Source organism: Roseovarius sp., assembly GCF_040223625.1.
Classification (GTDB): Bacteria; Pseudomonadota; Alphaproteobacteria; order Rhodobacterales; family Rhodobacteraceae; genus Roseovarius.
The window spans coordinates 54,495-96,870 of record NZ_JAVKFX010000062.1 but is presented as its reverse complement, the minus strand read 5'-3'; the positions used below and the strand labels follow the sequence as shown (position 1 = coordinate 96,870).

The 42,376-nt window shown below is 66.4% G+C and carries 43 protein-coding genes (1 of these 43 running past the window's edge); 11 read left to right on the top strand and 32 right to left on the bottom strand.

Annotation, left to right across the window (positions count from 1 at the left end):
• Positions 1–279 (bottom strand): GDP-mannose 4,6-dehydratase (locus RLN94_RS17775; RefSeq protein WP_350130758.1); only part of this gene is annotated, 279 nt, incomplete at its 3' end.
• Between the two features lie 243 nt (positions 280–522).
• Here RLN94_RS17775 and RLN94_RS17770 point away from each other — a divergent pair.
• The gene (locus tag RLN94_RS17770; RefSeq protein WP_350130757.1) at positions 523–1,143 is read left to right on the top strand and encodes an isochorismatase family protein; all 621 of its coding nucleotides are present in this window, start codon (positions 523–525) and stop codon (positions 1,141–1,143) included.
• Positions 1,144–1,380: 237 nt separating this feature from the next.
• On the opposite strand, the gene RLN94_RS17765 is transcribed toward RLN94_RS17770, so the two are convergent.
• The 6 genes from RLN94_RS17765 to RLN94_RS17740 all read right to left on the bottom strand — a co-directional run bounded on the left by RLN94_RS17765 (position 1,381) and on the right by RLN94_RS17740 (position 8,350).
• Entirely contained in the window at positions 1,381–2,571 is a 1,191-nt protein-coding gene (locus RLN94_RS17765) for a winged helix-turn-helix domain-containing protein (protein WP_350130756.1), read from the bottom strand.
• Positions 2,568–3,353 (bottom strand): hypothetical protein, encoded by a 786-nt coding sequence (locus RLN94_RS17760; RefSeq protein WP_350130755.1) that lies wholly within the window; start codon positions 3,351–3,353, stop codon positions 2,568–2,570. Before RLN94_RS17760 ends, RLN94_RS17765 begins: the two co-directional genes overlap by 4 nt.
• Positions 3,354–3,410: 57 nt before the next feature.
• Complete coding sequence (locus RLN94_RS17755) at positions 3,411–4,985, bottom strand: ABC transporter ATP-binding protein (protein ID WP_350130754.1); 1,575 nt, start codon at positions 4,983–4,985, stop codon at positions 3,411–3,413.
• Positions 4,982–5,797, bottom strand: a complete 816-nt coding sequence (locus RLN94_RS17750) for an ABC transporter permease (RefSeq protein WP_350130753.1) — start codon at positions 5,795–5,797, stop codon at positions 4,982–4,984. Before RLN94_RS17750 ends, RLN94_RS17755 begins: the two co-directional genes overlap by 4 nt.
• Positions 5,794–6,741, bottom strand: a complete 948-nt coding sequence (locus RLN94_RS17745; RefSeq protein WP_350130752.1) for an ABC transporter permease — start codon at positions 6,739–6,741, stop codon at positions 5,794–5,796. The genes RLN94_RS17750 and RLN94_RS17745 overlap by 4 nt, the downstream gene beginning before the upstream one ends.
• A 133-nt stretch (positions 6,742–6,874) precedes the next feature.
• On the bottom strand, positions 6,875–8,350 hold the full coding sequence (locus RLN94_RS17740) for an ABC transporter substrate-binding protein (RefSeq protein WP_350130751.1): 1,476 nt from the start codon (positions 8,348–8,350) through the stop codon (positions 6,875–6,877).
• Positions 8,351–8,515: 165 nt separating this feature from the next.
• On the opposite strand from RLN94_RS17740, the gene panC reads away from it, so the two are divergent.
• Positions 8,516–9,361, top strand: coding sequence for a pantoate--beta-alanine ligase (gene panC, locus RLN94_RS17735; RefSeq protein ID WP_350169355.1), 846 nt, complete (start codon positions 8,516–8,518; stop codon positions 9,359–9,361).
• A 167-nt stretch (positions 9,362–9,528) separates the two neighbouring features.
• Here panC and RLN94_RS17730 read toward each other — a convergent pair whose 3' ends face one another.
• Positions 9,529–10,812, bottom strand: a complete 1,284-nt coding sequence (locus RLN94_RS17730; protein ID WP_350130749.1) for an acetylornithine deacetylase/succinyl-diaminopimelate desuccinylase family protein — start codon at positions 10,810–10,812, stop codon at positions 9,529–9,531.
• 248 nt (positions 10,813–11,060) lie between these two features.
• Positions 11,061–11,753 (bottom strand): ribulose-phosphate 3-epimerase, encoded by a 693-nt coding sequence (gene rpe / locus RLN94_RS17725; protein ID WP_350130748.1) that lies wholly within the window; start codon positions 11,751–11,753, stop codon positions 11,061–11,063.
• A gap of 156 nt (positions 11,754–11,909) precedes the next feature.
• Between rpe and RLN94_RS17720 the strand changes: the two genes are divergently transcribed.
• The 3 genes from RLN94_RS17720 to RLN94_RS17710 are packed head-to-tail and all read left to right on the top strand — an operon-like array spanning position 11,910 to position 14,976.
• Positions 11,910–13,547: a long-chain fatty acid--CoA ligase gene (locus RLN94_RS17720; RefSeq protein WP_350130747.1), complete on the top strand. Its 1,638-nt coding sequence runs from the start codon at positions 11,910–11,912 to the stop codon at positions 13,545–13,547.
• Complete coding sequence (locus RLN94_RS17715; protein WP_350130746.1) at positions 13,544–14,566, top strand: phosphotransferase family protein; 1,023 nt, start codon at positions 13,544–13,546, stop codon at positions 14,564–14,566. Before RLN94_RS17720 ends, RLN94_RS17715 begins: the two co-directional genes overlap by 4 nt.
• Positions 14,563–14,976, top strand: a complete 414-nt coding sequence (locus tag RLN94_RS17710; RefSeq protein ID WP_350130745.1) for a PaaI family thioesterase — start codon at positions 14,563–14,565, stop codon at positions 14,974–14,976. The genes RLN94_RS17715 and RLN94_RS17710 overlap by 4 nt, the downstream gene beginning before the upstream one ends.
• A 425-nt stretch (positions 14,977–15,401) precedes the next feature.
• Here the strand turns inward: RLN94_RS17710 and RLN94_RS17705 are convergent, their stop codons facing one another.
• The 7 genes from RLN94_RS17705 to RLN94_RS17675 form a co-directional block, all read right to left on the bottom strand.
• Positions 15,402–16,904 carry a TRAP transporter large permease gene (locus RLN94_RS17705; protein ID WP_350130744.1) on the bottom strand — a complete coding sequence of 501 codons (1,503 nt, stop codon included), beginning with the start codon at positions 16,902–16,904 and terminating at the stop codon, positions 15,402–15,404.
• Positions 16,901–17,485: a TRAP transporter small permease gene (locus RLN94_RS17700; RefSeq protein WP_350130743.1), complete on the bottom strand. Its 585-nt coding sequence runs from the start codon at positions 17,483–17,485 to the stop codon at positions 16,901–16,903. Before RLN94_RS17700 ends, RLN94_RS17705 begins: the two co-directional genes overlap by 4 nt.
• A gap of 64 nt (positions 17,486–17,549) precedes the next feature.
• Entirely contained in the window at positions 17,550–18,587 is a 1,038-nt protein-coding gene (locus tag RLN94_RS17695; RefSeq protein ID WP_350130742.1) for a TRAP transporter substrate-binding protein, read from the bottom strand.
• Between the two features lie 377 nt (positions 18,588–18,964).
• A complete protein-coding gene (locus tag RLN94_RS17690) occupies positions 18,965–19,972 on the bottom strand; it encodes an alginate O-acetyltransferase AlgX-related protein (RefSeq protein ID WP_350130741.1) in 1,008 nt (335 codons plus the stop codon).
• An 11-nt stretch (positions 19,973–19,983) separates the two neighbouring features.
• A complete protein-coding gene (locus RLN94_RS17685; protein ID WP_350130740.1) occupies positions 19,984–21,054 on the bottom strand; it encodes an acyltransferase family protein in 1,071 nt (356 codons plus the stop codon).
• A gap of 366 nt (positions 21,055–21,420) precedes the next feature.
• The gene (locus RLN94_RS17680; protein WP_350130739.1) at positions 21,421–22,275 is read right to left on the bottom strand and encodes a DUF4394 domain-containing protein; all 855 of its coding nucleotides are present in this window, start codon (positions 22,273–22,275) and stop codon (positions 21,421–21,423) included.
• Positions 22,276–22,862: 587 nt separating this feature from the next.
• Positions 22,863–24,077 (bottom strand): MFS transporter, encoded by a 1,215-nt coding sequence (locus RLN94_RS17675; RefSeq protein WP_350130738.1) that lies wholly within the window; start codon positions 24,075–24,077, stop codon positions 22,863–22,865.
• 103 nt (positions 24,078–24,180) lie between these two features.
• Between RLN94_RS17675 and RLN94_RS17670 the strand changes: the two genes are divergently transcribed.
• Positions 24,181–24,768, top strand: a complete 588-nt coding sequence (locus RLN94_RS17670) for a TetR/AcrR family transcriptional regulator (protein ID WP_350130737.1) — start codon at positions 24,181–24,183, stop codon at positions 24,766–24,768.
• A gap of 198 nt (positions 24,769–24,966) precedes the next feature.
• On the opposite strand, the gene RLN94_RS17665 is transcribed toward RLN94_RS17670, so the two are convergent.
• The 3 genes from RLN94_RS17665 to RLN94_RS17655 form a co-directional block, all read right to left on the bottom strand.
• Entirely contained in the window at positions 24,967–25,494 is a 528-nt protein-coding gene (locus RLN94_RS17665; RefSeq protein WP_350130736.1) for a hypothetical protein, read from the bottom strand.
• Positions 25,495–25,839: 345 nt separating this feature from the next.
• Complete coding sequence (locus RLN94_RS17660; RefSeq protein WP_350130735.1) at positions 25,840–26,535, bottom strand: fumarylacetoacetate hydrolase family protein; 696 nt, start codon at positions 26,533–26,535, stop codon at positions 25,840–25,842.
• A 62-nt stretch (positions 26,536–26,597) separates the two neighbouring features.
• On the bottom strand, positions 26,598–27,740 hold the full coding sequence (locus tag RLN94_RS17655; RefSeq protein WP_350130734.1) for an alpha-D-ribose 1-methylphosphonate 5-triphosphate diphosphatase: 1,143 nt from the start codon (positions 27,738–27,740) through the stop codon (positions 26,598–26,600).
• Positions 27,741–27,787: 47 nt separating this feature from the next.
• Here RLN94_RS17655 and RLN94_RS17650 point away from each other — a divergent pair, with 47 nt between their 5' ends.
• On the top strand, positions 27,788–28,474 hold the full coding sequence (locus RLN94_RS17650; protein WP_350130733.1) for a DUF1045 domain-containing protein: 687 nt from the start codon (positions 27,788–27,790) through the stop codon (positions 28,472–28,474).
• Here RLN94_RS17650 and phnN read toward each other — a convergent pair.
• The 5 genes from phnN to RLN94_RS17625 are packed head-to-tail and all read right to left on the bottom strand — an operon-like array spanning position 28,456 to position 32,286.
• Positions 28,456–29,004 carry a phosphonate metabolism protein/1,5-bisphosphokinase (PRPP-forming) PhnN gene (gene phnN, locus RLN94_RS17645; protein WP_350130732.1) on the bottom strand — a complete coding sequence of 183 codons (549 nt, stop codon included), beginning with the start codon at positions 29,002–29,004 and terminating at the stop codon, positions 28,456–28,458. The genes RLN94_RS17650 and phnN overlap by 19 nt on opposite strands.
• On the bottom strand, positions 29,001–29,696 hold the full coding sequence (phnL, locus tag RLN94_RS17640) for a phosphonate C-P lyase system protein PhnL (protein ID WP_502949382.1): 696 nt from the start codon (positions 29,694–29,696) through the stop codon (positions 29,001–29,003). Before phnL ends, phnN begins: the two co-directional genes overlap by 4 nt.
• Positions 29,693–30,646: a CorA family divalent cation transporter gene (locus RLN94_RS17635; protein WP_350158471.1), complete on the bottom strand. Its 954-nt coding sequence runs from the start codon at positions 30,644–30,646 to the stop codon at positions 29,693–29,695. Before RLN94_RS17635 ends, phnL begins: the two co-directional genes overlap by 4 nt.
• Before the next feature lie 3 nt (positions 30,647–30,649).
• Positions 30,650–31,420, bottom strand: coding sequence for a phosphonate C-P lyase system protein PhnK (gene phnK / locus RLN94_RS17630; RefSeq protein WP_350130730.1), 771 nt, complete (start codon positions 31,418–31,420; stop codon positions 30,650–30,652).
• Positions 31,417–32,286, bottom strand: a complete 870-nt coding sequence (locus RLN94_RS17625; protein WP_350130762.1) for an alpha-D-ribose 1-methylphosphonate 5-phosphate C-P-lyase PhnJ — start codon at positions 32,284–32,286, stop codon at positions 31,417–31,419. Before RLN94_RS17625 ends, phnK begins: the two co-directional genes overlap by 4 nt.
• A gap of 107 nt (positions 32,287–32,393) precedes the next feature.
• Between RLN94_RS17625 and RLN94_RS17620 the strand changes: the two genes are divergently transcribed.
• Positions 32,394–32,534: a hypothetical protein gene (locus RLN94_RS17620; protein ID WP_350130729.1), complete on the top strand. Its 141-nt coding sequence runs from the start codon at positions 32,394–32,396 to the stop codon at positions 32,532–32,534.
• 69 nt (positions 32,535–32,603) lie between these two features.
• On the opposite strand, the gene RLN94_RS17615 is transcribed toward RLN94_RS17620, so the two are convergent.
• Genes RLN94_RS17615 through phnG form a run of 3 tightly spaced genes read right to left on the bottom strand, consistent with a single transcriptional unit; the run spans position 32,604 to position 34,731 of the window.
• Complete coding sequence (locus tag RLN94_RS17615; protein WP_350130728.1) at positions 32,604–33,719, bottom strand: carbon-phosphorus lyase complex subunit; 1,116 nt, start codon at positions 33,717–33,719, stop codon at positions 32,604–32,606.
• A complete protein-coding gene (phnH, locus tag RLN94_RS17610) occupies positions 33,710–34,288 on the bottom strand; it encodes a phosphonate C-P lyase system protein PhnH (protein ID WP_350130727.1) in 579 nt (192 codons plus the stop codon). Before phnH ends, RLN94_RS17615 begins: the two co-directional genes overlap by 10 nt.
• The gene (gene phnG / locus RLN94_RS17605) at positions 34,288–34,731 is read right to left on the bottom strand and encodes a phosphonate C-P lyase system protein PhnG (protein ID WP_350130726.1); all 444 of its coding nucleotides are present in this window, start codon (positions 34,729–34,731) and stop codon (positions 34,288–34,290) included. Before phnG ends, phnH begins: the two co-directional genes overlap by 1 nt.
• Positions 34,732–34,833: 102 nt before the next feature.
• Between phnG and phnF the strand changes: the two genes are divergently transcribed.
• Together phnF and RLN94_RS17595 are read left to right on the top strand one after the other, a co-directional pair.
• Positions 34,834–35,562, top strand: a complete 729-nt coding sequence (phnF, locus tag RLN94_RS17600; protein WP_350130725.1) for a phosphonate metabolism transcriptional regulator PhnF — start codon at positions 34,834–34,836, stop codon at positions 35,560–35,562.
• A 69-nt stretch (positions 35,563–35,631) separates the two neighbouring features.
• Positions 35,632–36,813: an alpha-D-ribose 1-methylphosphonate 5-triphosphate diphosphatase gene (locus tag RLN94_RS17595; RefSeq protein ID WP_350130724.1), complete on the top strand. Its 1,182-nt coding sequence runs from the start codon at positions 35,632–35,634 to the stop codon at positions 36,811–36,813.
• A 125-nt stretch (positions 36,814–36,938) separates the two neighbouring features.
• Here RLN94_RS17595 and RLN94_RS17590 read toward each other — a convergent pair whose 3' ends face one another.
• From RLN94_RS17590 to phnC, 5 genes are all read right to left on the bottom strand, one after another.
• Positions 36,939–37,553, bottom strand: a complete 615-nt coding sequence (locus RLN94_RS17590) for an LbetaH domain-containing protein (protein ID WP_350130723.1) — start codon at positions 37,551–37,553, stop codon at positions 36,939–36,941.
• Between the two features lie 57 nt (positions 37,554–37,610).
• Entirely contained in the window at positions 37,611–38,963 is a 1,353-nt protein-coding gene (phnE, locus tag RLN94_RS17585; RefSeq protein ID WP_350130722.1) for a phosphonate ABC transporter, permease protein PhnE, read from the bottom strand.
• The gene (phnE, locus tag RLN94_RS17580; RefSeq protein WP_350130721.1) at positions 38,960–39,832 is read right to left on the bottom strand and encodes a phosphonate ABC transporter, permease protein PhnE; all 873 of its coding nucleotides are present in this window, start codon (positions 39,830–39,832) and stop codon (positions 38,960–38,962) included. The genes phnE (RLN94_RS17585) and phnE (RLN94_RS17580) overlap by 4 nt, the downstream gene beginning before the upstream one ends.
• A gap of 68 nt (positions 39,833–39,900) precedes the next feature.
• The gene (gene phnD / locus RLN94_RS17575) at positions 39,901–40,803 is read right to left on the bottom strand and encodes a phosphonate ABC transporter substrate-binding protein (protein WP_350130720.1); all 903 of its coding nucleotides are present in this window, start codon (positions 40,801–40,803) and stop codon (positions 39,901–39,903) included.
• 58 nt (positions 40,804–40,861) lie between these two features.
• Positions 40,862–41,656 carry a phosphonate ABC transporter ATP-binding protein gene (gene phnC / locus RLN94_RS17570; RefSeq protein WP_350130719.1) on the bottom strand — a complete coding sequence of 265 codons (795 nt, stop codon included), beginning with the start codon at positions 41,654–41,656 and terminating at the stop codon, positions 40,862–40,864.
• Positions 41,657–41,842: 186 nt separating this feature from the next.
• On the opposite strand from phnC, the gene RLN94_RS17565 reads away from it, so the two are divergent.
• Positions 41,843–42,376 carry the 5' portion of a TetR/AcrR family transcriptional regulator gene (locus RLN94_RS17565; protein WP_350130718.1) on the top strand. The gene runs 15 nt beyond the window's last position, so the window shows 534 of its 549 coding nt (coding positions 1–534); it begins with the start codon at positions 41,843–41,845; its stop codon lies beyond the right edge, outside the window.

Sequence of the window (42,376 nt, the reverse complement as noted above, 5' to 3'; positions counted from 1 at the left end):
GACGTGGCTCTGCGCGGCGAGGTTATAGACCTCGTCGGGCTTCACCTTCTGCAGGATATGCGTCAGCGACGAGCTGTCCGTCATGTCCCCGTGATGCAGAACGAAACGGCCCTCACGCCCCGGCGCCCCCTCGATCAGGTGATCGATCCGGGCGGTGTTGAACAGCGACGTGCGCCGCTTGATGCCATGCACCTCGTAGCCCTTGTCGAGCAGGAACTCCGAAAGGTAGGCCCCGTCCTGCCCGGTGACGCCGGTGATGAGTGCTGTCTTTTCGCCCATGTCTGTCTCGCCTTGGCTTCGGGGTTCACCCGATAAAGGCTTCCCCACCGGTTGAAAAGGGGGTTGGGCAGCGCGCCGTACCCCGGCGCCCCCGTCCCGGCCCCCGAGCCGGGACCTCCTCGCTCCCGATTACCCCCGCCCCGCCTTTGACGCTCTTGCCCCCGCCCCTGTCGCGGATGTACCAGAAACCCATCGCGCCGGATGCTCGACTGCTCTGGCAACCCGGAATGAAAAGGAAACCCCATGATCCGCCAGTTCGGCCCCGAAACCGCCCTCCTCCTCATCGACGTGCAGAAGGGCGTGAACGTGCTCGAACATTGGGGCGGACCCACCGGCCGCCGCAACAACCCCGGCGCCGAGGCCGAGATGGCCCGCCTCCTGGCGGCGTGGCGCGCGGCGGGCCTGCCGGTGATCTACACCCAGCACGACAGCCGCGAGGCCGCCTCCCCCCTGAAGCTCTCCCTGCCCACCGGCGCGATGATCGAGGGGTTCGAACCCTCGGCCAGCGAGATCATCGTCAGGAAGGACGTGAACTCCGCCTTCATCGGCACCGATATCGAGCTGCGCATGCGCCAGCACGGCATCACGAGGCTGGTCGTGGTGGGCTTCTTCACCAATTTCTGCGTCGAGACCTCGACCCGGATGGCCGGCAACATGGGCTACGACACCTACCTCGTGCCGGAGGCCTGCGCGACCACCAACCGGGTCGGACCGGACGGCACGGATCACGACCCGGAAACGGTGCACGCCCTGTCGGTGGCCTCACTGCACGGCGAGTTCTGCACGGCGATCTCGACGGATCAGGCGCTTGCGCTGACGAAAGCCGACGCGCCCGATCTGGAGCGAGCGCAGGGCAACGAGTAAGACCCCTTCCGCGGAATCAAGGCGCGCCACAGCGCGCCGCCGCGGATCGGCGGGCCGCCCCGACGGCCCGGCGATTTGGCAATCGAAGTGCCATGCTTGAAAGTTGGATGCACTTGGCTGACATAAAGTGGCAACTACCCTAGTTGGTTCGCCGCACCGCGGCCCGCCGATCCGCGGCCCTGTAAACTTCACCCGTCCCGGGCCTGACCCGGGACCTCGCGCCTCACAAGCCCCACCTCAAACCCGAGGCACCACCAACCCCTCCCCCGGCCTCTCAACCTCCCAGCCAACATCCCGGATCCCCGCCAACCGCGCGAACCGCCCGAGCTCCGCCTCCAGCTTCTCCACCCGCGACGGCCCCCACTTGACGCCCCGCTCCGGCCAGAACCCCGTCACCCGCAGCCAGCCCGCCGCCCGGTCCGCCTTCAGCTCGCAGCGCCCCACGAACCGGTCGCCCTCCAGCAGCGGATAGACGTAATAGCCCCACAGCCGCTTCTCCTTCGGCACGAACATCTCGTTGCGATAGGCGAACCCGAAGAGCCGCTCCAGCCTGACCCGGTCCCTGATCGCCGGGTCGAACGGGTTCAGGATCCGCAACCGGCTCGTCGCCCCCGGCGCCGCCGCCAGCCGCGCCTCGACATCCGGCGCGCCCCAGGCCTGCCGCCACGCGCCGTCCGCCCCCTGCACCTCCACCGGCACCGGCCGCCGCGCCTCGGCCCAGCCTTGCGCCTCGCCCGCCTCCATCGCCGCCCAGAACCGCTGCACCTCGCCCGTCGTGCCCACGCTCAGCCGGTCGAGCGCGGCATCGCACAGCCACAGCGCACTCTCCGCCTCCCCCGGCCCCTCGCGCAGATGCGCCGGAAAGACCCGCTCGCCCAGATCGTAGAACTTCACGAAATTCTCGCGGTGACAGGTCGCGAGCTCCCCCGAATACCACATCTGGTCGAGCGCCTTCTTGTGCGGCGGCCTCGCCCACATCTCGCGGCTCTCCGCCCTGGTCTCGAACGCATGGGTCGACAGCGCCCCCTCCGCCGCGATCCGCGCGCGGATACTGGCGATCTGCTCCTGTCCCAGCCCCGACTGGTACCAGTCATGCCGCGCCGCCTTCTCGCCCAGCCGCCGGAACTGGCGCTGCCACATCGGCAGCACGTCCATCGGGATGAGCGAGGCATCATGCGTGAAATGCTCGAAAATCTCCCGTTGCCGGAGCAACGGCCACAGCATCCTTTCCCGGTAATTCTGGTTCCGGCTCCACAGGATGTGATGATGCGCCCTTGTCACGTTGCGGATCGTGTCGATCTGCACGAAACCCAGCGCCCGGATCATCCCCATCACGTCCACCGGCCCCACCGGCGTGCCCGACAACCCGTTCGTCCACAGCCAGAGCCGCCGCGCATCGCGGTTGCCGATGCGAAGCGGCGTGCTCACGGGGCGCTCATGAAGATCAGCGCATCGCGCTGAACCTGCCCCTCCAGCCGCATCACCGCGTCATACATCAGCCGCCCGATCACGCAGGCCCGCCGGTTGTCGGCCCGCCGCAGGTCGCGCATCGCCTCGACGATCGACTCGGGCCGCGGGGTGCCGGCGATCAGCACGTCCATCTCCCGGTCGAGCCCCGCGCGTACCCGGTCGAACTGGGCCCGCGACAGCCGCACGGCATTCCGGCTCGCCCCCAGCCGCGCGGCGCGCAACTGGATGTCGTAATATTCCTTCAGCGCCGGCGCGTTCAGCCGCGCCGCCATCCGGCTCATCGTGTCCGAATGCGCCTCCGCCGACAGGTCGTTGCGGATGATCCGCCCGCACTGCGCCACCGGCAGCGCGTCGATCATCGTCTCCTCGACCTGGTAATAATACCGAAGCTTCCGGGTCGGCAGATGCCCCAGCCCCCGGTCGATCAGCGGCCAGATCAGCCCCTGCGCCTGCCCCGGCCGGCCGGGCTCGGCATAGGCCATCATCACCTGCTCGGCGATATGCCCGGCAATCACCGGATCGGTATAGAAGGCCCGGTTCTGCGCCACCGCCAGCTCGAGATTCTCCCCCCGGAAGCCCAGCGCGCGCATGTCCTCGCGCACCGGCGCCATGTCGGGGATCTGCGCCAGAAGCGCCATGATGTCCTGCTTGGTCACGACGACGACATCCTCCTCCGGCGCGGCCGTGGCGGCGGCAGGCAGAAGCGTCAGGCAAAGGCAAAAGGCGATGATCAGGTGCAAGGCGGTCTCCGGGCTCGGGGCTCTCGGTCCAGTTGTAGGGGAGGCGGAAAGGATTGGCTATGCCGACCTCGGCAGTTTCGGCACCGCCGCGATCAACTCTCTGGTATAGGCGTGGCGCGGGCGGGTGAACACCTCTTCCGTCGCGCCCTGCTCGACGATCCGTCCCGCCTGCATCACCAGCACCCGGTCGGTCACGTTCCGCACCACCGACAGGTCATGGCTGATGAACAGGTAGGTCAGGCCCAGCCGGTCCGACAACCCCGCCAAAAGGTCGAGGATCTGCGCCCGCACCTGCACGTCCAGCGCGCTCACCGCCTCGTCGAGGATGATCAGCTCCGGCCGGATGATCAGCGCCCGGGCAATGGCGATCCGCTGCCGCTGCCCGCCGCTGAACTCGTGGATATATTTCTCCGCGTCCCCCGCCGTCAGCCCCACGCTCTCCAGCGCCTCCGCCACCGCCGCCGCCCGCGCCTCTCCGCCGGGCGCATCGTCCAGCAAATGAAACGGCTCCGCCACCAGCCGCCCGACCTTGTGACGCGGGTTGAAACTGCCATACGGATCCTGGAACACCACCTGCATCCGCCGCCGCACATCCCGGTTGGGTTTATGGCCCACAAACACCGGCTGCCCGTCCAGCCGGATCGTGCCGCCCTGCACCTCCTCCAGCCCCAGGATCGCCCGCGTCAGCGTCGACTTCCCGCAGCCCGATTCGCCCACGAGGCCAAGGTTCTCCCCCCGCCGCACGTCGAAACTCACCCCGTCCACCGCCCGGAACACGCCCGGCTTTCCCAACCATCCCTGCCGCGGCGTGTCATACTCCCGCACCACGTCCCGCACCTCCAGCAGCGGCGCCTCGCCCGCCTGCCCCTCGCGCTCCGGCACATGGTCCGACGCCTCCAAGAGCCTCAGCGAATAGGGATGGCTCAACGCCCCGAAACGCCCCTCCTCCATCACCCTGCCCTGCCGCATGATGACGATCCGGTCCGCCATCCCCGCCACGACCCCAAGGTCGTGCGAGATCAGCATCAGCCCCATCCCGTCCTCCTGCACCAGCCGCTTCAACAGCCGCAGAACCTCCGCCTGCGTGGTCACGTCCAGCGCCGTGGTCGGCTCGTCGGCAATCAGCAGCTTCGGGCGCAGCGCAATCGCCATGGCGATCCCCACCCGCTGCCGCTGCCCACCCGACAGCTCGTGCGGATAGCGCCCCAGCGGAAACCGGTCCTGCGGCAGCTCCACCCGCGCCAGCGCCTCCGCCGCCCGGCTCATCGCCTCGGCCCGGCCCACCCGCTCATGGATCAACACCGTCTCCGCCACCTGGTCGCCGATGGTCTGCAACGGGTTCAGCGCCGTCATCGGCTCCTGGAACACCATGCCCACCTCGTTGCCCCTGATCCGGCAGAGCGCACGCTCCTTCATCGCAAGCACGTCCTGCCCCGCCAGCATGATCCGGCCCGTGCAGCTTGCCCCCTGCGGCAGCAACTGCATCACGCTCAGCGCGGTCATCGACTTGCCGCTCCCCGACTCGCCGATCACCCCCACGATCTCGCCCGCGCCCACCGACAGCGACACGTCCTCCAGCACCCTCACCCGCCCGATGCTCAGCCCCAACCCCTCGATCTCCAACAGGCTCATTGCCGCGCCCTCCGAAGCCTCGGGTCGAGCAGGTCCCGCAACCCGTCCCCCATCAGGTTCAGCCCCAGCACCGTCAGCAAAATCGCCAGCCCCGGAAACAGCGCCATATGCGGCGCAAAGGAAATCATCGTCTGGCTGTCGGCCAGCATCCGCCCCCAGCTCGGCACCGGGGGCTGCGCCCCCAGCCCCACGTAACTGAGCCCCGCCTCCGCCAGAATGCCCAGCGAAAACTGGATCGTTCCCTGCACGATCAACAGGTTGGCGACATTCGGCAGGATATGCTCCCACGAAATCCGCACCGCCCCCTTGCCGGCCACCCGCGCCGCCAGCACGTATTCCCGCGTCCAGAGGCTCATCGCCGCCCCCCGCACCAGCCGCGCGAAAACGGGAATGTTGAAGATGCCGATGGCGATGATCGCGTTCACCGCGCTCGGCCCGAAAACGGCGGTGATCATGATCGCGATCAACAGGCTCGGAAACGCAAAGATCAGGTCATTCCCCCGGCTGATCACCTCGTCCAGCCAGCTCCCCCGCCTTGCCGCCGCCGCCAGCCCCAGCGGCACGCCCAGCCCCATGCCGATCCCCACCGCCACCAGCGCCACGGCGATCGACGTCCGCGCCCCCACCATGATCATCGACAGGATATCCCGCCCGAAATGATCCGTCCCCAAGGGATGCACGGCCGAGGGCGGCTGGATCTTGTTGGCGATATCCAGCGCCTCGATATCATAGGGCACCCACAGAAAGGACAGCACCGCCGCCCCGGCAAACACCGCCGACAGGCAGGCCCCGAAAATGAGCGCCCCCCTCACCGCCGCCCCCTCAGCCGCGGATCGACCCAGGCATAGGTCAGGTCCACCACGAAATTCACCATCACCACGGCGAAGACCAGGAACATCACCACCGATTCCACCACGATCAGGTCGCGCGAGCTGATCGCCTGGAACACCAGCCGCCCCAGCCCGGGCAGGAAGAACACGTTCTCGATGATGATGACGCCCGCCAGCAGGAAGGAAAACTGCAACCCGATGATCGTCAGCACCGGGATCAGCGCGTTCCTGAGCGCGTGCCGCCTCAACGCCTGCCCCCGCGTCAGCCCCTTGGCCCGTGCCGTCCGGATGAAATCCTCCCCCAGCGTGTCCAGAAGCGCCGAGCGCATCACCCTTGCCAGGATACTCGCCTGCGGCAGCGCCAGCGCAATGGCCGGCAGGGTCAGGCTCTTCATCCCCGCCAGCAGCCCGTTCTCCCACCCGGCAAACCCGCCGGCGCTGAACCAGCGCAGGTTGATGGCAAAAACCAGCACCATCAGCATCGCGAACCAGAAATTCGGGATCGCCACGCCAAGCTGCGTCACCCCCATCACCCCCCAGTCGACGGGCGAGCCGCGCTTCGAGGCCGCCCAGATCCCGGCCGGAAAAGCGATCAGCGTGCTCAGCACAAGCGCATAAACCGCCAGCGGCAGGCTCACCCACAGCCGATCCCCGATCATCTCCGCCACCGGCGTCCGATAGGTGTAGGAGGTGCCGAAATCCCCCTGCACCATGCCGCCCACCCAACTGAAGTACCGCTCCACCCGCGACTGATCGAGCCCCAGCTCAGCCCGCAGCGCGGCCAGCGTGTCCTCCTGCGCATTGATCCCCAGCATGTAGGCCGCCGGATCCCCCGGCACGACCTCCAGCGCCAGGAAGATCACCACCGACGCCACCAGGAGCGAGACCACGAGCGACACCAGCCGCCGCCCCACGTAGCGCAGCATCACGCCACCCCCGGCTTCTTCTTGGCCGAAATACTCAAATCCGCCCTCTCCGGACCTCCCGCCCGGTTGCGGCGGCGGTCCCCCGCCACCGCCCGCGCCGCGGAATTTTCAAAAATTCCGGGCCCCGCGCCGGTCAGTCCTCCCAATAGACCCCCGTCAGGTCGGTGGCCTGCGTCGGCGCATCGGTCCACAGCCCCTTGATCTTCGCATTCGCCACCGTCGGCGTCGCCAGCTGGAACAGGTAGCCGTTCACGTAATCCTCCGCGATCTTCCGCTGCATCCGCTCCAGCAGGTCGGACCGCTTCGCCGGGTCCGCCTCGCCGCCCAGCTCGGTGTTCATCTCCTGGAACTCGGCATCGTCATACTGGAAATAATAATCCGGCCGGGCATAGATCCCGATATCGAAGGGCTCGGTATGGCTCACGATGGTCAGCCCGAAATCCTTGCCGTTGAACACCTGCTCCAGCCATTGCGCCCATTCGAGGTTCGAGATTTCCGCCTCGATCCCCACGGCCCGAAGCTGCGCCGCGATGATCTCGCCCCCGCGCCGCGCATAGGAGGGCGGCGGCAGCTTCAGCGTGGTGGTGAACCCGTCCGCATAGCCCGCCTCGGCCAGAAGCGCCCTGGCCTTCTCCGGGTCGTATTGCGACATCTCCGTCAAATCGACGTAATCCGGGTTATGCGGCGCGAAATGCGTCCCGATCGGCGTGCCGAGGCCGAACATCGCCCCGTCGATGATCGCCTGCCGGTCGATCGCGTGCGCAATCGCCTCGCGCACCTTCACGTCGTCGAACGGCTTCATCTTGTTGTTGGTCGACAGGATCGTCTCCCCCTCGGTCGACCCGACCAGCACCTGGAACCGCTGATCCGCTTCGAACTGCGGCAGGTTCTCAGGCGCCGGGAAGCCGGGGAAGGCGTGCACATCCTCGGCCATCACCGCGGCAAAGGCCGCCGTCGGGTCCGAGATGAACTTGAACGTCACCCGGTCCAGCTTCGCCGGCTCCCCCCAGTAATCGGGGTTCTTCACCAGCGTGATCCGGTCGCCCTGCACCCAGTCGTCGAAGACGAAGGCGCCGGTGCCCACCGGCTCCTGCGCGATCTCGGTGATGCTCTCGGGCGCCACGATCACCGCGTCGCCCCAGGCCATGTTGAACAGGAAGCTCCCGTCCGGCTTCTTCAGCGTCACCTTCACCGTCAGGACATCGACCGCCTCGACGCTCTCGATCCCCTCGAACAGCGCCTTCTGCGCGTTCTGGCTGTCCTCGTCCCGCGCGCGGTCGAGGCTGAATTTCACGTCGCCGGCATCGAGCGCCGAGCCGTCATGGAACGTCACCCCCTCGTGCAGCGTGAAGGTATAGGTCAGCCCGTCCTCGGAAATCTCCCAGCTCTCGGCCAGGCCCGGGTTCACCGACCCGTCCGGCCCGAACCGGGTCAACCCCTCGAAAACATTGGCATAAAGAACCTGGTCGATGGCCCCGGCGGCGGCACTCGTCGGGTCGAGATGCGGCGGCTCGAGGTTCAGCCCGACAACGATGTCGCTCTTCGCCTGCGCGGCCCCCGCCGCCATCACCATCGCGCCGGCCAGCGCGGCCATACGGAACGTCTTCATCCTTCCCGGTCTCCTATACCCTCGTGGAATCCCACCCTGTGGGGCGAAGTCTCTCCGGAAACCGCCGCGCAATCAACCACAAGCCGCGCGCGAAGCGGTGGATTCCCCTCCGCACAGCGGATAGAACCCGCCCCGACACCCGCAAACGACCCCGAAGGCCCGCCGATGACCCCGCCCCCGATCCTCCGCCGCCTTGCCGACCTGCGCGGCCTGACCGACACCTGGCACGACGCGCATGAAACCATCGGCGTCGTGCCCACCAGGGGGGCGCTGCATGACGGGCACCTCTCGCTGGTCGAGGCGGCCAAGGACCGTTGCGACCGGGTGATCGTGACGATCTTCGTGAACCCCAGACAGTTCAACAACCCCGAGGATCTCGCCAACTACCCCCGCACCGAAGTGGAAGACGCCCGCAAGCTCGCCCGTCTCGAGATCGACGCGCTCTACGTGCCCGACCCCGACCAGATCTACCCCTCGGGCTTCGCCACCACCGTCTCGGTCTCGGGCCTCACCGAGATGATGGACGGCATCCTGCGCCCCGGCCATTTCGACGGCGTCGCCACGGTCTGCACCAAGCTCTTCACCCAGACCACGGCGACCGACGCCTTCTTCGGCGAAAAGGACTTCCAGCAATTGCAGGTCGTCACCCGCCTCGCCCGCGATCTCGACCTGCCGATCACCATCCACGGCTGCCCGACGATCCGCGACATCGACGGGCTGGCGCTCTCCTCGCGCAACCTGCTGCTTTCGGACCGCGCCCGCACCCTCGCCCCGCGCCTCTTCGAGGAAATGGAAACCGTGGCCCAAGGCCTCGCCGAAGGCCAGCCCTTCGGCCCGCTCCAGCGCGCCGCCATCGACCGGCTGGAAAAGACCGGCTTCACCCAGGTCGAATATCTCGACCTCCGCGCTGCCGACGACCTCCACCTGCTCGACGCCCCCACGCGCCCCGCCCGCCTCTACGCCGCCGCCTGGCTCGCCGGTGTCCGGCTCATCGACAACATCGCGGTCTAGGCACCGCCCGCCCTTTCACTGTTCTTCAAATACTCAACTGCGCCACGATGAGTATTTCCGGAACAATGAAAGCCGGGCACGCCTTCGACTTTCATCTTTCTCCAAATACTCAAATCCAGCGCCTGCCGCAGGCGCCGACATTCGAGTATTTTCGGAAAGATGAAACCTCAGGCCCCGCCCAGCAGATCATTGAGCGCCAGCGCCATCACCTGGGCCGACTGCACCATGTCCTCGATCCCCACGTATTCGTCCGGCTTGTGGGCGAGGTCGAGGATGCCCGGCCCGTAGGCGATACAGTTCTTCAGCCGCCCGATCCGGTCGATATGCTTCTGGTCATAGGTGCCGGGGCTGACAACATAGGTGGCGTCGCGCCCGAAGACGGCATTCACCGCCCCGGCGACCGAAGTCACCACCGGCGCCTCGCGCTCGGTCATCGTCGGCAGCACCCGGAACAGCTCGGTGATCTCGTAATCGAAGCCCGGCCGCCCGTCCCGCACGCGCTCCAGCACGGCGCGGATCTCGGCCTGCACCTCCTCGATATCCTCCTCGATCAGGAAGCGCCGGTCGATCACCATGCGGCAGCGGTCGGGCACGCAAGGCGACGGCGGGCCCGAGTAATCCTCCTCCTGCTCCGCCTCGCCGCCATGGATCGAGTTGATGTTCAGCGTCGACTGCCTTGCCCCTTCCGGCACCACCGGCATCTCTGTCCGCTTCTCGGCCAGCGCGGGGAACAGGCTCGTCTCCATCTCCTGCAACACCGCCCCCATATGCCGCACCGCGCAATCGCCCAGGAACGGCATCGAGCCATGGGCGATCTCGCCCTTGGTCTCCACCTCCGCCCACCAGACGCCGCGATGGCCAAGGCAGATCCGGTCCTTGTTCAGCGGCTCGGGGATGATCACGTGCTGCACCCGCTCGGGGCTGAAATACCCCTTCTCGGCCAGGTAGGCGACACCGCCGAACCCGCCCGATTCCTCGTCCGCCGTGCCGGAAATCTCGATCGCGCCGGCATAGTCGGGGCAAAGGTCGATGAACACCTCCGCCGCGATGATGCTCGCCGCGAGGCCCCCCTTCATGTCACAGGCGCCCCGGCCATAGACCTTGCCATCCTTCACCTCGCCGCCGAACGGGTCGACCGTCCAGCCATGGCCGGTCTCGACCACGTCGATGTGAGAGTTGAAATGCACGCATTGGCCGGGGACCTTGCCCTCGCGCCGCGCCACGATGTTCCAGCGCGGATACTTGTCGCTGTCCCCCCGCGCCCCCTCGGCCCGGATCAGCTCGGTATGAAAGCCCGACCGCAGCAGCCGCCGGTCGAGATAGTCACAGATCGTCCGGTACTCCCGCCCCGGCGGGTTCAGCGTGGGAATGCGGATCAGGTCCTGCGTCAGCGCCACCAGATCCTCCTGCCGCGCTTCGATCTCCGCCTTCAGCCTGTCCGTGATATCCATGCGATGCTCCCTGCCTTTTGGCGAAGCGTAGCACCGGTTTGAGGGAAAGAGGAAGGGCGAGGAATAGCCCCGCCGGGCAGCGCCCGACCGCGGGTGGGCGCGCCTACGGATGTGATGGTTGATTTATGGCGCCGCCACATCCAACGATGGCTCGACATGACGTCGTTGCAGAAGCGCCCGCCCGGGGAGCGGTCGGGCGCTGCCCGGCGCCACGCCCTTGGCGTGGCTTGATTCCGGGCAAAGGGCCCCTACTGCTGAACCCCGGCCACCGCTTCCCGCAGCGCCCGGATATTCGCCCCGTACACCTCCGGCGTCTCCACCGAGCCGCCCTTGAACACCGCCGAGCCCGCCACCAGCACATCCGCCCCGGCCGCCACCACCGCCGGCGCCGTCTCCGGCGTCACCCCACCATCGATCTGGATATGCACCGGCCGGTCGCCGATCATCTCCCGCAGCCGCCTTGTCTTCTCCACCCCGCTCTCGATGAACTTCTGCCCGCCGAAGCCGGGGTTCACCGTCATCAGCAAGACCATGTCCACGTCATCCAGCAGGTATTCGATGCTCTCCAGCGGCGTCGCCGGGTTGAGCGACACGCCCGCCATCTTCCCCGTCGCCCGAATTGCCTGCATCGTCCGGTGGATATGCGGCTCCGCCTCCACATGGGCGGTGATCATGTCGGCGCCCGCCTCGGCATAGGCCGAGATCGACGCATCCACCGGCGAGATCATCAAATGCACGTCCATGAAGGTGGTCACATGCGGCCGGAACGCCTTCACCGCCTGCGGCCCGAAGGTCAGGTTCGGCACGAAATGATTGTCCATCACGTCCACATGCACCCAGTCGGCCCCCTGCGCCTCGATCGCCCGGATCTCGGCGCCGAAATTGGCGAAATCGGCCGACAGGATGGAAGGGGCGATCTTGACGGTACGGTCGAACGGCATGGGGGGATTCTCCTGCTGGGGCGGCTCGCCCCCCGGTTAGGCCCGCCGCGCCGCGCGGTCAAGGCTGGCGGCATCGCATTGAATGCCCCGGGGCTTTGTGCCACCGTCCCCCGCAACAGGACAAAGACCGCGAAAGGCACCGCCCCGATGCAAGGCATGATGATGCACCGAGACCTGAGGATCATCGACATCCTCACCTATGCCGCCGAGGCTTTCCCGGACCAGGGCATCGTCTCCGCCCGCGACGAGGGCGACGTGCACCGCCTGTCCTACCCCGAGATCCTCGGCCGCGTCTCGCAGCTTGCCCACGGGCTGAAGGCGCTGGGCGTCAAGGAAGGCGACCGCGTCGCCACCCTCGCCTGGAACGGCCATCGCCATTTCGAGCTCTACTACGGCATCTCCGGCATCGGCGCCGTCTGCCACACGCTCAACCCGCGCCTCCCGGCCGAACAGATGAGCTACATCCTCAACCACGCGCAGGACAGCGTGCTCTGCGTCGATCTCAGCCTGATCGGCCTCGTCGAGGCGCTCAAGGGCGACGTGCCCGAGGGCATGAAGATCGTCGTCATGACCGACCGCGCCCACATGCCCGACACCTCGCTCGACGTGCTCTGCTACGAAGAGCTGCTCGAGGGCCAGCCGAAGGAAATGGACTGGCCCGAATTCCTCGAAACCACCGCCGCCGGGCTCTGCTACACCTCCGGCACCACCGGCAACCCCAAGGGCGCGCTCTATTCCCACCGCTCCACCGTGCTGCACGCGCTCTACGTGGTGGCGGGCCACCCGCAAAGCCTCTCCTCCGGCCGCCGCGCCCTGCCCGTCGTGCCGCTCTTCCACGTCAACGCCTGGGGCATGCCCTACACCGCGCCGCTCGCCGGCATGACCATGGTCATGCCCGGCCGCTTCCTCGACGGCGCCAGCCTCTACGACCTGATGCAGGCCGAGGAGGTCTATACCGCCTGGGGTGTGCCCACGGTCTGGGCCGGGCTTCAGGCCGAGATCGAGAAGCGCGGCAATAAACCCCCCAAGGGCTTCGAAGACCTCGTGGTCGGCGGCTCCGCCGCCCCGCGCGCCATGATCGCCGCCTTCGAGGCCATGGGCGTCAACGTCAACCAGGCCTGGGGCATGACGGAAATGAGCCCCATCGGCACCCGCGGCCTGCTGCCCGAATGGATCAAATCCGCGTCGAAGGACGAACAGATCGACGCCAAGACAGGCGCCGGCCGCCGCCTCTTCGGGGTCGAATTCAAGATCGTCGACGACGACGGCAACCGCCTCCCCCATGACGGCGAAACCACCGGGGAACTCTACGTGCGCGGCAACACCGTGATCCGCGCCTATTACGAGAACGAGGAGGCCACCAAAGCCGCCTTCGACGCCGATGGCTGGTTCGGCACCGGCGACGTCTCGACCGTGGGCGAGGATGGCCGTCTGATCATCCGCGACCGCGCCAAGGATCTCGTCAAATCCGGCGGCGAATGGATCAGCTCCATCGACCTCGAGAACCACGCCACCGCCCATCCCGACATCGCCGCCTGCGCGGTGATCGCCGTGCCCCACCCGAAATGGGACGAGCGGCCCGTGCTGGTGGTCGTCCCCGCCGGCGACAAGCGCATCACCCTCGACGCGCTGCACGACTTCATGTCCGACCACTTCGCCAAGTGGCAGCTGCCCGACGACATCGTCTTCGTCGACGACCTGCCCCTCACCGCCACCGGCAAGGTCTCCAAGCTCACCCTGCGCGAGAAATTCTCCGACTACGTGCTCCCCGAATTCCGCGAGGGCCCGGCATGAGCGGCCTCGCGCTCGACGTCGAAGCGGTCGAAGCCTGGGCCAAGGCCAACATCCCCGGCTTCACCGGCCCCGTCGCCGCCACCAAGTTCTCGGGCGGCCAGTCGAACCCCACCTACGGGCTCGACACGCCGACAGGGTCTTACGTCCTCCGCCGCAAACCGCCCGGCGTGCTCCTCAAATCCGCCCACGCGGTCGACCGCGAATACCGCGTGCAATCCGCGCTTCAGGACACCGACGTGCCGGTCGCGAAAATGCACGCGCTCTGCGAAGACGATGACGTGATCGGCTCGGCCTTCTACATCATGGACCTCGTCCACGGCCGCACCTTCGATCAGCCCAGCCTGCCCGACCAGACCCCCGAGGAGCGCTCCGCCATCATCGACGAGATGAACCGCGTCCTCGCCGCCATCCACTCGGTCGACCTCGACGCCGTGGGCCTTGCCGACTACGGCCCCCCCGGCCATTACTGCCAGCGCCAGACCGACCGCTGGACCAAGCAGTACCACGCCACCCAGACCGAAGACCTCCCCGACATGGAGGCGCTGATCGACTGGCTCAAGGCCAACATGCCCGCCGATGACGGCCAGCGCACGCTGGTGCATGGCGACTACCGGCTCGACAACCTGCTCTACGCCCCCGACAGCGCGCAGGTGCTCGCCGTGCTCGACTGGGAACTCTCGACCACCGGCCACCCCTATGCCGACCTCGCCGCCGTGATCATGCAATGGTCGATGCCCGCCACCACCGAGGGCCGCGGCCTCGGCGGCGTGGATCGCGAGGCCAGGGGCCTCTGGTCCGACCAGCGCTTCATCGACACCTATTGCGACCGCCGCGGCCTCCCCGGCATCGATGATTTCAACTTCTACCTCGCCTTCTGCTTCTTCCGCATGGCGGCGATCCTGCAAGGGGTCAAGAAACGCGCCCTCGACGGCAACGCCTCCGATCCGGAACGCGGCCTGAAACTGGGCGAATACGTCCCCGAATTCGCCCGCGCGGGGCTGGAGGCCGCGAAACGATGAAAGACGATCTCGACCCGACCCTCCTCGAGGCCCCCTACCCCCTGCAAACCCACCTCGGCATCGAGATGACCGCATGGTCCGACGGCGCCGCCACGGTCGAACTGCCGATACAACCCTTCCTCGGCAACCGTCAGGGCCTGCCCCATGGCGGCATCCACGCCACCCTGCTCGACACGGCGATGGGCTATGCCGGCTGCTACACCGGCGACCCCGACCGCAAGCAGAACGCGCTCACCCTGTCGCTGACGGTGAATTACGTGGGCCAGGCCCGCGGCACCCGCCTGATCGCCACCGGCCACAAGACCGGCGGCGGGGCCAAAACCTATTTCGCCGAGGGCCGCCTCACCGACGACGAGGGCACCCTCGTGGCCACCGCCAGCGGCGTCTTCCGCTACCGCTCGATGGGCTGACCCGTCCCGGCCCCCCGCCGGAACCTCGCACCACCCCCCTCCCCGTCCCGGCCCCGAGCCGGGACCTCACGCCCCGCCCGCAACCTCCCCGCCGGGCGAGCGCCGGCCCGTGGGGAGGCGCTGCAACGACAGTGGCTCGCACTTTATGGTGCCACCCACCTCTTCCCTCCGAACCTCACGCTACACCTCAAAAGCGCCTGCCCGTCACGCCAAAGGCGTGCCGCCAATACATGGCGCACCTTCGGTGCGACGGGACGGGCCGGCGCTCGCCCGGCGCCGCGCCAAGGCGCGGCTCTGTTCCGGGCGTGTGCCCTGTTCGACCGTCACCCCACGAAAACCACCGACGCAATACCGACAAAATACCGACGTTATACCGACATCGCAAAACGCCCCGCAGGGTGGGTGAAACCCACCATGCGACGCCCCTAATGCAGCACCCTCAACAGGAACAGCGTGATCCCCGGGAACGCCACCAGGATCACCACCCGAACGATATCCGAGGCCACGAAGGGCATCACCGCCTTGTAGGTGTCGATCATCCGCGTCTTGGGGTCCATCGAGTTGATAACAAACAGGTTCATCCCCACCGGCGGCGTGATCAGCCCGACCTCCACCACGATCAGCACGAGGATCCCGAACCAGATCGCGACCTCCTCGGCGGCAATCCGGTTCGCCATGACCGGCGTCACGTTGATCCCGATCGCCTGCATCTGCTCCCGCGTCAGCTCGGCCCCCGCGGCCATCGCCGCGCGTATCCCTTCCAGCATCTCCGGCGCCACGTCCGGCACTCCCGCGGCCAGCGCCTCCCGCGCCGCCTCCGCCTGCATCGCGGCCAATGAAACAAAGCCGAAATCCAGCTCCGAGATGATCGGGAAGAAGATCGGAATCGTCAGCAGGATCATCGACAGGCTGTCCATCAGACAGCCGAACACCAGGTACAGCAGCAGGATACAGGCCAGCACCGCCCAGGGGCTCATCCCCTGCTCCACCACCCATTGCGACAGCTCCTGCGGCACCTGCGTCAGCGCCAAAAACCCGTTGTAGAACGCCGCCCCCAGCACGATGAAGAAGATCATCGCGGTGTTGCGCGCCGTGGCATAGAAGCTCTGCACCAGTGTCCGCCGCGTCAGCCCCCGGTTCAGCAGCGCGATCAGCCCGGTGCCCGCGGCCCCCACCGCCGCGCCCTCGGTGGGCGTGAACCAGCCAAGGTAGATGCCCCCCACCACCAGCAGGAAGACCAGCAGCACCGGCCAGACATCCATCAGCGCCCGGAACCGCTCGCTCATCGGGATGGGCTCGCGCAGCCCGGCGGCCGACGGGTTAACCCTAACGTAAATCGCGATGGTCAACATGTAGCCGATCGCGGCCAAGATGCCCGGAATGAACGCCGACAGAAAGAGTTTGGCAATATTCTGCTCGGTCAGGATCGCATAGATCACCAGGATCACCGAGGGCGGAATGAGAATGCCCAGCGTGCCGCCCGCGGCCAGCGTCGCCGTGGAAAGCCCGCCCGAATACCCGTACCGCTTCAGCTCCGGCAGCGCGACCTGGCTCATCGTCGCCGCCGTCGCCAGCGACGACCCGCAGATCGCGCCGAACCCGGCGCAGGCGCCCACCGACGCCATCGCCACCCCGCCCTTGCGGTGGCCCAGGAACGCCTCCGCCGCCTTGAACAGCGCCGCCGACATGCCCCCCAGCGTCGCGAAATGGCCCATCAGAAGGAACATCGGCACGATCGACAGCGAGTAGCTGGAAAAGGTCGAAAACGTCTCGTGCTTGAGCCTCGACAGCGCCACGGCCATCCCGTCAGTGACGAAGTATAGGCCCCCCAGCGCCACCAGGAACATCGCAAGGCCGATCGGCACCCGCAGGAAGATCAGCCCCATCAGCACGGGGAACGACGCCAGTCCGATCTCGAGGCTCGTCACGCATCCGCCCCTTCATTGCCCTGCAGGATCACCCGCCCGGTCACCACCTCGCCCAGCCGTGCCAGCGCCACGAACACCCCCACCAGCGCGGCCACCACCGCGGCGACAAGGCTCGCGGCATAGGCCCACCAGACCGGGAATTGCAGCATGAATGTCGTCTCGTTGTACCGCAGCTTCTCCAGCATCCCCTGGTAAAGCTGCCACGCGATCAGGATCAGCACCGCGGCAAAGACCACGTCGATGACCAGTTGGATCCCCCGGTTCACCGCGTCGGGCAGCTTCGTGGTGAAGATATCGACGCTCGCATGGCCCCCGGTAATCTGGCACAGCGGCAGGAAGGCGAAGATGGCGAACGCCACCCCGGCCTCGACCAGCTCGAAATCCCCCAGCAGCGGACCAACCCCGGCGGCGATCAGGCGGTCGGCCAGCTCGGGAAACAGCCCCTGCGCCACGCCGCCATGCAAAAACCCGTTCAGCATCCGCCCCGCGACCGAGAAACAGGTCACGAAGATCACCAGCGTCAGGACCGCCCCGCCGAGTACGGCCATCATGCGGGCCAGGGTCATGAACAGTCTTTGCATTGCGGAACCTGTCCCGGAAATACGTCCGGCGCCGGGGGTCACCCGGCGCCGGACCCTGTCATCTTCACTCGGTGGTGTTCTCTTCGATCAGCGACTTGGCCTGGTCGACCAGCGCCTGCCCGTCGAAGCCCTTGCCGTTCATCTCTTCGATCCACTTGGCCTCGGTGCCGCTGGCGGCTTCCTTCCACTCGGCCACCTGTTCCGGCGTCAGGTCGATGATGTTGTTGCCCATGTCCTCGGCCAGCTTGCGCGAGGGCACGTCGGCCCCGGCCTGAAGCTTGCCGGCCATGGCCGAGAAATCCTCGCCCGTGTGCTCGTCGATGATCGCCTTCAGGTCGTCGGGAAGGCTCTCGTACTTGTCCTTGTTCATCGCAAAGACAAAGGCCGTGGTATAGAGCGACTCGCCCCCGAACACCGTGTGGTTCTGCACCAGTTCCGGCACTTTCAGCGCGGCGGTCACCTCCCACGGGATCACGCAGGCATCGATCACGCCCTTCGACAGCGCCTCGGGAATGGCCGGCACCGGCAGGCCCACGGCGGTCGCGCCAAGGTCGGTCAGCATGCCGGTGATTACCCGCGTCGGGCCCCGCACCTTCAGACCGTTGAGATCGGCGATCTCGTTCACCGGCGAACTGGAATGGATCACCCCCGGGCCATGCACCCAGACGCCCAGCACCTTGATGTCGCTGAAGTCGCTGTCCATCATGTTGGCTTCGGCATACTGCCAGAACGCGCGCGAGGTCGCCTCGGCGTTGGTCATCATGAAGGGCAGCTCGAACACCTCGGCCTGCGGGAACCGGCCGGGGGTATAGCCCGCCACCGTCCAGATGATGTCGGCCACGCCGTCGGTCACCTGGCTGGCCAGCTCGGGCGGCTTGCCGCCAAGCTGCATCGCCGGGTAATGGTCGATCTGGATACGCCCGTCCGAGGCCTCCATGATCCGGTCGGCCCAGGGCTGCAGGATCAGCTTGGGCACGTTCGCCTGCGGTGGCAGGAACTGGTGCATCTTCAGCGTCACCTCCTGCGCCATCGCCGCGCCGCCGATCCCGGCCGCCACGACGCCGGCCAGCGCGGTGCGCAAGGCTTTCGTCACAAATGTCATTCTCGGGTCTCCTCCCTTGAGATCGCTTCTCCCGGCGCGTCCCGCGCGGGCCATCCTTCGTCGGCCGAAGCCGCCCCGCCCGTTCACCGGATCTCGGGCCGCTCCGATGTTGGCATTGAATTGATCCGTTTTGCAACTGTCATCAGGGAAAATGTTTCAGAAATGTGGTGTTGCAATGTTTTTTGAAACGTGTTGGCGAGAGGGCTCCCGCATCGGGCGAGTCCGCCCGCCACGAGCCTCGCCATAACCGTGGCGGCAAGGCCGATCGAAGGACCCGCGCGCCCCCATCATCATCAGGACAAACCGACCTTCGCAGCGCCTGTCGCAACAGGCTCAAGCGTCGGATCTACATAAGCGCCAGCAACCATTGCACGCCCTCAGAACGATCGTTCAATGCGCACGACCACGATCAGGTCCGGCCTCTCCTCCGCCGCGAGCAGCTCTTCCGGCAGCGTTTGAAGTTTGTGATTCCAATGACCGACATAATGGACCTCCCCGAAGGTCGCGTCGAAATAGGGGCGTATGGCATTGGTGTAGGAATCGCCGATGATCCACACGGTCTTCTCCGACAAGGGAGCGGCGTTCGACACGATCTGCGCGCGGAGAAAGGACGATTTCGGCTGTTCCGGCAGCGGAGTGACCTCCATCTCCGGGTCGCGGGCCCACTCGATCTGCCAGTTGTCTCCCGGGGCAACCGGGAAATCGTCTCGCTGGGACATCGTGATCAGATCGCCGGAATAGGGCGCCCCGGCCGCGAATGAAACCTCGGGAACGGGCCAGCCCATGCGCTCCGCCAGGCTCGAGAAGGCAAGGAACGCCCCCTTGTAGTTCCAGTGCGTGTCCGTCCTGTAATACAACAGGCCGGCCTCCTCCTTCGCCCGCAGCATATCCTCGAGCGGGTCAACCACGACCAGATTCTCAATCTCGGCCAATGGCTCGGTGAAATACGACACGTAGCGCGTCTCAGACGGCTCGACCTCTTCGGGAAGGAACTCGGGGTACATGGTCGATTTGTTGGGGCCGACCAGCAGCGCCACCGGCGTGCCTGTCCTTTCGGCCGCCTCGGCGAGGTTCCCGAACAGCCGGACTATCCCGGCAACATCCTCCGGGTCGGGCGGGGCGGCGAGTTTCAGCTTCGCAACGGTGTTGTCGATACTGTTCCCCAGGAAAAGCCAGCCCTCCTTGCCCTCGTACCACCTCGAGGACGAACCGATTATGTGTTCGGCCCCGGGGCGTTTGATGACAAGGTCGTCGAGCGTACGCGTTCCGGCATAATCGGTCCGGCTTATCACCAGCCCGGCCAGGCCGACGCAAACCATCGCGCCGGCCAGGCCGGCTATCTTCAGGCGGACGTTTCCGCGCCCGAATCTCAGGGGCCGTTCCACGAACCTGACCGTCAGCCACGCAAGGCCAATCGCCAGGACGACCGCGGCAATCCTTGCATCCCTGTGGGGGGCTCACCGCTCTCGACAATCTGGATGAAGGACAGCAGCGGCCAGTGCCACAGGTAAAGCGGATAGCTGATCAACCCGAACCAGACCGCCACCGGGTTCATCATGAAAAGCCTGTTGGACCACGCGGTCGATCCGGCGGCGATGATGAGAATGGCCCCGCAAACCGGAATCAGCGCCCAGGCCGACGGGAACGGCACCTCCGACGTGATGCCCACGAATCCGTAAATCAGAAGGCAAAGCCCCCCAAGGCCCATGGCATTGTCGACCAGGGCCGTCCGTGCCGCCGGCATGCCCAGGGGGATCATGCGCCCGATGACGGCATGAACCCCCGCCTTGGCGCGATCCAGCGCGTCCCGCTTGTAGAGCATCAGCCACGCCAGGGCGCTGCCGCTCAACAGTTCCCAGAACCGGCCGTAAGGCCAGAAAAACACCCCTGTCGGGTTCGTCGCCACGTATCGCAGGTTGAAATAGAACGACGCGGCCGCGACCAGCAGCGTGATCGCCAGAAGGCTGATGTGCAGTCGCCACGCCAGCCACAGAACCAGCGGCCAGACGATGTAGAACTGCTCCTCGACGGCAAGGCTCCACAAATGCAGCATGGGCTTCGTGTCTGCCGCGGCATCGAAATACCCGCTTTCGCCCACGAGTATGAAATTGACGATGAAGGCGGCCCCGCTCGCCACGTGTTTGCCAAGTTGCTGGAATTCTTCTGCCAAAAGGGCGAACCAGCCGAAAATGAGGGAAACCGCCATCACGAGAACGAGCGCCGGAAAGATCCGCCGAATGCGGCGCCCGAAGAAGTTGGCAAAGGAAAACCTGCCTTCGTCGAGGCCGATGAAAATATGCGACGTGATCAGGTAACCGCTGATGACGAAAAAGACATCAACGCCGATGAAACCACCTGTCAAACCGGTGGGGAAAGCGTGATACAGAACGACCGAAAGCACGGCAAAGGCTCTCAGCCCGTCGATTTCGGCCCTGTAATCCGTGGGTCTGGGAACTGCCGAGGACAAGTCGTTCGCTTTTCTGTTGTGCCAATCCCTAGCGCAAGAATGTCCGTTCTCGCCATTGACCGAGCGGTCGTTTCAAATGCCTGTGGCGCAATCAATGACGTTCGGACCTTTGCCCTGATCCGTCCTTGGCGGCAAATCGTGCCAAGGTCAACTGATCAGCCCCAACCCTCTCGCGAAACCCCGTTCCTCGTCGGCGGCAGCCCCTCGACCCCACCGATGCGCGGCTCCTCAATGTCGGCATGAAATCCGCTCCGTCACGCAAAGCCGACCTTCGTCGGACGCAAGCGTTTCAGCCCCCGGCCGAAGCAACCGGGGGCCGCGGAGCGGCAAGGTACCGCTCCGGATACAGTATCTTCGCCGCGGAAATTACATCCCCTGCGACACGGCAAAGCCGCTGAAACCGCCCATGCCGAGCTCGCCAAGGTCGGTCAGCGCCCCGGTCCCCAGATCGACGGAATAGAGCCCGGCCATATCCTCGCCCTCGATCTGCAGGACGGCATAGGCCATGTCGGTGCCTTCCTCGGGCGAGACGATGTCGAAGCCGCCCCAATCCGTGACGTCGATCTCCTCTCCGTCCAGTGTCAGCTTCCCGACACTCTTCAGGTCGCCGTCATTGTTGGCCAGCGTCACCAGCGCATCGGCCTCGGCGTCGATCGCATACTGCGCCGTCGACCCGGCCGTGTTCCCCGCGATCGCGTTGGTATAGGCGTTGGCGAAGATCCGGGGCTCGCCACCGGACGACATGTCGCCCTCGACGTAGAACACATCGGTGAACCGGCGGACGGAGTTGGCTTTCTCGTCGTTATCGCCGAAGCCGTCGGGAAAATAGACCAGGTTGGCGCCATCGGCGCCCACGGCACGGACCGCGTCGATCTGGTTGTTGAAATCGAACGCCACGGCGCCTTCGCCGATCGTGGCATCGTCCATGAAACTCGCGCCGAGGTCGGTCAGCTCACCCGATCCCGGGTCGACCTCGTAGATCATGCCATCGGCAAAACCGAGAAGCTGGCCGGTCACCGGTCGATAGGCGATGGCGCGCAACGGGGTTTCTAGCGCATGGGTTTCCACCTCGCCAGGCTTGGAGATATCGGCCATGGTGACGAGCGTCCCGCCGTCTTCGGCCAAAGCGTAGCCCATCATGCCGGCATGATCATGGGCAAGCGCGGCCGAGCCGAAGGCGAGCGAAAGAGCGGCGACGGGGAGCGTGGTTTTCAAAAGCATTGTGTCATCCTTTTGTTGAGGCCGGCCAGCAGCGTGCCGGCGGGTCAAGTCAAGACACGTCCCGGCCCGTGGCCGAGTTTCAGAGAGGGATGCTTTTTTCTCGCGAGGCAGGGCGCCTGCCGCCAGCAGGACACCCGCCGCGCACATTCCTAGTTCACCAGGGCCGGAAGAGGCCCTTCCAGCCGCCCCGGGCGCCCGATCCCGCAGGTCACGTCCAACGGAGCATGAACGGCGAATGTCGGCAAAGTCCCGCAAAGCCGACCTGCATGCCCGACGCAGCTAAGGTCAGGTTCGAGCCCACCTTGTCCAACGCAGCGATTGGAACTAACTGCCGTTTCTCAAATTCCTCACAGCGGTATCGCCGACGGGCAGTCTAGCCCTGATACCGACGCGGAATCCCCTACCCACTACTTCGTCGGTGCGATGATCTGGGGCACGTCGGTTCAAGCGCAGGGTGGCGCGACCGGGGCAGAGCTATCGGCACTCGGCGATCACTCCATTGCCGGGATTGGGTGGCATCGAGCCCAGTCCTGCCGCCAGCGCCTTGCGCCGATCCTCGGCCCCTTCCCGCTTTGCGCCGAGGGCGGTCAATCAATCCTCCGCGCCCGTGCCGGGGCAAGGCTCAGGAGGCCGAGCAGGGCAAGTCCGAAGCCGACCCAAAGCGGTGCGGTCAGACCATAGCCGGCACTGATGCCCAGTCCGCCGAGCCAGATCCCGACCGCAAGCCCGCCGGTAATGACGGATGAGTGGATGGCGTTGACCATCGGGCCGGGATTGGCCGCGCGCATCACCCGCGCCGCCATCGCCGGGTTCATCGTGATGCCAAAAAGACCAACCACGATGAATGCCGCGATGCTGACAGCCGGAAGCGTCGTGAAAAGCGCGAAGACGACCAGCGCCAGCGCGACGACCGAAAGCCCGGTCACCAAAACGGGGAAGGTATGGCCGTCGGCGAAACGCCCGACGACAAGGTTGCCGATGACATTGGCCACGCCATAGGCCGCAAGCAGCGCCGGAAGGGCAGTGGCGCGCAGGCCGACGACATCGGTGAAGATGGCCGAGAAATAGCTGAATGCCGCGAACGTCGCACCGATGATCAGCCCGCTTGTCAGATAGGCCGACCAGAGACGCCCGTTCCTCAGCGCCGCAAGACTGGAACGCAGATCGGCGAATTCTTCGCGCCTCGACGCGGGGACGCCAACGGCAACGATGAGGGTGGAAAGCCCCGCCAGCACGACGATGCTCCAGAAACTGGCACGCCACCCGAATGTCTGGTCGATCAGGGCCATTGCCGGCACTCCGACAACGGGCGCGAGCATCAACCCGGCAAGCACCATCGAGACGGCGCGGCCGCGAAGGTCCGGCCGGACGAGGCCCGCACAAATCGTCAGCCCGATCCCGAAACATCCGCCGCTGGACACACCCTGCACGATACGTCCGAGCGCCATCATGGCGTAGTTCGGGGCAGTCGCCGTCAGAATGCTGCCGATGACGAACATGCCGAGCAACCAGAGGAAGGCGAGCTTGTTCGCCACCTTGAGATACAGAAGCAGAGCCGTAACCAAAGGCCCGCCTAACGTCATGCCGAGCGCAAAGAGCGAGATGAGATAGCCGACCTCGCTCACCGACACGTCGAATGCCGCCGAGAGCGAGGGCATGATCCCGGCGACCATGAACTCTGAGGTCGTCGTGACAAAGACCGCCGCCGAGAGCAGATAGACGGGAAGCGGTATTGCGGCGCTGCGATCCACCGCTCGCCCGGGTTCAATCTCTGCCGGTATGCAAGGCTGCATATCGCTCATGAGCGAGATTCCTTTTCTGTAATATGATTTACAGAAATGGCTATAGACCTTGCCTCATTTGGTCAAGCAATTTATATAAACAGAATTACAAAAAGGATCCAGCATGGCGCCTCGTGGCCGTCCGCGCAGCTTTGACCGTGAACAGGCGCTTGAGCGCCTGATGGAGGTGTTCTGGTCCAAGGGCTACGAAGGCGCGCAACTCAAGGACCTGATGGCAGCGATCAATGTCGGTCCGCCGAGCTTCTATGGGGCCTTCGGCTCGAAGGAAGCGGCCTTCACGGAAGCGGTGGACCTTTATATCGCGACCGTAGGATCGCGTCCCATGCAGCCATTGCAGACTGCCCCGACCGCGCGGGAAGGCATACGCGGGATGCTGGAGGGCACCATCGACGTCGCCCTGTCCACCAGGTCAGGTGGCTGCATGCTGATCCTCGGCGTCGTCAACTGTCTCCCCGAACATCAACCTGCGCGCGAGTATCTTCTCGATGCTCGTCGCAAGACCGTTGCACTGATCAAGGCGTGCCTTCAGCGCGGCATTGAGGACGGCAACCTTACCGAAGGAACAGATGTCAATCGGCTCGCGGCCTTCTATCACGGCGTCATGCAGGCGATTTCTTTCCAGGCGCGCGACGGGGCCACGCGCCCGGAACTTGAGGCGTTGATTGAGCCGGCCATGGCGGCTTTTCCCTGACGCCTGCTTCTCCATCGTGGTTGATGCTGACGTTACAGATAGGCTCAGTCGCCTACCCCAGACGGTTCGCGAGCCGTCACGGTACTGGAAGCGCTCGTTTGGGGTATGCGCGGCGAAGGTCTCGTAAGTCCCGCAAAACCGACCTTCATGCCCGGCGCAGCAAAGGTCGGGTTGGAGCCCGAATCTACATGGCGAGGACTAACGATCTCGCGTTATCTGACACTCCTTGACCCAACTTAACGGCAGCACATTCACCGTAACATTTGCCGGCAATTGGTAGAATGCCATATCTCGATAACTCCACGCATAAGGTATGCAATCCTTGAGGGCGGCCCCGTGCAGGAACATCTGAAACTCGCGAGGAGAGGACCGGATTGACTCGAAGAAGGAGGCTCGGATCGCAACGTCTGGAGCAAATTTTTCAATCACCTCGGACCGCCTGTGTTCCGTGTAGAGGCCGAGCATTATTGTCGAGCAGACTATTGAGAAGAAAATGAATATGGCCGGCGTATAACGAAGGGCCACACCGAGACGAGTAGAGAACGCCGCGCACATGAGCCCAAGTATCGAGCCCGTCGCAAGGAACACCGGCCAGTTCGCCACAGCAAGCCTGTCGTTCCAGAAAGTGATGAAACCGATCGGCTGAAGCGGTCCGCCAAACAACACGATCGCTACGGTCAGATAACTGAGAATACACGACCCGGTAATCTTCGTGAACTGCTTCATCCCGGAAGCACCCCCACGCCCAACCCCGACCCTCAACCACAACAGCCCCTCACCCAAACTCCCCGGCCGCACGCCCCTCACCGCCTCCCCCTGACGAACCCCAACAAAAACACCCCGCCCCGCCAAGCGCCACGACCGCAAGCGCGCCCCAGGCGGCACCGGATTGCGCCAGGTACACCACCCCGGCCTCCGCGTCGAAACACCGGCCCTGCGCGTCGAAACAGTCCCGCCACCTGAAATACTGCAGATGGAACAGCGCCCCGAAGACCACGAACAGCCCGAGACACACGGCAGTCAGTATCGCCGACCCGACCCGGCCCAGCCCCTTCCGCACCGGCCCCGACCTTATCCCGAAACCCCGATCCGCAACGGCGACAGCCCGTCAACCTCCCCCTCGAGCACGGACCCGGGCTGCACCGGCCCAACCCCCGCCGGCGTGCCGGTATAGATCAAATCCCCCGGCGCCAGCGTGTAGAACCGCGACAGGTGCGCGATCAGCTCGGGCACGCTCCACACCATCTCCGACAGCACCGCCTCCTGCACCACGGCGCCGTCCTTCCTGAGCACGATCCGCTGCCCCCCGATCTCGCCGAACGCCGCCTTCGGCGTCAGCGTCCCGATGATCGCCGCGTTCTCGAAATCCTTGCCCAGGTCCCACGGCCGCCGCTTGTCCTTCGCCGCCGCCTGCAGATCCCGCCGCGTCAGGTCGATCCCGCAGGCATAGCCGTAGACCAGCCCCATCGCCTCCGACGCCTCGACCTCGAACCCGCCCCGGTCCAGCGCCACCACGAGCTCCACCTCGTGATGGCAATCCGCCGTCCCCGGCGGATAGTCGATCTCGCCCCCCGACAGACACAGCGCATGGGCCGACTTGGTGAAATAGAACGGCGCCTCGCGGTCGACCTCGCCCCCCATCTCGGCGGCATGGGCGGCATAGTTGCGCCCGACACAGAAGATGCGGCGCACGGGAAATTCCCGCGCCTCGCCCTCCACGGGCACCACGGGTTGCTCGGGCGCATCGAACAGGTACTCGGCAGGCATCGGCGTCTCCTCTGGGCTTTGCCCGCCTTATGGGCGCGCCCACGGGCGAAGTCAAAGCCCGCTCACGCCACCCGCACCCCGCGCGACCACACGCCCCGCACCGCCGGCACGCCGCCACGCAGCGCGAACCTCACCACGTCCGCCCGCCGGCCCACGGCTATCTCGCCCCGATCCTCCAGGTGCACCGCCCGCGCCGGGTTCCGCGTCACCGTCGCGATCCCCCGCGCCATGTCGCCCCAGATCTCGCCCAGCTGCACCGCCGCCATCAAAAGCGCCGCCGGCACGTAATCCGAACTCAGGATATCCAGCAGCCCCGCCTCGGCCAGCTCCCGCGCCGCCACGTTCCCCGAATGCGACCCGCCGCGAATGAGGTTCGGCGCCCCCATCATCACCGCGATCCCGCTCTCGTGACAGGCCCTTGCCGCCTCCAGCGTCGTGGGAAACTCCGCCAGCCTTATGCCATAGCCCTGCGACACCGCCACCTGCTCTGCCGTCGTATCGTCATGGCTGGCCAGCACCGCCCCATACCGCCCCGCCGCCTTCACCGCCTCGGCCTCGTGCCGGTCGCCATACCGGGCCCGCAGCGCCTTCAACTGCGCCACGTGCTCGGCGAACTCGGCATCGGAAAACCCCTTCTTCCCCTTCAGGTAATCCTCCAGCTTGCTGATATCGCGAAACTGCCGCTGCCCCGGCGTGTGGTCCATCAGGCTGACCAGCCCCACCCGGTCGGCCGCCCCGAACTCGTCCATCTCCTCGATCAGCGTCTCCGAACACACCTCCGCCCGCAGGTGCAGGAAATGACTGATCTTCAGCGCATCCTCCGCCCTCAGCGTCCACAGTTCCGACGCCAGCTGCCGTGCATATTTCAGGTACCGCCCCTGCCCGTTGGGGATCGAGCCCACCCGCATCGCGTCGAACACCGTGGTGATCCCCGTCCCGGCAAGCTCGGCGTCATGGGCAAGGATCGCGGCGTTATGCGGCCAGTCGACCATCGGCCTTGGCTGGATATGCCGTTCGAGGTTGTCTGTATGCAGCTCCACCAGCCCCGGCGCCACGTAATCTCCGCCGCAATCCACCGCGCCTTGGGGCACGCCGCGACCTGTCGCGACATCCACGATCTCTTCCCCCCGGAACCGGACCGATCCGGTGACGGTTTCCCCCGGCAGAACCACGGCGGCATTGGCGAGAACGATTTCCTGTGTCATGTCAGAGATACTCTTCGGTGGCAGGGAATGACGGGAAAGGCGGAACGATGGAATACAAGCGCTACGCGGTCTATTACACCCCCTCCGACGAGGGGCTCGCCCGCTTCGGGGCGGAGTGGCTGGGATGGGACATCGCCCGTGGCGAACCGGCCGATCAGCCCGAGATCGCGGGCCTGCCCGCGCCGCTGCCAGAGCTGACGGAAACGCCCCGGCCCTACGGGTTTCACGCCACCATCAAGCCGCCCTTCCGGCTGGCCCCGGACCAGAGTGAAGACGCGCTCTTCACCGCCTTCGACCGGCTCTGCACCCAGATGCCCGCCGCCATCGTCGACGGGCTGGAGCTGGCCGCGCTGGGCCGCTTTCTCGCCCTCGTGCCCCGGGGTGACGCGACCAAGCTGCAGGGGCTGGCGGCGATGACCGTCGAAACCCTCGACAGCTTCCGCGCACCGCCCACCGAGGCCGAGCTTGCCAAGCGCCGCGCCGCCGGCCTCTCCGAGCGGCAGGAGGCGCTGCTCGAACGCTGGGGCTACCCTTACGTGATGGACGAATTCCGCTTCCACATGACCCTCTCCTCCAAGCTGCCGAAGGACCGGATCGAGCCGGTGAAATCCGTCCTCGCCCAACAGCTCGACGGGCTCGTGCCCGAACCCTTCACCCTCGACGGGCTCAGCCTCGTGGGCGAGGGGGAGGATGGCTTCTTCCACCTGATCCAACGTCACACCTTCCCGGCCTGAAGCCGCGCCAGAACGGTCTCGACCGTCCGCTCCAGCGGCCCGTCATTGGCCACCTCGATGACACAGCCCAACCCCTCGGGCAGGGCAAACCCCTGCCGCGACAGCCGGCGTTCGATCTCCGCCCGATCCTCCCGGCCGCGATTCGCCAGCCGCTCGGCCAGCACCTCCGCCGGCGCCGTCAGGTGCAGGGTGACGAACCGCTCGAACAACCGCTCCGCCTGCCCCAGCACGGCCCGCGACAGGTTCACAAGGCAGGTCTCGCCCCCGGCCAGCCGCGCCTTGACCGTCGCCGGCACGCCATAGAACAACCCATGCGCCGGCCAGTGCAGCACGAATTCCCCGGCCTCGCGCCGCCGGTCGAACTCCGCCTCGCTCACACCCTCGAAATCCTCGCCGCCCGCATCTGCGGGCCTCGTAATCACCCGTCGCACCAAGCCCATCGACGGCTCGGCCCGCACCAGCGCCTCCATCACGCTGTCCTTGCCCACGCCCGACGGCCCCACCACGCCAATGAGCGCGCCCGCGCTCATGCCGCGGCCGGCGTGAAGGCCGAGACATCGACCTCCCGGTCGCAGACCCGCTCCCGCGCCGCCACGTCGTGGAAGATGCCCAGGATCGCCGCCCCCCGCGCCTTGGCCTCCTCGATCAGCGTCAGCACGGTATCACGGTTCTCCGCATCCAGACTCGCGGTCGGCTCATCGAGCAGCATTGCCGGATAGGTATAGGCAAACCCCCGCGCGATATTCACCCTCTGCTGCTCGCCCCCGGAAAACGTCGTCGGGCTCAGCCCCCACAACGCCTCCGGAATGTTGAGCCGCGACAGCAGGCGCTCCGCGCGTTCCATCGCCTCCAACCTCTCGTGCCCCGTCATCAAGAGCGGCTCCGCCACCACCTCCCGCGTCGGCACCCGCGGCACCACCCGCAGGAACTGGCTCACGTAGCCCAGCGTATGCCGCCTCAGCGTCAATATCTCCCGCGGCTCGGCCTTGGCCACGTCCACCCCGGCCACCATGATCCGGCCCGTGGCCGCAAGGTAATTGCCATAGATCATCCGCATCAGGGTCGACTTGCCCGCCCCCGACGCTCCGGTCAGCGCCACGCACTCCCCCGCGCCCACATGCAACTCGGCCCCCGCCATCACCGGGATCGTCGCGGCCCCCTGGTTATGCAGCACGAAAGATTTCGACACATCGCTCAGCGCGATCACGGGATCATGGGTCATAACAGGTTCTTCCAGCGGAAATAGAGGTAAGACAGCACCGAAGACGCCACCATCGCCACAACCGAGGCAGCAAAGCCCCACGGCGTGCCGATCCACGGCATCCAGTCGAAATTCATCCCGAACACCGCCCCGATCAGCGTGGGCGGCATGAACAGGACCGCGACCAGCGAGAAGGTCTTGGTCACCGCATTCTGCTCGATCGTGGTCAGGCCAAAGAACGTATCGAGGATCAGGCTCAGCTTCTGCGTCAGGAACCCCGCATGCTCCGACAGCGACGCCACGTCGCTCGCCAGCACCTTGATCGCCCGCGGCGGCTTCTTCCCGCCGCCCGCCGCCTCGCGGTTCAGGAAGGTCAGCGCCCGCTCGATCGTCACAAGGCTGTTGCGCACGTCCGACACCAGCGCCCCCGCCTGCCCCAGCGTCGCCAGGGCCGAGCGCCGGTCGGCCACCTCGACCTCAAGACCATTGCCGAACAACCCCCGCGACACCCCCTCGATCCGCCCGTCGGTCAGCTCGAGGATATCCGCCAGCCGGTCGATGATCTCGTCCAGCAGCCCGAACAGCACCTCCTGCGACGAATTCGTGTCATAGGGGCTGTGCGCCGCTCTTGCCGGATAGGTCCTGAACGGCCGCGGCGCGTGGTACCGGATCGTCACCAGCCGCCCTTCGCACATCACGAACGTGACCGGCGCCACCTCGTGCTTCTCGGTCTCCGACAGCGCCGGCAGCACCAGCGTCATGAAGTCGATCTCGCCATCCCGGTACAGCCGGCTCGACAGCTCGATCTCCTCCATGTCTTCCTTGTCGGGCAGCTCGGCCCCCGTGGCCCGGCCCACCTCCGCCAGCTCCTCTGGCGTGGGCTCGAACAGGTCGATCCAGACCGCACCGGTCCCGATCCCCTCCTCGCGCGTCAGCCCCCCGGCCTCGTCCGGTCTGAAACTCTCGATCATCGGCTACACCTGCAAAACACTGGATACCAGCAACTGCGTATACCCGTGCTGCGGGTCATCCAACACCTGATCGGTCAGCCCGGCCTCGACCACGTGCCCGTCCTTCATCACCATCAGCCGGTCGGCCAACAGCCGCACCACGGCCAGATCATGCGTCACGATGATGGCGGACAGCCCCATCTCCCTTACCAGCCCCCGCAGCAGGTCCAGCAGCCTTGCCTGCACCGACACATCGAGCCCGCCCGTCGGCTCGTCCATGAACACCAGCCTCGGCCCGGTCACCAGGTTCCGCGCGATCTGCAACCGCTGCTGCATCCCGCCCGAGAACTGCCCCGGCCGGTCATCCACCCGGTCCTCCGAAATCTCGACCCGCCCCAGCCAGTCGATCGCCTGCCCCCGGATCTGCCCGTAATGCCGCGCGCCCACGGCCATCAGCCGCTCGCCCACATTGCCCCCGGCACTCACCCCCATCCGCAGCCCGTCGCGGGCATTCTGGTGAACGAAGGCCCAATCTGTCCGCCCCAGCATCCGCCGTTCCGGCTCCGACATCTTCAGCGTATCGCGCAACCCCTCCGACCGCGTGTCGAACAGAACCTCGCCGGCATCAGGAGCTAACTGGCCGGCGAGGCAGCCCAGAAGCGTGGATTTACCCGACCCACTCTCCCCGACTATTCCCATCACTTCGCCCGGATAAAGCTCGAACCCCACGTCCTCGCACCCGATGCGGGGCCCGTAATATTTCGATACGCCCCGAACCTGCAAAAGCGGTGTCATGCCGCGCCCTCCTCGTACGGCGCGCCCTGCGCCCCCACATGCCCCGCCGCCCGGCGCGACCGGCAATAGGCCGTGTCCGAACACACGAACATCCGCCCGCCCGCATCGTCGGTGATCACCTCGTCGAGATAGCTGTCCGCCGCCCCGCACAGGTCGCAGGCATGATCCGCCTTCGACGCCTCGAACGGGTGATCCTCGAAATCGAGGCTCACCACCTTGGAATGCGGCGGCAGCGCGTAGATCCGCTGCTCCCGCCCCGCCCCGAACAGCTGGATCGCGTCCATCTCCAGCTTCGGGTTGTCGAATTTCGGAATCGGCGACGGGTCCATCACGTAGCGCCCCTCCACCTTCACCGGATAGGCATAGGCGGTGGCAATCGCCCCGTGCTGCGCCACGTCCTCGTAAAGCTTCACATGCATCAGCCCGTATTCCTCGAGGCTGTGCATCTTCCGCGTCTCCGTCTCCCTCGGCTCGAGGAACCGCAGCGGCTCGGGGATCGGCACCTGGTAGACCAGCACCTGGTCCTCCGTCAGCCGCTCCTCCGGAATCCGGTGCCGCGTCTGGATCACCGTGGCCTTGCCGGTCTCCTCGGTCGTGGCCACCCCGGCGGTCTTCTCGAAGAACTTGCGGATCGACACGGCATTCGTCGTGTCATCCGCCCCCTGGTCGATCACCTTGAAACAATCCTCAGGGCACAGCACCGCCGCGCTCACCTGCACGCCCCCGGTGCCCCATCCATAGGGCATCGGCATTTCGCGGCTCGCAAACGGCACCTGGTAGCCCGGCACGGCCAGCCCTTTCAGGATCGCCCGGCGGATCATCCGCTTGGTCTGCTCGTCGAGATAGGCGAAGTTGTAGGCCGTCACATTTTCGGCGTCATTTGTCATGAAATGGACCCTTTCAGCCATGGTCTCGCCGCCATTCCCGGTTAACGAGTGTCCCCATGTTCAAATCAAGAGAGGGATGAGGACTGATGACGACGATGGTAATCGTTGCGCTGATGGTGATCTTCGGCGCGGCACTTGTCGGGAAGATGCTCATGGACATGTTCCCGAATTCCGGTTTCGGACGCAAACCGGCCGACGACGCGGAAGACCAGACCCCCGCGGAATGACCAAGCGGCCGAAGCCGGCCCCGCGCGGGCCTGGCTTCGGCTTGCCTCGCCCCTCGCGCCACACCTGTCTCATTCCGCCGCCTCCTCCGAGGCGAGGCCGCCCGCAAGGGCGGACGAGCGCGCCGCCTCCACCTCCCGCCGCAGCTTCCGCACCAGCTCCAGCTCGCTCTGGAAATCCACGTAATGCGGCAGCTTGATATGCTCCAGGAACCCGGTCGCCTGGATATTGTCGGCATGCATCAGCACGAATTCCTCGTCCTGCGCCGGTGCGCCCTGGTCATCCTCGCCCAGCTCCTTCCAGCGCAGCGCCCGATCCACCAGCGCCATGGAAATCGCCTTCCGCTCGGTCTGCCCGAAGACAAGGCCATAGCCGCGCGTGAACTGCGGCGGCTCGGTCTTCGACCCCTTGAACTGGTTCACCGTCTCGCATTCCGTCACCGTGATCTCGCCGATCTCGATGGCAAAGCCCAGCTCGGGAATGTCCATCTCCACGGCCACGGCGCCGATGCGCAGCTCGCCCACGAAGGCATGGTTGCGCGCGTAGCCCCGCTGCGTCGAATACGCCATGCCCAGCACGAACCCCTCGTCCCCCCGCGTCAGCGATTGCAGGCGCAGCGGCCGCCCCGCCGGCAGCTCCATCGGCTCCCGCGTCAGGTCGGGCGGTGTCTCCTCGCTCTCCGGCTCCTGCTGGATCAGCCCTTCGCGGTTCAGGAACCCGGTCACATGCGGCACCGACCCCTGCCGGGCCTCGCCCGCCGCCGCCTCCGGCACCTCGCCATCGGCCGCCAGCTTGAAGTCGAGCAAGCGGTGCGTGTAATCGAATGTCGGCCCCAGAACCTGCCCGCCCGGCACATCCTTGAACGTCGCCGAGATCCGCCGGTCACAGGCCATCTCGCCCGTCTCGATGGGCTGCGACGCGCCGAACCTTGGCAGGGTCGTCCGATACGCCCGGATCAAAAAGATCGCCTCGATCAGGTCCCCCCGCGACTGCTTGATCGCCAGCGCCGCAAGGTCCGGATCATACAGCGACCCCTCCGCCATCACCCGGTTCACCGCCAGTGCCAACTGCTCCCGGATCTGCGCCACCGATAGCTCGGCCACGTCCCGGTCGCCCCGCCGCTCGTCGGCCAGCCACGCATGGGCATTGTCGATCGCCCGCTCGCCCCCCTTGACCGCTACGTACATGCCGCATCCTCCAGCCTGGTCGACCGCGGCAGCGCGGCCACCCGGTCGCCGCAGGTCAGGAAGAAATCCACCCCCAGCGGAAACTGCCGCGCATTGCCCCGCATCACCTCCGCATCCGGCAGGCTCAACTCCGCCCGCTCCCTGATGCCCGGCCCGCGCAGGCCCGTGCCCTTCGCCTCCAACCGCTCCATCTCGACAATCAGCGTCGCCGAGCGATCCGGATATTCCGGCGTCCCAACGGCAAATTGCGACAACGGCATCAGCGCGCCCCAGTCCCCCAGCGCAAACTGCGCACGCTCAGCCGCCACGACCGGCGCGCCCGTGTGAAACGCCAGCCACTCCCGCAGCTCGCCCGTGTCATACGCCCCGGCGAGGTAAACCCCCGTCTCGTGGTCACACAGCGTCAGCAACAGCGTCCCCGCCGCGACAGACACCGGCGCGGGCGGCCGCGCCGCCTCCAGCGCCTCGATCGTCCCCGGCCGCGCCATCACCCGCATCGCCGCGCGAAACGCCCGCGCGGCCTCCACCGGCGCATCCCCGAACCCGCCTTCCAGAACCGCCGCGTCCATCAATCCTCTCCCCGCACCATGGTGAAGAAATCCACCTTCGTCGCCGCCGCCTTCGCCGCCCTCGCGGCCCGAGCCGTCTCCAGCGCCTCGGCCAGCGGATCGAGGATCGCCGCCTGCACCCGCGCCGCCTCTCCGGTCTGCATCAGCGCATCCACCAGCGCCGCCTGCCTTGCCTGCCGCTTGTCGCGCCCCTGCACATAGCCATGCCCCACCTCGCCGCTCTCCAGCTTCAGCGAACAGCGCGTCACCGTCATCTCGCCGAGGTTGAACGGCGCCCCGGTCGCCCCGGCCCGCCCGCGCACCATCACGCCCCCGGCCTCCGGCGCCCGCAGCCAGTCATGCCCGGGCTCCTCCCCGAACGCCTCCCAAAGCCGCGCCAGCTCCGTCGCCGGGGCCTTGGCCAGAAGGCCCATCCACGCCTTGCGCTCGTCATTCGCGGTCATCTAGACACCTTGCCAGCTTGTCTATTTTACTATACAACTAGACAAATCCATACACCGACTCCCGAAGTCGGACAAGGCATTCCGGCGTGAAAGTTTCGTGACATGGCCCCAACCACCACCGCCCAGCGCACCCCGATCTGGAAATCCATCCACGACACCCTCCGCCGCGACATCTCCGAACGCCGCTACGCCCCCGGCGACAAGCTGCCGACCGAGGCGGCGCTCGCCCAGCGCTTCGGCGTCAACCGCCACACCGTCCGCCGCGCGCTCGCCACGCTGGCCGAAGACGGCCTCGTCCACCCCCGCCGCGGCGCCGGCGTCTTCGTCGCCCAAAGCCACACCGACTACCCCATCGGCAAACGCGTCCGCTTCCACCAGAACCTCCGCGCCGCCGGCCACCTGCCCGCCAAGCAGATCCTCGCCATGGAAACCCGCGCCGCCGACACGACCGAGGCCGGCCTCCTCGCCTTCTCCCCCGGCGACCCCGTCCATGTCTACGAAGGGCTCTCCCTCTCCGACGGCCAGCCCGTCGCCCTCTTCCAGAGCATATTCCCCGCCGCCCGCTTCCCCGCCCTGCCAGAGGCGCTCACCCGCCTCCGCTCCGTCACCGCGGCCCTCGCCGAACAGGGCCTGCCCGACTACACCCGCGCCTGGACGAGGCTGAACGCCAAGCTCGCCACCCCCACCCAGGCCCTCCACCTGCAAACCCGCGAAGGCGCCCCCCTCCTGCGCACCCTCTCCCTCAACGTCGACGAGGGCGGCACACCGGTCGAATACGGCCGCACCTGGTTCTCCGGCGACCGCGTCACCCTCACGGTCGCGGATCCGTGACCCCCCTGTCACCAAACCGATAAACAAATCGGCTACCCTCTTGGAAAACCCGAGCATGAGAGCAGCCCCATGTCCGCCAGCCCCCCCGCCATGCGCCTGACCGGCGCGGCCACCCTGCGCGACGGCGAGTTCCACGCCGCCCCCGTGGCGGTCGAGGGCGGCCTGATCTCCGACACCCGCCTCCCCGAGGTCGACCTCTCCGGCTTCCTGATCCTGCCCGGCATCGTCGACCTCCATGGCGACGCCTTCGAGCGCCACCTCCGCCCCCGCCCCTCGGCCCCCTTCCCCGCCCAGCAGGCCCTCGTCTCCACCGACCGCGACGCCGCCGCCAACGGGCTCACCACCGCGTGGATGGCGCAAAGCTGGTCCTGGGAAGGCGGCCACCGCGGTCCGGACTTCGCCGAAACCTTCCTGCAAGCCGTCGACAGCTACCGCCCCCGGGCGCAGACCGACCTGCGCGTCCAGATCCGCTGCGAAACCCACACCACCGACACGCTCGAACGCCTCCTCGACGCGCTCGAGACCCACCCGGTGGGCTATGTCATCTTCAACAACCATCTCGACGAAACACTGGCCCTCGCCGACACCGACCCCACGCGGCTCGAGATGATGGCCCGCGCCATTGGCCAGACGCCCGAGGCCTATACCGACGCCCTCCACCACGCCAAGCGACAGGCCCCGGCCGTCCCCCGCTACCTCTGCACGCTCGCCGCCGCCTTCGACCGGCTCGGCATCCGCTACGGCAGCCATGACGACCGCCACCCCGAAACCCGCGAAACCTACTCGATGATCGGCGCCAAGATCTGCGAATTCCCGCTCACCCGCGCCGTTGCCAAGCTGGCCCGCGCCGTGGGCGACCCGGTGCTGATGGGCGCCCCCAACGTGGTGCGCGGCGGCTCGCAGAAGGGCCACGTCTCCGCCGCCGAGCTGATCGCGCTCGGCAAGTGCGACGCGCTCGTCTCCGACTACCACTACCCCTCGATGGCCGCCGCCGCCTTCCGCCTCGCCGACGACGGCATCCTGCCCCTCGCCCGGGCGTGGAAGCTGATCTCGGAAAACCCCGCCCGCATCATGCGCCTCACCGACCGCGGCACCATCGCCGAGGGAAAGCGCGCTGACCTCGCCATCGTCAACGCCGACACCCGTCACGTCGAGGCGACGCTCGTCGCCGGCCGCGTCACCCACCTGACCGGCGAGGCCGCCCGCCGCTTCCTCGCCTCCCCCGGCCGCCTCGCCATGGCGGCCGAGTGACACCTGTCACGAAAGCTTTGCACGCCCGACACGGACCCGTCGCAAAACCCGCCTACTTCGGGCCCCGATAAATCCAGAAATTTCAGCACCAAACAGGGCGGCCCTCCGGGGTCGCCCATTTACCCTCACCCGCCGTATTTCTCCAGAAACGCCTCCGCCCGCATCGCCCGGAAATCCTCCAGCGCCGCGCGCAGCCGCTCATGCTCCCAATCCCACCACGCCAGCGCCATCAGCCGCTCCGCCACCGGCCCCGGCACCCTTTCCCGCAAGGGCTCGGCCGGCACCCCCGCCACGATCATGTAAGGGGCCACGTCCCGCGTCACCACGGCCCCCGCCGCCACCACGGCACCATGGCCCACCGTCACTTCCGGCTTCACCTGCGCGTTATGCCCGATCCACGTGTCATGACCTACGACAACCCGCCGTGCCCGCCTTGCCTCGAACCACGCCGCATCATCAGCCTCCCCGGGCCAGTAATAGGCCGACCGGTACATGAAATGATGCAGGCTCGCCCGGTCCAGCGGATGATCGCTCGCCCCCAGCCGCACGAAACTCGCGATATTGGCGAATTTGCCCACATCCGCATTGGCAATGTCGCAATACCGGTCGCAATAGGAATAATTCCCCATCACCGAATGCTGCACCCGGGCCCCCCGCCCGATCTCGCAATACCGCCCGAACGTGCTCTCCGTGATCTCGCAATCCGGATGCACGAACGGCTCCACCCCCAGCTCCGGCATGGGCACCCCCTCGCTTCTTCTTGGTTCAAATATCCTCGCCGAAGGCGTCCCGCGCCCTCAGACCCCGCTGTCGTCCGAGGTGATAAGCCGCTTCCGCAACCAGCCGGATATTGTATCCATCGCCATCACCATAAGCACGATCAGCACGATGTAATAGCTCACCTCTTCCCAATCCTTCTGGGTGATGATCGCCTGCGTCAGCAAAAGCCCGATGCCCCCGCCGGTGATCGCCCCGATGATCGTGGCGCTCCGCGTGTTCGACTCGAGGTAATAGAGAAGCTGCGACAGCAGCACCGGCGTGATCTGCGGGATGACCCCGAACCGATAGCGCTGCAACGGCTTCGCCCCGGTCGACTGGATGCCCTCGATCTGCTTGTCGTCCACGTTCTCCAGCGTCTCGGAAAACAGCTTCCCGAACGTGCCGGTATCCGTCAGCAGGATCGCCAGCGCCCCGGTCATCGGCCCCGGCCCGAAGGCCCGCGCCAGCACGATCGTCCAGATCAGCGCATCCACCCCGCGGACAAAGTCGAACACCCGCCGCACCCCGAACATCAGCACCTTCACCGGCGTGAAGTTCCGCGCCGCAAGGAAGGCCAGCGGCAGCGCCACGATGGCCGCCCCGAACGTGCCGAGGAACGCCATCAGCACCGTCTCGAAAATGGCCCAGGCCACCTCCGAATGCCGCCACATGGCGTTGTTCCAGAAATCGTGCCACATCGCGGCCGCGTTCGACTTGCCCTCGACCAGCCGCTCGTCCGACATCGCCAGCCCCACCAGCTCGGTGAAGCTTCGCCCATGAAACGGGCTCTCCAGCGTGAAGAAGAACAGCTCCCAGCCGAACTGGTACTTGAACAGCTCCGCCCGCGTCCGCGTCACCGTCAACCGGCCCGCATCCGTCGTCACCGCCAGCCGGTTCTTCGACGCGTTGATCCAGTCGGGCTGGTCCTCCATCCCCCCGGAGGGAAAGACCATGTCCACCCCCTGCCGCGACGGCTCCGCCTCCAGCGTGCCATACCCGGGAATGTCGAAGAACACCCGCGCGCCCTCGTAGACCACGCGATAGCCCCGCCCCAGCTCGGCCACCAGCCCGGTCTCGGTCAGCGTCACCCATTCGGGCGTCATGCCTTCCGGATAAGTCCCCTTCCGCTCGCCCTCGATGGCGATCACTATGCTGTCCGACCGGTCGTCCAGCGTCACATGCGTCTTGTAGCTGTAGCTGTCCGCCACCAGCGTCCGCGCATTATCGAAACTCGCCCGCTCCGCCAGCCCGGCAATGTCGAAGCTGAAGAAGATATAGACGAAATAGGCGACGATCACCGCCGGCAGCCCGAAATTCAGCAGCCGCTTGCGCTTGAACAGGCTTTCGGCCTGCGCCTTCAGCGACGGCCCTGCATCCGCGATCATGGTCATAGCGGCCTCCCCCGGGTCAGCCGGTCACGGTAATGCGATGATATCTGGTCGAAGAACACGATGGTCAGGAACAGCAGGATAAAGATCGCCGCCGCCTCGTCGAACTGCCCCTGCCCCCAGGACATGGCGTTCTTCAGCTCGTAGCCGATCCCGCCTGCGCCCACGAAGCCCAGGATGGCCGAGGCCCGGATATTGATCTCGAACCGCAGCAGCGCATAGCTCAGGTAATTCGGCGACACCTGCGGAATGACCCCCAGCAGCATCCGCTGCGACCAGCTCGCGCCGACCGATTGCAGCCCTTCCACCGGCTTCAGCGAGGCATTCTCGTTCACCTCCGAGAACAGCTTCCCCAGCGCGCCCACCGTATGAAACGCAATCGCGATCATCGCCGGCACCGGCCCGCCGCCCAGCACGAAGATCAGCACCAGCGCGATCACGATCTCCGGCACGGCCCGCATCACATCCATCATCCGCCGGAACACCGGGATCAGCCGCGGCCACCGCGCCATCCCCCGTGTCGCCAGCAGCGAAATGACAATCGCCCCCAGCCCGCCCAACAGCGTCGACGCGGCGGCAATATTCACCGTCTCGATCAGCGCCGGCAGAAAGGTCAGCAAATGACCCGGCAGCTCCCCCGCCTTCTCCCACGCCTCGCCCCAGACCTGCGCCGGAAAGGCCAGCACGTTGTGCCACCCGTCCCAGAACCCGCCGGCATTGCGGCTGTCGGCCAGCATGAAGCCCGACACCATCAGCGCCACGAACACGATCAGCAATATGCCCGAATACGCCCGTTTCCGGCGCACCATCGCCATGTAATCCTCGCGGATCTCGCCGCTCCGCCCCGTGCCGCCTGCGCTCAGTTCCGCCATCTGCCCCTCTGCCGCTCAATGCACGTTCGGGCCCCGCCAGGCGGGACCCGCACCATTCAAACCGCCGCTTATTGCGACATCGACTTGCGCGCCTCGATGATCGAGAGATAGGCGTCATGGGTGATCGGATCGAAGCTCTTCGCCTCGCCCGCGGCCACGCCGTAGAAGCAATCCGCGTCCTTCTCCGACAGATTGTCCCACAGCTCGGTCATGGTCGCCTTGACCTCCTCCGGCATCGCGTTCGAGATCACCACCGGGCCTTCCGGGATGGGCTTCGACCGCCAGATTTCCACCAGGTCGTTCATGTCCACGAGACCGGCATCAACCGCCTTGCGCAGCGCGCCCGAGTTGTAGCCGTCTTCCCAGTTGCCAAGCGCATCGGCCCAGGTCACGCCGCCATCCACGTCGCCGTTGTTGACCGCGACGATGGTCTGCTCGTGCCCGCCGGTGAACTTCACCTCGCCGAAATAGTCACCCGACTCCATGCTGGCGCCGGTCTCTTCGGGGATCTCGATCGACGGGATCAGGTAGCCGGAGGTCGAGTTCGGATCGCCGAAACCGAACACTTTGCCTTCCATGTCCTCGAGCGAGGTAATCCCGCTGTCCTTCCGGGCAAAGCCGATCGAGTGGTAGCCATAGCTGCCGTCCACGTTCACCTTCACCAGCACCGGCGTCACCGCGTCGGGGTTCTCCAGGTAGGTCTTGGCATAGCCGCTGGCGCCCAGCCACGCCATGTCGATCGTACCGCCCAGCAGGCCCTGGATCACGCCGTTATAGTCGGCCGGCGCGAACAGCTTGACCGGAACGCCAAGCGCTTCCTCGGTATACTGGCGCAGGCACTCGTTCGAGTTCAGCCGGTCCTGGGCGTTCTCGCCGCCAAGGATGCCGATGCGGAACTCCTCGATCTCCTGTGCGCCCGCGGGCACGGTCAGGGCAGTGGTCGCCAGAATGGCAGCAAACAGTCTTTTCATCTTGGTCCTCCGGTTGGGTTATTGTGCCCCCGCAACCACTGCGGCGGGCAGATGAAACTCAGGCATACTCGCGCTCGAGCGCCGCGATATCGGTCGAGGTCGCGGCCTCGGAAAAACTTCCGTCCGCGCCGTAGATGTCGCGCGCGACCCCGGTGGTCAGCTGCGCCGGCGTGCCGTCGAACACGATCCGGCCGTGCAGCATCCCGATCACCCGGTCGCAATAGCGCCGCGCGGTATCGAGCGTGTGAAGGTTGGCAATGACGGTGCGCCCGTCTTCCTCGTGAATGCGCCGCAAATCATCCATGACCAGTTGCGCGTTCATCGGGTCGAGGCTGGCAATCGGCTCGTCCGCCAGCACGATCTTGGGCTGCTGCATGATCGCCCGGGCAATCGCCACGCGCTGCTGCTGCCCGCCCGACAGGGCCTCGGCCCGCTTCGGCGCGTGCTCGGCAATGCCCAGCCGGTCGAGAATGTCGATCGCCCGGTGAATGTCCTCCTCGGGGTAGAGGTTGAACATCGTGGCGAAGGTCGAGCGCCGGTTCAGCGTGCCATGCAGCACGTTCGACACCACGTCCATCCGCGGCACGAGGTTGAACTGCTGGAAGATCATCGCACAGTCCGACTGCCACGCCCGCTTCTCGGCACCCGTCAGCGCGGTCACGTCGCGCCCCTCGTACAGGATCTGCCCCTCGGTCGCGTCGGTCAGCCGGTTCAGCATCCGAAGAAAGGTCGACTTGCCCGCCCCCGACCGGCCGATGATGCCGATCATCGCGGGTTTCTCCACGGTGAAGGACACGGCGTCGACCGCCGTGTTCCGACCGAAAGCCTTGGTCAGCGCCTTGATGTCCAGCAAATGAATGTCCCCCTGGATTTGGAGGACGTGCTAGGCGCAAACCTCAAAGCATTTGCGACGGTTGGGTAAAAGTTTCATGACGCGCCCCGCCCGTCCGCCCCCCGGTGGGCCGGTGCCTGAAATACAGGCGTTTTCTGAACGCCCCACACCCTTGCGCCATGGCATACGCCCGCGTATGCCAGCGCCATGACCGCCCCGCGCCCCAAGCGACTCACCCGTGACGACTGGCTCTCCGCCGGCACGAAACGGCTGGCCGCCGCCGGCGCCGAGGCGCTCAAGGCCGAGCCCATGGCGCGCCACATGAAGACCACCAAGGGCTCGTTCTACTGGCATTTCCGCGACGTGCCGGATTTCCACGACCAACTGCTCGCCCGCTGGGAAACGGCGGCGCTGGCCGACCTCTCCTCGGTGCTCGAAAGCGAATCCGGCGCCGTCCCACGCCTGCGGGCACTCGCCCAGTCCATCGCCGAGCCCGAAATCGGCACCGCCACCGAATCCGCCATCCGCTCCTGGGCCACCACCTCCGCCGCCGCCCGCACCACGCTGGCCCGCGTCGACGAGGCCCGCCTCGCGGCCCTGCAAGGGCTCCTGTCCGAAACCGGCATCGGCAACCCGGAAATGGCCCGCATCATCTACGCCGCCGGCATCGGCATGGAGCGGCTGGGCCAGACCGGCACGGCCGACAACCGCACCTCCATCGGCTCCCTGGTCGACCTGGTC

What these genes read in the sequence shown, in the direction of transcription:
- RLN94_RS17770 (WP_350130757.1), top strand. Translation starts at nt 523, where the DNA reads ATGATCCGCCAGTTCGGCCCCGAAACCGCCCTCCTCCTCATCGACGTG.
- RLN94_RS17755 (WP_350130754.1), bottom strand. Translation starts at nt 4,985, where the DNA reads ATGAGCCTGTTGGAGATCGAGGGGTTGGGGCTGAGCATCGGGCGGGTG.
- RLN94_RS17745 (WP_350130752.1), bottom strand. Translation starts at nt 6,741, where the DNA reads ATGCTGCGCTACGTGGGGCGGCGGCTGGTGTCGCTCGTGGTCTCGCTC.
- RLN94_RS17740 (WP_350130751.1), bottom strand. Translation starts at nt 8,350, where the DNA reads ATGAAGACGTTCCGTATGGCCGCGCTGGCCGGCGCGATGGTGATGGCG.
- panC (WP_350169355.1), top strand. Translation starts at nt 8,516, where the DNA reads ATGACCCCGCCCCCGATCCTCCGCCGCCTTGCCGACCTGCGCGGCCTG.
- RLN94_RS17730 (WP_350130749.1), bottom strand. Translation starts at nt 10,812, where the DNA reads ATGGATATCACGGACAGGCTGAAGGCGGAGATCGAAGCGCGGCAGGAG.
- rpe (WP_350130748.1), bottom strand. Translation starts at nt 11,753, where the DNA reads ATGCCGTTCGACCGTACCGTCAAGATCGCCCCTTCCATCCTGTCGGCC.
- RLN94_RS17720 (WP_350130747.1), top strand. Translation starts at nt 11,910, where the DNA reads ATGATGATGCACCGAGACCTGAGGATCATCGACATCCTCACCTATGCC.
- RLN94_RS17715 (WP_350130746.1), top strand. Translation starts at nt 13,544, where the DNA reads ATGAGCGGCCTCGCGCTCGACGTCGAAGCGGTCGAAGCCTGGGCCAAG.
- RLN94_RS17710 (WP_350130745.1), top strand. Translation starts at nt 14,563, where the DNA reads ATGAAAGACGATCTCGACCCGACCCTCCTCGAGGCCCCCTACCCCCTG.
- RLN94_RS17700 (WP_350130743.1), bottom strand. Translation starts at nt 17,485, where the DNA reads ATGCAAAGACTGTTCATGACCCTGGCCCGCATGATGGCCGTACTCGGC.
- RLN94_RS17695 (WP_350130742.1), bottom strand. Translation starts at nt 18,587, where the DNA reads ATGACATTTGTGACGAAAGCCTTGCGCACCGCGCTGGCCGGCGTCGTG.
- RLN94_RS17680 (WP_350130739.1), bottom strand. Translation starts at nt 22,275, where the DNA reads ATGCTTTTGAAAACCACGCTCCCCGTCGCCGCTCTTTCGCTCGCCTTC.
- RLN94_RS17675 (WP_350130738.1), bottom strand. Translation starts at nt 24,077, where the DNA reads ATGAGCGATATGCAGCCTTGCATACCGGCAGAGATTGAACCCGGGCGA.
- RLN94_RS17670 (WP_350130737.1), top strand. Translation starts at nt 24,181, where the DNA reads ATGGCGCCTCGTGGCCGTCCGCGCAGCTTTGACCGTGAACAGGCGCTT.
- RLN94_RS17665 (WP_350130736.1), bottom strand. Translation starts at nt 25,494, where the DNA reads ATGAAGCAGTTCACGAAGATTACCGGGTCGTGTATTCTCAGTTATCTG.
- RLN94_RS17660 (WP_350130735.1), bottom strand. Translation starts at nt 26,535, where the DNA reads ATGCCTGCCGAGTACCTGTTCGATGCGCCCGAGCAACCCGTGGTGCCC.
- RLN94_RS17655 (WP_350130734.1), bottom strand. Translation starts at nt 27,740, where the DNA reads ATGACACAGGAAATCGTTCTCGCCAATGCCGCCGTGGTTCTGCCGGGG.
- RLN94_RS17650 (WP_350130733.1), top strand. Translation starts at nt 27,788, where the DNA reads ATGGAATACAAGCGCTACGCGGTCTATTACACCCCCTCCGACGAGGGG.
- phnN (WP_350130732.1), bottom strand. Translation starts at nt 29,004, where the DNA reads ATGAGCGCGGGCGCGCTCATTGGCGTGGTGGGGCCGTCGGGCGTGGGC.
- phnL (WP_502949382.1), bottom strand. Translation starts at nt 29,696, where the DNA reads ATGACCCATGATCCCGTGATCGCGCTGAGCGATGTGTCGAAATCTTTC.
- RLN94_RS17635 (WP_350158471.1), bottom strand. Translation starts at nt 30,646, where the DNA reads ATGATCGAGAGTTTCAGACCGGACGAGGCCGGGGGGCTGACGCGCGAG.
- phnK (WP_350130730.1), bottom strand. Translation starts at nt 31,420, where the DNA reads ATGACACCGCTTTTGCAGGTTCGGGGCGTATCGAAATATTACGGGCCC.
- RLN94_RS17620 (WP_350130729.1), top strand. Translation starts at nt 32,394, where the DNA reads ATGACGACGATGGTAATCGTTGCGCTGATGGTGATCTTCGGCGCGGCA.
- RLN94_RS17615 (WP_350130728.1), bottom strand. Translation starts at nt 33,719, where the DNA reads ATGTACGTAGCGGTCAAGGGGGGCGAGCGGGCGATCGACAATGCCCAT.
- phnH (WP_350130727.1), bottom strand. Translation starts at nt 34,288, where the DNA reads ATGGACGCGGCGGTTCTGGAAGGCGGGTTCGGGGATGCGCCGGTGGAG.
- phnG (WP_350130726.1), bottom strand. Translation starts at nt 34,731, where the DNA reads ATGACCGCGAATGACGAGCGCAAGGCGTGGATGGGCCTTCTGGCCAAG.
- phnF (WP_350130725.1), top strand. Translation starts at nt 34,834, where the DNA reads ATGGCCCCAACCACCACCGCCCAGCGCACCCCGATCTGGAAATCCATC.
- RLN94_RS17595 (WP_350130724.1), top strand. Translation starts at nt 35,632, where the DNA reads ATGTCCGCCAGCCCCCCCGCCATGCGCCTGACCGGCGCGGCCACCCTG.
- RLN94_RS17590 (WP_350130723.1), bottom strand. Translation starts at nt 37,553, where the DNA reads ATGCCGGAGCTGGGGGTGGAGCCGTTCGTGCATCCGGATTGCGAGATC.
- phnE (WP_350130722.1), bottom strand. Translation starts at nt 38,963, where the DNA reads ATGACCATGATCGCGGATGCAGGGCCGTCGCTGAAGGCGCAGGCCGAA.
- phnE (WP_350130721.1), bottom strand. Translation starts at nt 39,832, where the DNA reads ATGGCGGAACTGAGCGCAGGCGGCACGGGGCGGAGCGGCGAGATCCGC.
- phnD (WP_350130720.1), bottom strand. Translation starts at nt 40,803, where the DNA reads ATGAAAAGACTGTTTGCTGCCATTCTGGCGACCACTGCCCTGACCGTG.